This is a genomic window from Sphingobium sp. JS3065, assembly GCF_026427355.1.
Classification (GTDB): domain Bacteria; phylum Pseudomonadota; class Alphaproteobacteria; order Sphingomonadales; family Sphingomonadaceae; genus Sphingobium.
Map to the genome: position 1 here is coordinate 114372 of NZ_CP102665.1, position 57671 is coordinate 172042.

Below are 57671 nucleotides of genomic sequence, written 5' to 3' on the forward strand. Positions count from 1 at the left end.
AGTGGCGGACCGTCACCGGCCTCCAGATAATGGGTGCGAATGCCATCGATCTCGATGAAGCGGCTATGATAGTGGCGCGTGACCGCTGGCACGGTGTAGGAGGTCATCGGTTCAAGTCCCTGTTTCTGTAAAGCAGGGCAACGCCCCGCCATGTTGATTTTGGAGGAAAGATACGTCCTGGAGATTCATAGGCCGTGCATCAGATCGTCCCGGCGGCATGGCCAGCCAACTCACCTGCCCGATTGATCTTTGGCGCCGCATTCATCTCATCTGTTCGGTCGATCACAAGCCATCTCCATCGGCCAGATTTTGCTGGCTTCGTATATTTTGCGCGAGCGGTCGGGCCTCTCGCGGGTTGGCGGCGCCTACGGAAAGCTTGCAATCCGTCCACTTGTCGCAGCATTGAAAACGTTCTTACATTGGAATATAATCCCATATGTGTACAGAATAGTCCGCGAACGTCGGCTGCGCAAGCGCAAAACATGCTGGCAGTCGCGGTCGATATGTCCGTGCGGGCCTATAAACCTGATCACATTAGGGCGGTGCAAGCCGCTTCGGAGATTGAAATCACTCACCACAGCGCCTTGAATATCACCGCTTGCCAGATGGCGCTCGGCTGCAACACGCTGGGCCATATCGATAGCGCACAGGCGCGGGAGATCCTGTTTACGGCGCTCGACCGGGGTGTGACGCTGTTCGACACGGCCGCCAGCTATGCGGGTGGCCGTTCCGAGGAAGAGCTTGGGCGCTGGCTGCCGCCCCACCCGCTGTCGAGCAGGATCATCACGAAATTCGGCCATCCCTCGTCGGCAAATGCGGAAACCGGCGCCGCTTCAGCCCATTTGGCGGGTATCGCGCTGGACCAGAGCCTGCGACGTCTGCGCCGGGAACGGATCGATATCTGGCTGATCCATTTTCCCGATGAAGCCACGCCCTTGACGGAGACGCTGGGCGTGATCGATCGGGCGATGCGGGCGGGAAAAGTGGGCGGCTACGGCGTGTCGAACCACGCGCCATCCCAATTGCGCGCGCTCCTGGCGACTGCCGCTTCGATGGCCATTGCCGGCCCCATGCTGGTGCAGGCGGAATATAATCTGCTGAACCGTGCCGTGGAGGAGGAGATGCTTCCGATGATCGAGCGGGAGAAGAGCATCGCCTTCGCGCCATATTTTCCGCTGGCAGGCGGCCTGCTTACGGGCAAATATAATGCCGAGCGGCCGGTTGCGGGCCGTTTGCGGAGCAAGACCGTCAATCGCTTCGAAGAGCGATTCTTCACCGCGCGCAACTGGGCGCGGCTGGACCGATTGAAGATGCTGTGCTCCGCGCATGACGTCTCATTGCCGCATCTGGCGCTGCAATGGCTGGCAACCCGGCCAGGGGTGATCTTGCCCATCGTGGGTGCATCGTCGGCATCGCAGGTCAACGAGAATTGCGAAATGATGGAGTCGCCTTTGGCCGAGCAGTTGCTGGCGGCGGCTTCCAAAATTCTCTCATCAGCGGAATGATGACCGCCGCAATGTTCCTATATGAGTACGCTATCGACGGCATTTTGTCGTGTAATGTGACCACAAGATTATGATAATGTGCAGGAAATTTCAGAAAAGACGGATATGGCCCATCTCTTGATAAGCCACTTGCCGAAAATTAGTTCTATATATAGAACATGTTCCCGCATAGTTGCGGGCGCGGAAATCCGGTTGGCCGGTTTGGCGGCTAAACCGCGCCAACTTTCGTCCTCCCACGGCTCAAAAGAGGTGAATTAATGTCAAATGGCGCAGAGCTTCATCCCATCACTGAAAGCGACGCGTTCATCGCCGACGCATTGCGCGAGGCGTCGATCCCCGCGCTCATGGCGTCCATGTCGCACTTGGTCGGGGATTTGCGAGTTTGGGACAAAGGGATTCGTCCCGCCTCCGCACCTTTCGGGCCAGTCGATAATGATGGTTTGACAGAGGAGCAGCGAGAAGCCGTGCGCGCAGAGGCGCTCGAATTGTTGAAGGACTATCGCGATCGCGGGTCGCCGGCCCTGCCGCCGCTCGATGGCGCCACTCTCCTGAAAATGATGCGTCTGGTGGCCGGCGACGCGGCGCCCGATTCCTATCTGCCGATGCTGCTGGCCGATGCCCGGATCGACGACAGCACGATCGCGCCGCGCGAATGGTCTGCCGAACTGAAGGAGAAGGCGGGGGATTTCCACGTCCTTATCGTCGGAGCAGGCATGTCGGGGATGCTGATGGCCATCCGCCTGCAGGAAGCGGGCATTCCCTATGTCATCATCGAAAAGAACAGCGATGTCGGTGGCACCTGGCTGCTGAACAGCTATCCTGGCTGCAGATGCGATGTCCCCAATTATTTCTACAGCTATTCCTTCGAGAGGCGGTCCGACTGGCCGCACCATTTTTCCGAACGCGACCGCATTTTGGAATATTTCCAGGGCATCGCGCGGAAATACGACATCGTCGACAAAGTCCAGTTCAACAGCGAAGTCACGCAAGCCGTCTGGTCGGAGGAGGAGTCGGCCTGGCATGTCAGCGTGCGCCGCGAGGATGGATCGGTCGATACGATCGTCACCAAGGCGTTCATTCCCGCCGTCGGCCAACTCAGCCGGCCCAAAATCCCCGACGTGCCTGGTGCCGAGCGTTTCAGGGGCATCACTTGCCATACCGGCGCCTATGACCGTTCCATCTCTTATGAAGGCAAGCGGGTTGCGGTCGTCGGTACGGCCGCAAGCGCGATCCAGGCCATTCCGGAAATCGCGGAAAAGGCGGATCAGCTTTTCGTTGTGCAGCGGACTGCCCATTGGCTGCTGCCATCGCCCAATCATTTGGCGGAAATCGCACCGGGTATGAAGTGGCTGCTCGGGCATGTACCTTTCTACTCGCATTGGTATCGCGCGCGCTATTCGTCCCGCTCGCTCTACGGTCTGAAGGTCGCCGCCGCGATCGATCCCTCCTGGCCGCATCAGGAGCGATCGGTCAGCGCGATCAACGACCAGGCGCGCGAGCGGCTGACGGATTATCTGAAAGGCGAGCTTGGCGATCATCCTGATCTGCTCGAAAAGCTCACGCCCAGATATCCGCCATTCGCCACGCGCATCATGCCCAATAACGGCAGCTATCTGCGTAGCCTGAAGAGCGATCATACGGAGTTGGTGACCGGGAACATCGCGGCGCTTGACGAAACCGGCATCATCATGGCCGACGGGCGTCACCTCGATGTCGACATCATCATTTACGCGACGGGATTCCAGGCGACGCGCTTCATGTATCCGATGCGGATCGTGGGCAGGGGCGGTGTTGTGCTGAGCGACTTCTGGGGTGAGGATGCGCGCGCCTATCTCGGCATAACCGTACCCGGTTTTCCTAATATGTTCATGGTCTTTGGACCGGGCACCGCCGTATTCAACGTCATCTTCCTGGCCGAATGCAACAGCCGCTACATCATGGACGCGATTCAAGGCATGATCGAGAATGATTGGGATTCGATCGAGTGCCGGCCTGAAGTCTATGCAGAATATGTCGAGCGGTATCGCAGAGAGGCCGCTGGGTTGGCAATCGCCAGCCCGTATGTGACAAGCTGGTACAAGAGCGCCAGCGGGAACGTCGTATCGAACCTTCCCTTCGAGGTGTCGGATTATTGGAACTGGACGCGAAAAGCGAACTTCGACGACTTCCTGACCAGCAGTGAGAACGAACACGGCGAGTCTTCGTCCGACCTGATCAGCTGTTAGGACAAAATGCCGTTGTTCAACGACATTTTCGGACTGTCGCATCAGGTCGCGGTTGTGACAGGCGCTGGCAGCGGGCTGGGCCGAATCTTTTCCTACGCTCTGGCGGAGGCCGGGGCGGATATCGTCATTATCGATATCAATCCAACTGGATTGGAAGAAACGGCCGCGCATGTCCGCTCGCTCGGTCGCCAAGTCCATTCCTTCACCGCAGATGTCGCGGATGAAGGGAAAGTCGCTGCCATATTTGCGGAGATCGAAAGGAATATCGGTCCGGTCGATATCCTGGTGAATAATGCCGGTATCGGCGAGGCATTCCGGGGGATGATCCACGAGTATCCGACAGAGGATTGGCAGCGGATGCTGAATATCAATCTGAACAGCGTATTCTACTGTTCCCGTGAAGTGCTGAAGGGAATGCATCTCCGGCGCAAGGGCAAGATCATCAACATCTCGTCCATATGGGGACTGGTGGGCGGCGGCTTCCTGAATGCTGGCGGTTATGCCACCACCAAAGGGGCCGTCGTCAATCTGACCCGCGAAATGGCGCTTGAATATGCGCCGCATAATATTCAGATCAACGCCATCTGTCCGGGCTTTCACCGGACGGGATTGGGCACGAACGATCCGGATTTCGTTCGCCTGATGGAAAGCCACACCCCGGCTGGACGCATCGCCGAACCCAGCGAACTGCAGGGCACGATACTCTATCTGGCCTCATCGGCGTCCGATTTCATGAGCGGCTCGATCATTGCCGTCGACGGCGGGTTTGTAGCGCAATAGCGCGGGCCGACGTGAGAAGTGGGATCAAGCGCAAGGATTCGCGGAAATTTTTGCAAGCGCTCAAGATCAACTGATTAAAGGACAGAAATTGGCTAACAAGATTGCACTTATCACGGGCGCAAGCCGTGGCCTCGGTCGCAACATGGCGCTTCATCTGGCGCGGCGCGGGGTCGATATTATCGGCACCTATCGCAGCAGCAGTGCCGAGGCGGAGGGTTTGAAGCAGGAAATTGAAGCCATCGGCGGGAACGCAGCAATGCTTGCGCTCGATGTCACGGACATTGCGCAGTTTCCGGCATTTGCCGATCATGTTGTCCAGACGCTGAAGGCACGCTTCGACCAGGAAAGGTTCGATTTTCTCGTCAACAACGCCGGCGTCGGTATCGCCGCCAATTTCGCGGATATCACGCCGGACGAGTTCGATACGCTGGTAGCGGCGCATTTGCGTGGGCCAGTCTTCCTGACTCAGCGGCTTCTGCCAAGGATCAAGGATGGCGGCCGCATTCTCAATGTCTCGTCAGGTTTCGCGCGTTTCACGTTGCCGGGATACAGCGTTTATGCGGCGTTGAAGGCAGCGATCGAGGTGATGAGCCGCTTCATGGCCGTCGAGCTTGGTGAGCGCCAAATCCGGGTGAATGCCATTGCGCCCGGCGCGATCGCGACCGATTTCGGCGGTGGCGCCGTGCGGGATAATGAGGCGGTAAACGCATTTGTGGCGCAGGGGATCGCCTTGGGCCGCGTAGGGTTGCCGGACGATATCGGCGGCGCCGTTGCGGCGATCCTGTCGGACGAAATGGGTTGGGCTAACGGCACGACATTCGACATATCGGGTGGGCAGATGCTCTGATCGATTTCATCGGCCTTCTGTGTTGCGCTGACATGGGGGCCCGGCGCGGCTTTCTGGTTGGGGCGGGAAGGCAAGAATCGCCTTGCACGGGCAGGATCTACCCGTTACATTTGTACTATAGGTAGAACTAGTTTGTACAAGAGAACTATAAATGGTCTGACGGCCGCAGAGGATAGGGTGAAGCCATGGAAGAATTGAGGTTCGATGGCCGTGTGGCGATCGTCACTGGTGCGGGGCGTGGTCTTGGTAGGGCGCATGCTCTCCTGCTTGCTTCGCGCGGCGCACGCGTCGTGGTCAACGACATCCGCTCGCCTCAGCGCGCGAACGAGGCCAGCGCTTCACCGGCGGACGATGTCGTGCAGGAGATTATCGCAGCGGGAGGCGACGCGGTTGCCTCCCATGACAGCGTCGCCACGCCCGAGGGTGCCGCAGCGATCGTCAAGACCGCGATCAACGCCTATGGCCGCGTCGACATTTTGATCAACAATGCCGGCATCTGTAACTGGGCACCGTTTCCCGAGATCTCGTATAGCGAATTTCAGGAGATGAGGCAGGTTCACTATGATGGGCCGTGGCTGATCACGCAGGCGGCCTGGCCGCACATGGTGAAGCAGAATTACGGTCGTATCCTGTTCATCACCTCGCATGTGGGTCTTGCCGGAATGCCGCATGGCGCCCATTACGGATCGGCGAAGTGGGCCGCCGCAGGCCTGTCGCGAATGCTTTCGTTCGAGGGTGGCTCGGCCGACATCAAGTCCAACGCCCTTGGCGTATTCGGCTATACACGATTGCTGATCGATGGCTTTTTCAAGCCGGAATCCGACAAGGATACGGGGCTTGAAAAGATGGAGGGCGAGCGCTGGTGGGAGCGTAACCTTCGGTGCGAGCAAGTCTCGCCGGTCGCGGCATGGCTGGTCCATGAGAGCTGCTATCTGAACGGCGACATGCTCGATACAGGCGCGGGCCACACATTCCGGCACATTCTTTCGACGACGGAGGGCTACACCAACCCCAAGCTGACGCTGGAGGATGTGAACGAACATATGGCGGACATCCTGGATGACCGACGCACCAATGTGTGGGGCAGCGTCAACGAAGCCCTGCAGAACCGGCTTCAGAAGCTGCAATTGGCGGGCGTCGAACCGATGGACACTGTCTATGCGGATTGAAGGGGGTGTCGCGGCCAAGGGGGATGAAGCTCTGGCCGCGCCGTCCTGTCGGCATGAGAGCCGCGAGGGTGCAGGGCGGGGTTGAGCATGGCCGCAAATATGAGCGGCTTTCAACGGTCGGCTGGACGCCGGGCCGGATGACCGAGTGGGATGAACGATGAACAACGAGACCGTTTCGGCCGGCAACGGGTCGGACATGTTTGACAAATGGTGCGCCTCATTCAACGCCGCGGTGGCCGCAGACGATAGCGCCGCGCTGGGCGCGCTGTTTGCGGAAGACAGCTATTGGCGGGACATGCTCACGCTCGACGAGCGTATCCAGACCGCCCATGGCCCTGCCGCCATCGCCGACATGTTCGCCGGCAGGGCCAGCCCGGCAACGTCCCTGCGTATCACTTCCCTGGGCGATGCCAGGAAGGAGAAGATCCCTGGGGTCGGCGATGTCGAGGGCAAGTTTGTCCGGTATGAGACAGACAGGGTCCTTGGGCATGGCTATCTCCGCCTGGGGTCTGGATTACAGCAGGCGTTCACACTCGTTACCGCAGTGCGCGAGTTGAAGGGATATCCCGAAAAATCGCTCACCCACCGTGACAGCGAATCTCATCGTTCGGGTCCGGAGGCCGTGAGCAACTGGCTCGACAAACGCGTCGAGCATCTGACGTACAAGGATCGCGATCCCCAGGTTTTGATCGTTGGCGCGGGCCATGCCGGCTTGACGGTGGCGGCGCGCCTGCAACATCTTGGCGTTGACGCGCTGATCATCGACCGGTCGGATCGGGTCGGCGACAATTGGCGCTCGCGCTATCATTCGCTGACGCTGCATAACGAGATTTGCTGCAATCACTTGCCCTACATGCCGTTCCCGGAAAGCTGGCCGGTCTTTCTTCCGAAGGACAAGCTTGCGGGGTGGCTGGAATATTATGCCGAAGCGATGGAGTTGAACGTCTGGAACCGGACGACATTCCTGAGCGGCGAATATGATGAGGCCGCAGGCCGCTGGACCGCGCGGGTGGAGATGGCCGACGGATCGGTTCGCACCATGCATCCCTCTCACGTCATCATGGCGATCGGCGTCAGCGGTATTCCGAACATTCCCGTCATTCCCGGTCAGGACGACTTCCGAGGCCAGATACTGCATTCCAGCGCTTTCAACAGCGATGTCGATGTCGCGGGCAAGGCGGTCGTGGTCGTGGGTGCCGGCACCAGCGCGCATGACATCGCCCAGGACGTCTATCTTCGCGGCGGCAAGCCGGTGCTGGTGCAGCGTTCGTCGGTGACGGTCGTGAGTGTTGAGCAATCCGGTCTGGCCTATGGCGCATTCCGCCGGTTCGAAGGGCAGCAATCGATCGAGGAAACCGACCTCATGGTCGCCAACCCGTTCGACCTGGTTCGTCGGGTGCATGGCGAATTGAGCAAGACCATGGCGGAGGGGGACGCGGACCTGCTGCGAAAGCTGGAGAAGGTCGGCTTCCTGCTGGACAATGGCGAGGACGATACCGGCTTCTTCATGAAGCTGATACGCAGTTTGAGCGGCTATTATCTGAATGTCGGCGCCTCCGACCTGATCATCGAGGGCAAGATCGGGCTGAGGGCCGGTGTCCGGCTGGAAAGCCTGGGCACGGATACCGCCATTCTCTCGGACGGCACGCAATTGGAGGCCGATCTGGTGGTCCTGGGTACGGGCTATCGTCCGCTCCAGGACGCGGTAGGTTCGATGTTCGGCCCGGAAGTCGCTGAAAAGGTCGGCCCGATCTGGGGGCTTGGCCCGGACAATGAAATGATGGGCATGTGGGCTCGTACTGGCCAGCCCGGCTTTTTCGTGGCGGGCGGCACCTTCACCATGTCGCGCTTCTATTCTCGCCTGACCGCTCTCCTCATCAAGAGTGATCTGGTCAAGAGCGAGCAGAACGGGGATCGCGAGCATCTCGTCGCGGCCTGACATGCGCAGGGCGGCCTGCGCCAATGCGACTGAATTTCACCCTTATGGCGGATTGCGTTTCTCATGGCTGACCCAGTGCTGCACGGATATTTCCGATCGACCGCTTCCTATCGCGTGCGGATTGCGCTCAATCTGAAGGAGGTCGCCTATGCCGACGCCTTCCACCATCTGCGCAAGGGCGAGCAGCGAGCGCCTGAATATCTGGCGCTGAATCCGCAAGGGTTGCTGCCCGCACTGGTAGTGGACGGCACGGTTCTGACGCAGAGCCTGGCGATCTGCGAATATCTCGACGAAACGGTCGCAGGGCCCAAGCTGTTGCCGGACGATGCGCAGCGGCGATCCAGGGTTCGGGCGGCGGCGCAGGTCATCGCCTGCGACATTCATCCCGTGCAGAATCTCAAGATCCTCGACCGGCTCCGCGGGTTGGGCCTTTCGGGCGAACAGGTGAATGAGTGGGCGCGGCAGGTGATCGAGGAGGGCCTCGACGCCTTCGACAGGCTGATCGCCGGGGAGAGCGGTCCCTATTGCTTTGGCGATCAGGTCACGCTGGCCGACATCTGCCTGGTGCCGCAATTGGTGAATGCACGACGTTTCGGCGTGGACATCCGCTGGCCGCGACTGGCGGCGGTGGAGAAGGCGTGCCTGGCGCTGGCCGCGTTCAGCAAGGCCGCCCCGGAAAATCAGCCGGACGCGGAATAAGCGGCGCTCCGGCCAGCTCGCGTTGGCGCAATGGCGCCGGGGATATGTCCCCGGCGCCGCTCCTTAACGGCGGCCCCACAGGCCGCGAGTGGTTTTGACAGGCTGTCCCGCCGCCTTCAGGTCGACCAGCGTTTCGATCGTCTTCGTCGCGGCGGCCAGGGGCAGGATCAACGGTACGCCGTCAATCTCCCTGACCCCGGCGGCCTCACCCACCAAGACGGAAACCAGCCCGCAACTGATGATGAGAACGTCCGCGCCGTCGCGAATGAAGCTCTGCGCAACAGGCTCCACGACCTCCATCAGCCGTTCGATCCGTCCTTCCAGAAACCAGCCGACCGCCTCATTCTCGGTCGTCGGGATGGCGCGTGCAGGAGCGGCGGATATGACACTATCCTGGAAGCCGTATGAACGGATCATGTCCTCCAGGATCGGGACATGGCGCTGCCCGATGGTCATGACGCCAATGCGGCGTCCCACGAATTTTGCGAGAGCCAGCGAGCTTTCCGCCAGTCCGACAACGGGAATGTCGAGCTTCTGACGGGCAGGCCATAGCGCGCTGTCGAAAAAGCAGGCGCTTACCAAGCCATCCATGCCGCCGGCGACAACGGTCTTCATATTTTCGAAGATGACGTCATCATTGTTGAACCGGTCGGACAGGTTCGCAAGAAGATCAATGTCTCGCAGACCCTTGACGGCAGGATACATGTCGAACTGCGTGTCGGGCCGTTTGACCTCTCCGATAACTTTACGAATTCGCGCCATCACCTGGCTGAAATGAGGGTCGTCGATATCATAATCGACCGGAACCTGATAAGCGATCTTCATTGTTCAATCCCTTATTTCATGAATATCGTTGACGGTGACTTGAATCAGTGCATGTGCAGCCCGCCGTTGATGTCGAGCGTGGTGCCTGTGACATAGGATGCGTCCTGTGAAACGAGAAAGGAGACGCCTGCCGCGATTTCCCGCGGATCGGCGAACCGCCCCATCGGCGTACCCTTGGCCAGCGCCGCGCGCGCTTCCTCGCTCGTCATCTTGAAAAATACGGGCGTGCCCACCGCGCCGGGCGACACCGCGTTGACGGTGATGTCGTGCGCTGCAAGCTCATACGCGGCCACGCGCGTCAGCCCCAGTACGGCCGCCTTGGTGGCGGCATAGGCTACGCCTGTGGGGTCGCCCGCCTGCTGTCCCGACCCGGAGGCAAAGGTGACGATCCGTGTATGGGGCAGGGGGTTCGCCAGCCGCTGGGCCGCGAACTTTCGTACGCAAAAGAATGTACCGGTGATGTTGAGCGCAAAGGTCTTGTCCCAGATCGCCGTCGGGAACTGGGCGATGTTCGGAACGTTCGCGGGGTCCACGAAAATCGCGCCTGCAACCACCACCAATATGGCCGCGGGAGATAATTCCTCGATGCGGTCCATGAGCGATTCAACCTGCGCCTCTTCGGTGACATCGGTCGCGAAGGCTTGATGGCCATCGCCTGGCAGCGCGTGGACCAGATCCCGCGCGCTTCCATGGTCCAGGTCCGCCAGCATGATCTTGTAGCCATCTGCTGCCAGCCGCTCGCAAACGCTTTTGCCGATGCCGTTAGCGCCGCCGATTATGATCGCCGTCCTTGTTACTGTCACTCTACAACTCCGCACAGGCGATAAGAAGCATCAACAGCTTGGTCGCCATTCCACAAAGGCAGACGGCAAGAAGACTGTGGAAGTCCTCCGCAATCTAAAAAGCCCCACGCCGCGCCGGGATATGGGCGGCGCAGGGCCGGGGGAGGAGCACGCACCGCTGCTCTCCCGCAATTTCAGCTCAAAGGCCGAAGGCGGCTTTCCAGCCCTCTACCGTAACACTACGTTCAAGCCGGGCCGTCTCGACAGGATCGGTCAGTTCGAGGAGAAATTTGCCCTCTACCCACAGTTCAAGAACGCTGAATCCGTCTTCTCCGGGGATACGGACGCTGGGATATGCGGGCCAACCCACTTCCTTGGCGATTTCCAGTATCTCTTCTTTCGGCATATCGACACAAATGCCGATGTGAACTTCTGAGTGGCGGGTAGGGGATTCCGCACGCGCGCCAAGGATCACTTCGTCGTTGTCGGGGATCAGGACGGTCCCCCGGGGCGTGCATTCGAGTTGTAGCGACTGGTCTTTCGACCACGCCATCCACGCATCCGGCCCACCCGGCGGAAAGCGCGTCAGTTCACCTCCAAAGATGCGGCTAAGCGTTTCTGCCGCCTTCTTCGGATCATCGGCCGGTATCGAGCAATGCTGAAATTTCATAATCCCACTCCTTGCACTGGTAATTGGCGCTTGCTCAAACCTGACATTGGTCGGAACCGCGTTAATTCCACTATATGAACATGTTCTTATAAATGCACCAATCAAGGCCTCGCTGTCAAGGGCGGCGCCACGATCGTCAGTCTCGGGATGTTCACCCTTTTTGTCCAGGAAACCCCGGCGAACGCGCATATCCGGTCGAGGGCTGAAGCCGGTCCGAACATGCCTGCGCGTCAGGATATTTTGTACAGACCGCCGTCGACCACGATCGATTGTCCTGTGATGAACCCTGCATCTTCTCCCGCAAGGAAGGCTACCGGTGCCGCTATGTCTTCGGGCTGGGCAAAGCGCTTGATCGCCTGCATCTGCCAGCCTCCCGTCTTGCGATCCAGGGGCATGCCAGCCGTACCCGGCGTTTCGGTCAAAGCCGGAAGAACGGCGTTCACCGTGATGCCGTCAGCCGCAACCTCATTGGCCAGCCCACGCACAAAGCCGATCACGCCCATCTTGCTCGCTATATAATGGCTCAGCCCCAGCGCGACCAAGCCGATCGAATTGGACGAGATGTTGATGAAGCGTCCCCAACGATGCCGACGCATGAGTGGCAGGAATGCCTTCGCGCTGTAAAAGTGGGAATCAAGATTGACTGACATCGTCTTTTGCCAAAGCGCTTCGTCGACTTCATCGATGCTGGCAATAGGATAGATCCCCGCGTTGTTGACGACGATATCCGCGCGCCCATAGGCCGTGTCCATCACTTCAGCGAGTTCGCGCCATTGATCATAGTTTGATACATCCAATGTTCGTATCAAGGACTCGCCGCCGATCAACGCCGCCGTTTCCGTCGACGGTTCCAGGTCCGCCAGGACGACAGTGGCTCCATGCGCCGAAAGTTTAACGGCAATTGCACGGCCGATCCCCTGGGCAGCGCCCGTGACGACGGCGATTTTTCCAGCGAGACTCTGTTCCATATCTTCTCCTTTCTTGAGTGCGTTTGCGCGCGATCAAATTTGATGGCGGTGCGATAAATGCGATGCCTGTCTGAGCTCCTTGTGAAGGCAGCGTGGTGGAGGTCGAAATCCCCGCATGGAGCCAATATAAGGACTATATGCTAGCGAAACGCCTCCATATGACCGCTCTGACCACGGCGTGCCGCATCCTGCCAATCGTCGCTATCGGGCAGACTTGACACACCCTTCACGCCATGTCCATAAACACAAACTCGTTTTCAATACAGAATATTCTGTTGGCTGTCGCAACGGCTATGGCTCAAGCGGGAGGCTGTACGGGAACGCATTGGGAGAGGATCTGAAAGATATGGCCTTGGCGCGTGAAACCATGAGTGAGGCGGTAGACCGGCATTATAGAGCCGAAAATTCTTTCGATCTGGACGGGGTGATATCGACACTTCATCCGAGCGCGACATGCGCGTTACAGACCTTTGCACTGCGCATCTCCGTCATGGAAACGATCGCAGAACTGCATCGCCGAATGTTTGCGCTGTTTGCCGGGAGGGTGTCCGAGCCGACAAAAAGAAATGAATGGTACAAGGAGGGGGGACTTAGCGCCGAGTGGGAATACACATTGACGCAAGCGTCCGGAACGCAGGTCAGGGCCAAGAGGGTCACGCTATTCGAATTTACGGACGGGCTTATCCTGTCGAAACGATTGTTCATGGACGGGGCATATTCGGATTTGCTGCGAGAGGCTCTTGGCAGCGATTTTCTGGCGCTGCCTGGCGTGGAAAAGCTGGGCAAGTAGAATTGCTCGAAATGTAACCCGATCGTTTCATTTGGATCTGGCATGAACTCGTGGAGGTGACAGATGGGAAATCATCTGACTAAAGAGCAGATGCTCGAGATTTTGTTGCGGCACGACGCCGCTGAGGGAAGGGGTGACCTGGATGCCGTTATGGCGACCGTCTCGTCCAACCCATTTTACGAGTTCCACCCCGCCGGGATTACTCTTGATACGTTCGACGCTGTCAGGGAACTCTATCGCGCGGCATTGCCCGGCTATGTCCCGCTGCTCGCCAGTGCAAAGCAGCTTGATTTCTGGTATAACGACACCAGTTGCGCGGCAGAATTCGAGTTTTTGGTCCCGCTCGAATCGGGTGAGTTCCATCGCGCGCAGCTTTTCGTCATAATCGAGTTCGACGGCGAGCTTCTTCAGGCTGAGCGCGGCTATATCGATTTTATCTTCGAGAAGCATCATACAGCGGTCCTTGGTGCGGAATTGCTGAAGTTTCCGGGCGTTCGCGTGATCAATGCAGCCACCAGCAATTAAATAAGCGCGACGTCCAGTACCGGCGTGATCGCAGTGAAGCGGCATCGGAGATTGCCGCATTTGATCGGCGTAGAGCCTGCCGCCCGCGACGACTGGCCTAGATTCGCCCTATTGGACCCGTAAATCAAAGGAGTATTCCATGCCCAGTTCGCCAGCCGCCAATAGCCCTTCGAGCACGAACCGCACGGCGCGCGCCCTCTGGTTCGAGGCGAAACGCGTTGCGGCGTTAAGGACTGAACCACTGCTCGCGCCGACCGCCACTCAGATACAAGTGCGTGCCTTGCACTCGCTGGTGAGCGCCGGCACCGAACTCAGCCTCTATACGGGCAAAGGCGATCTACCGATTGAAATGATCCCCACCAACGAGGGAACCCGGCCTTTTCCGATCAAGTTCGGCTATCAGGTGGTCGGCGAAGTCATTGAGGCCGGTTCCGCGACGGACTTCGCCGTCGGAGACCTAGTTTACACAATGCAGCCGCATCAGGATTTGTTCAATATCGAGGCGGTCACTCCGTTCGTCACCAGAATACCGAAAGGCTCCGATCCTTTAAGAGCAGCTTTTTATGGCTTGTTCCTGGTGGCAATGCACAGTTTCCTGGAATGTCCGGTCCGGCCCGGCGAATGCGTGGCTGTGTCGGGCCTGGGCATAATAGGTCAGCTCGCCGCGTTCATTGCGCGTCGATCGGCGGGCAAGCTGGTTCTCGTCGCTCCACCGGGCGTGAAGACAGATATTGCGGAGTGGATCGGCGCTGACGCCATCGTCTCTCCCGAAGACGCGGCCGAGGCGATTGCCCAGTGCAGTGACGGCCGCGGCGCCGACCTGTATGTCGAGACGAGCGGAGCACCCGCAGCTTTGCAGACGGCGATCGAAAACACATGTGTTCTTGGGACAATCGCCGTTCCCGCCTGGTACGGATCAGGAAGCGTCAACCTGTCCCTGTCGTCGGAATTTCACCTGCGGAGCCAGAAATTGGTAAGTATACAGGTTCTCCACGTCGATACCGGCCGGGATTGGAGTTGGGCGCGACGAATGGCGGTCGCCGATCTTTTCCTGAAGCAGATCGATATCGAGACGCTTATCACGCATCGTTTCCCGTTCAGCGAGGCGCCCGAAGCATATAAGCTCCTTGATGAACAGGCATCGACAGCGCTCGGCGTCATTTTGGATTACCGCATCTAACGGGCGCTGATGGGGCAGGGGCTTTCCTCCGTGTTCACGGCCTAAGCGGGACTTAGGCCGTGAATGTCAGAGGAAGGCAGGGCTTTTTGCTGCGACGTGCGGAAGCCAGAAGAGGTCAGTGCCGTCGGTCATCCGTCGGCGCTGAACATCTGTTTGTCAGGCGGCAACCCTCGACAAGAAATCCAGTATCACCTCATTCACTTCGTCGGGACGCTCGATGTGCGGGCAATGGCCGGTTCCATGCACGACGTGCAGTTCGGAGGTGGGGATTTTATCCGCAAGTTCCCTTTCCCAGCCCGGAAGACGAAGTCTATCTTCGTCGCCGGCAATGATCAGGGTGGGCATATTGAGGTTCTCATAGGGTGTGTCATCCGCGCGACCGAAAAACTCCCGAACTGGAACCGTCGGATTTTTGAAGCGGGCTGCCGCGATGGTTTCCCAGGCGCCGGGCCGGAGGCTCAATTCCACCCTTCGCCGTAGATATTCGGGGTCCTCGCTCCACTTGGGATCATTGAACATCGCCCGCAGCATCGATTTCATGCTCTCCGTCGTGCCGTCATAACTCATCATCGCGCGGCGATGTTCGTTATCAGGATTGAACCCGCCACCCGCGATCAAGGTCAATGAACTTATGCGATAAGCGCCTGGATCGCTGGCAACCGTCCGGGAGAAGAGGCCCGCACCCATCGAGTTGCCGATGACGTGGCTTTCTTCCAGTTCCATGATTTGCATGAAACGACGCATATGCGTCATCATTCGTGCCTGCCCACCGCCGAAATCATATAATTTGTCTGTCTCGCCATAGCCAAGCCAGTCGGGCGCAATCACTCTGTAATGCTCCGCGAGCCGGGAAAGCGTGAATTCCCAGCTTAGCTCCGCACAAGCCCCGAACTCACCGCTATGCAGCAAGAGTACCGGCAGCCCTCTGCCCTCATCGAAATAATGTGTGCGGATACCGTCGATGTGCACAAATTTGCTGCTAAAGGTCACTGCCATCTCCCAACTATTCTTCATCACCATATGTCAGCTATGGTGGCAGATTGAGGTACCGTCGAAGGAGGCGCGCCCCTGATGGTATTGGGACCGATAGCCCGACGTGGCCCTGCTGCACAAGAATATTGTGCATGGATAGAACTATGTTCACCATATGGCACAAAATTTTTCGCATATGGTGACGGGGGGTGCGGGCTGGGCCAGGGCAAGCCACCCGCTTCTTGTCAAGAGAATATGTACTTGATAGTACGCCCGAATGTCTGAACCGAATGTACGCGCTGGCCGACGAGAACAACTTCGTCTTGAACGGCGGCAAAACATCGTTGATGCGGCATCCAAATCCTTCCTGGAAAACGGCTATGCCGGCACCTCGATGTCCGGGCTTTTGAACACGATAGGCGGCTCGAAGGCCACGCTCTGGAGCTATTTTCGGTCCAAGGAAGAGTTGTTCGCGGCCATATTGGAACCTGCAATTTCATCGATGCGGGTGGATGTAAGCCATACTCTCGATTCACGCGATTCGCTCGAAGCGGGCGTGGCTGACTTTTGCCGCCGTTTCATGCAGGCGAATGAACCGCCTGAGGCGCTCGGGTTATGGCGACTGATCGCGGCGGAGAGCGGCCGCTTCCCGGAGGTGGGACGGATTTTCCGCGAGCATGTGGTGTCTGTCACGGAGGACGAACTGGCAACCTACTTCAAACGCGGCGTCGAAAGCGGCATCCTGCGCGAGGAAGACTGCCACAGCATGGCGCGGGTCTTGCTCTCACTGTGCATCAGCCGCCTTGACCGGAAGCTTTGGAGTGACCCCACCGCCGGGCCGCTACTTTCGGTTGAGGCTGAGGCGGACTGGGTCACCTCCATCTTCCTGCGCGCTTTTGCCACACAGAATGATTGAGACTGGCGTTTCAGCTACCTGATCGCGCCATGCGGCTCTGTGCCCAAAAATAATGCGTCAAACCTCCGGTCTCAGGAGCCAGCAGATGCGCACGCGGTATGGATGGTCCGGCATCGGGCGAGCCGCCGAGATTAAGGTCATTCCGACGTGGCGCAGTTGATTGGACGGAGCGGTTCACCGGTTACCGGTTGATTATCGCTCCACAAATATGCCCATGGCGTCGAACCGTCCTGCTAGACATTATCGCGTGATTGCTCTGCAAATCGGGGGTTGCCAAGGAAGGGGTGGAGAAATTCGACATGGCTGAGGATGATGGCTGCGGTCCCGGCGAATGCCGAGCTTGAACGAAATTGCGCTCGCCGGGCCATTGGTTCGCAACCAATCCACCGCAGCCATAACCCATTCAGAAGATTTGCGACCTCAACCGAGTGCGGACGCCGACTGGAGTCATGCCTCCCGCACCGCGGCCGACCTCATGCGCTAAGCATCGGCAAGGTTCATCCTCCTGAGATAGTCATTCATCACATCGTAGATGCTCTTTTCCAGTGGCACCATGGGGCCAGCGCAATGATTTTTGGATAGGGTGGCGGCCTGAAGAGACTCAACCGCCTCATTGTCTTCAGTAGCTATATCATGCACATATTTGATATGCGCTTTAACGTCCTCATGGAAGTTTGGAAGCTTGGTAACTTCTTCCGGGAACAGTAGATAGGCAGTCAATTCTGACTTATCTACCGAAATGGGCCAAATTGTGATGATCAAAACCTGGTCAATGCGTTCAAATAAATGCATGTTGGGTGGGATACGACAGGACATAGCATAATCTTCCTCATACCCTTCCATCCACGGCAGTCGCGGGAAGCGGCTCTTGCCATCGGGCGTCAGCGGCAGTCCCTTATGCTTGGCTTCGATCCATCCAGAAGCTGAAACGATATTGTCAGGATTGATCTCAAAATGCTTGCCAAGAGTGTCCAAGTGTAAAACCTGGACATGATAAAAATCCAGAAGGTTTTCGACGCTAAACTTCCAATTGCATCCCTGGGGGATAAATTCCTTCGCACCTATGCGGCACCGGTCCAAATGAAGATGGCCAAAGCGCTTTTCCAATGATGCAGCGAATTCCTCGAAAGGGGGCGGTGACTTTGCGAAGTTGACGAAGATATTGCCACCCCAAATTCCTAGAGGGATGGTGGGAAGGCGGCAGTTGCCACGGTCAAATCCGGCATTCCGCGACGCGGTAGGAGCGCCAAGCAGCGTGCCGTCGAGCCGATACGTCCATCCATGATAGGGGCATGTGAAGAGTTTGGCGTTCCCGGTTCCAAACGCGACCTCTACGCCGCGGTGTCGACAAACATTTGCAAATGCGCCCAGGACACCATCCTTATCGCGGGTAAGCAATACCGGTTCATTAAAGATTCGGATGGCCTTGTAATCACCGGGATTTAAAAGCTCTTCCTCCCGGCCAACCATCAGCCATTCAGAAAGAAATATCTTTTCCTGTTCTTCCTTGAAATGTTCCGGGCTGCTGTAAATCCCCGCAGGAGCGTGCCAGGCCTGTTCGAATGACCGTTGCACGGGGCCGATATCGCCGACGGAAGGCGCCAAATCTGTCATATTTCTCTCTCCCAATTTGAGCTGCCGCTTCGCCACTGCCTCAGTGCTCGGACTCGCTCACTGTACCCATGGGTACACTTAATGTGGTCGCAGGCTGTTTTAATCTTGTCAATCGGAAATGCATTTGGCGTCGCAGCGTGACTGTCGAGCCGAACAGCGCGTCAGCCACAGGTAAGAAATTCCTCTTGGTCAACGGCAGAGGGCAGCAGATAGCGGGCCTATTAAGGCTTCCTCTCAATGGGGCGGCTTCCGACGACGGTTCGATCGGACTTACGTCCAGAGAATGGGATATTCAGCCCCTGGGGCATGCTCGTTTCAGGAGTCTCGACCCGCCGAAACTATTCGAGCGTGAGCTTCCGATGCCGCACTTGACACGCAATCACCATGAGTCCATATACTCGAACAGGTTTTCATAAGAGAAATCAGCATAAGTTTGAAGGGGTGAGGTTTGTCATGATAGCTATCAAATATCTGGGTCTGCTGGCATCGGGCGTTGCATTGACGGCGCTGCTGCCGGGAACTGCGCTGGCGCAACAGGCTGATACGCCAGGCGCTGGTGGGGCCGCGACTGCACAAGGCGGTGGTCTTGAAGATATCATCGTCACGGCGCAGCGTCGGTCCGAATCCGCGCAGACGGTTCCGATCGCCGTGGCCGCGTTTACCGCAGAGGGGCTGTCCGCTTCGCGTACCTTGTCGTCGGATGACTTGCCGAGCCTGGTCTCAGGCCTGACGATTGCGCCCAACGGCCCGCGTACTCCGCTTTATCTGCGCGGCGTCGGCAATAATAATGCGGCTGCCTCGCCAGCCGTGTTGACGTTCGTCGATGGCGTCTACATGCCGTTCAACATCGGTGCGCAAGGGTTCAACGACATTGCGTCCATGGAGATCGCGAAGGGGCCGCAAGGCACGCTCTTCGGTCGTAACGCTACCGGCGGCGTGATCCAGATCACGACGAAAGATCCGACATCGACCCCGTCGGCCGATATCGAACTGGGCTATGGGAACTATGAGACGGTCTCGGCAAAGGCCTATGTCGCAACGGGCTTGACCTCGAACTTGCGCGTCGGTGTTTCCGGTTTCTATGACAACCAGATGAATGGCTGGGGCAAGAACGATTTCAACGGGTCCGAAATCTTCCGCAGCAAGAAATATGGCGGGCGCGTCAAGTTTGTCCTTGACGTCTCAGAGGTTACGACGATCAAGTTGGCTGCGGACTATAGCTATGGTTTTGGACATCCCGGCTCGGTCATTACCCCGATCGCCGGTCAAGACTATGTGTACAACGCCATCACCGGAACGAAGCAGTTTCTGGATGACTATCATATCAACGCGGATTACCAGCCCTACTTCACATCTAAGGAGGGCGGCGCCAGCCTCACCGTGAATTCGGCGATCGGCGATCTGAATCTGCTGAGCATCACTTCCTGGCGGAAGAACAAGAATTACCTCAAGATCGATTATGACGGAACGCCGATCAGTTCCCTGAATATCGATCGTTATGCTGAAGACGAAGCGTTCACGCAGGAATTCCAGATCAGCTCACCGTCGACCGGGCCATTCAAGTGGGTCGCCGGACTTTTCTACTTCCGCGAACGCCCGAAGGTGAACCCGTTCACCTTCTCCGGGCCAAGCCTGCCGTTCGTGTTTCCCTTTGTGCCGGCAGGCAGCGAGACGTTGAATTCCTCGGCGTTCGACAAGGTCGACGCCTATGCAGGCTATGGACAGGCGTCGCTGGAGGTGCTTCCTGGCACCACGCTGACTCTCGGCGCCCGCTACACCATCGAAAAGCGCAAGCAAAGCGGCTTCAACGACGTGGATGGCGCCGTGCTCAGCGCCGGTGGGCAGTCCAGGACATTCAAGAAGCCGACCTTCCGGGCGTCGATCGATCATAAATTTTCGCCTGATCTGATGATATATGCTTCGTTCAATCGCGGTTTCAATTCGGGCTGGTTCAACACCCTGGCTCTTGGCGGTTTCTCTGCTACTGCCAATCCGGTTATCCTTCCCGAAACCATCGACGCCTATGAAGTCGGTTTTAAAAGTCAGTTGTTCGACCGGAAGCTGCGCGTGAACGTGTCGGCATTCCAATATGACTATACGAATCTGCAGCAGCAGTTCTTCGAATTTGGGGGACTGGTGACGAAAAACGCAGCGGCAGCCAGGATTCGCGGCGTTGATATTGATATACAGGCACGGCCGGTGCAAAATCTCGATCTGTCCGTTTCGGCAGAATTTCTCGATCCCAAGTTCACCGACTTCCCGAACGCGCCCTTTTATACATTGCTGCCCAGCGGGGAAATGCGGGCGGGTGTGGGGGATGCCAGCGGATTCTCGACGCCGCAGGCGCCGCATTTCAGTCTGAATGCAAGCGCCACCTACTCGCTGGAGACGGGCATCGGTACTTTCCAATCGACGGCTTCGGTGAATTACCGGGGTACGACTTATGCCGACACCGTTGAACAATTTCCGCTCAAGAAGCGCACCCTTGTCAATCTGACGGAGCGCTGGGAGTCCACGGATGGTCAGTTGTCCGCATCTCTGTGGGTGAGAAACCTCTTGGATGAGCGATATGATGAAGCGGCCAACCTTCTGGCTCCCGTCGGTCCGGCCGCGTCGGTAGGGGCGCCGCGCACTTACGGCATTACGCTGGGCTATAAATTCGGTAGTTAAGTTGCATAGCGGGCGGATCATGACAGTGATCCGCCCGCCATTTTTACTGAGCGGGCGAATTATTGGCAGATGGCGTAAATTTCCTCGGTCGTAATACCCGTCCGTGATCCTGTATAAGTCTGCGCCTGTCCGGCGGGTGCAGATGTTCGAACAGCGCAATGTTCACGTCTATTTTATAGTTGCAAAGCCTTCAGCTTATGCAGGACGCAGCAAGAGGTCCGTAATGTCTTATTTCTTGACCGAAGAGCAGGAAGCAATCCGCGATGTCGCTCGGCGTTTTACTGAAAAGGAGGTAAAGCCGCGCGCGCTGGAGATCGATGGACCCAATGGTCATGAGGTCATTCGCGACCTGGGAAAGAAGATGGGCGATCTCGGCTTCTTCAGGCTTTCGATGCCTGAAAGCGACGGAGGAATGGCTGCGGCCAAGACGACCGTCCTCCTGGTCTATGAAGAGCTTGCGAAGGAAAGCGCTGCGCTCGCCATCCATCTCGTACTCAACGGCGCCTTTTCCAGCGTGCTGCTCGGCCTGCCCCCAGCCAAGGAAAAATGGTTCGAAAAGGTGATGTCCGGCGATGCTTCCATGTCGGCATCGGGCACTGATCCGCGCGGTGCCGCAAACTACAGCGAATGGAGCGATCTTGCCGTCAAGGAAGGGGATCACTTCATTCTGAACGGTGCGAAAAGCTATTGCTCAGGCGCGCCCTACGCCGATCTCATCGTGGTCTTCGGCCTGTATCAGGGAAACATGTGGGCGTTCCCTATAGAATGCGGGACCGTCGGTTTTACGGTTGCCGAAGACAGGAAGATGGGCCTTGGAACGACGTTCGGCGCTCTAACATTGACGGATGTCAGGGTGCCTGTTTCGCACTGCCTGGAAGTGCCCGACTGGGTCAAGGACCGTAAACTGGTCGGGCCCACGGGGAAATCCGCTTACACCGTGCTGGACATTTCAGCCATGGCCCTGGGAATCGCGGAAGGTGTCTTCGAAAAGACGCTCGAATATGCGCGTGAACGCACGAACGCGGGTAGCCCGATCCTGTCGCTGGGCGCCATTCAGGTCAAGTTCGCGAAGATGAAGGCGCAGATCGAAGCCGTCCGCAATATGCTCTATAATGCGGTGCGCCTACTCGACGAAGGACGCGTGGATAAGATGCTGAACCATATGGTCAAACCCCTGGCCACCGAAATGGCCGTGGATGTCGCGCGCGATTGTATGCAGATTTACGGCGGTAGCGGCTATTGCATCGAGACCGGTATAGAACGCTATTTGCGCGACGCCATGGGCCTGACCATCGGCGAAGGCTCCAACGACATGCATTGGTCTACCGTTTCCGCCATGATGGATATGCCAGGTGCACGACCTGGCTCATTCTAACGGTATCGCCGCGTGAAAGGTTCGGTTGAGTATCGGCGCGGCGATCGTGTCCGAGCTCGGCACCGATCTGGAACATTTGATGGCGTATGCGGACGCGGCGCATCTCTGCGCCACACACCCGCGAAGTGAAGGTTCCGCCGATGTGATCCGGTATCACGAGACGGACCAAGGTGCCATCGACAAGGTCGGGCTCGATCATCGGCAGTGGCATGTTGCCCCACCCAATTCCCTCGCGCAGTAGCGCATGCTTGGCGCCTAAATCGGCGAGGCGCCAGGTCTTGGGACTCATCACCGAATAATCCTGCCCCTCGGTGAAGCGGGAGCGATCTGTCAGCACTTATTGGGTATGTTCGCGTCCGGCGCCGGGAGGGATGCGTTCTATCTGGCCAAGCGGATGGTCGGGTGCGGCGACCGGCACCATCGGGACCGAACCGGCGGCAATGCACTCGACGCCCTCGATGCCGGCTGCCAATGGCCCCGAGATCCCGATAGCCGCGCCCCGATCCAGCACCAAGGCCGTGATCGCGCCCAATGCCTCGACATGCAGGCGAAGCTGGACCGTCGGAAACTCCGTCGCGAAATTGCGGAGGACCTTCCCCAGCCGGCGCACGACTGCTGTTCCTGCCGCCCTACTCCCCCGACCTCAATCCGATCGAGCAGGTCTTCGCCAAGCTCAAGCTGCTCCTGTGAAAAGCCGCCGAACGATCCGTCGAGGCGGCGTGGCAGCGTATCGGAACCCTCCTCGACGCCTTCCCACCGCACGAATGCGCCAACTATCTCAGAAACTCCGGATACGCTTCAACCTAAATGAAAACGAGCCTAGTGGGATGAAATGGGTGATGACATTGGCAGGCGCTGCGAGCCCGTTGCTGGAAGGGCGGGGCGAGGTATCGCTGGAAGCAGGAGACCATCTTCTCATCCCCTTCGGCGTGGCGCATCTGGCGACCTACACCGCCGTTCCCACCATCTGGCTGGCGGTTCATATTGGTGAGGATTGATGCATGGACAGGATGTCTCGCGGGATTCTTTCGTCGTTCGGCCGCCTCGGTCTCGCGAACGGAAGATCCCGGTCGGGCCTGTCGATTAGTGAGAATGCCCTGCGAATTCGAATTTCGCTCGCAGCCGCAAGTCGCCTATCTTGCCCATTACGAAAGCGCTACCGGCATCGCTGTCGAAGCCGAAGCAGACAGTTTCGCCCTCTCGTGTTGGCGCTACCATTCTGTAGCGGAAGCGAGAAATGGGTCGCTCGTTCTCGATCTCCCCGGCAAGGCTTGTCGCAAGTAACGGCGCATGAACGATCAGGCGCTCGTCTTTCATGACATTGCGGCAATAATCTCTGTCGAAGTGGATGCGATGACTGTTCAGTGTCAGCGCCGAATATCGCTGTAACGCAACGTCATCGAACCTCTCAGTCAGAACAATGTCTCCCGGCGGTGGATCAATTGGCTGGCGGTCATGCAGTGTAATATCCGTGTAAACCAGATCCTGATCCTCAATGAGAATGGATTCACCTTCTCTGTGGTAATCATGTCTGATTGTCACAAACCATAATGTTCCGATGGATCCCTGTTTAGAATCTACTTTCGTGACACGGGAGTGCCGGATGATCCTGTCACCGACCATGATGGGTTGCAGGAATTGGATATCGCCGCCCGCCCACATGCGATTTTGCGCGGGGAGACGCGGAATGAAGGTGCCCAATTGTTCATGGCCATCCGGGCCGAGCTTGCTTCTGCGGATAGGGGAGATGCAGAACAGCCAGTGCCAAAGGGCCGGTAACGCTTCGCCCTGTTCCGGCGGGTTCCGATCCAGCAGGGCAGAAAGATGGTCCAGTCGGAGTTGATCGATCTGGTCGGATGAAATCTGAATATGGGTAGGGCCTTCCATGATGGTCTTCATTGCCTTGATGTTGCCGGGGTGACCGACGCAAGAATGACGCGAAACCGGAGCAGCATCCACAAGCAATAGGTCATGCTCCCCAGGACGAGCGCAGCAATGAAGAACAGGCTCACGCTAAGCCATAATCGGCGTTCCACAAGTTGCACGAGGACGGACAATAGGAGGAAGCTCGCCACGACGTCCGCAAGGACGAACCGTCCCCAGGGCATCGATAAAAGCGACAAGGTTTCCTTTACGATGTCGCCCGTGGCGAAGCCCAGCGCACACATGGTGATGAGCGCCAGCGCCGTGACGGCGATGAGGCCATGACAGGCTTTCCCCATAATTCCTCCCTTAACGAACGCGTGGCAAGCCAAGTCCTGTCTGCGCCACGATATCCCGCATCACTTCGTTGGCGCCCACACCGATCCGGTTGATCGGCGCTCTGCGGTACAGGATTTCTGTCCCACCGCGCATCGGCGCGCCGCTTTCTTCATGGCGCAGTAATCCGGGAAGGCCAAGCAACTGCATACCGAAATCGGCGATCCGTGTCCGCAGCTCGGAAGTGTGGATCTTGAGCCCCAGTGCCTGAGCATCGATATTCTCTCCCGCATCCTTGCGGCAGGCGATGTCCCAGCCCATCATTTCCGCCAGTTCCAGGTCGACGAGGAAATCGACCAGCGCCTCGCGAACGTCGGATCGGTTCGAAAGCTTCTCGCCCTCATGCGCCGTGTCCCGGCAATATTCCACCAGCTCGTCCAGAATGAGCCGCAGGGACGGCGCCAGTCCCAGAAAGCTGCGTTCACCCATGACCGCGTTCATCACGATCGACCATCCCTGCCCTTCTTCGCCGATCAGGCATTCGCCAGGCACGCGAACGTCTGCGAAGAACACGTCGTTGAAGACATGGTCGCCCCAGCTGTCAACGCGCTGAATTGCGACGCCCGGGGCATCCAGCGGCACGATGAACACGGAAAGGCCTTTGTGTCGGCCTCCGGCTTCGCCGGTACGCGCTAGAAGCCAGACATGGGTGGCGATGTGTCCTCGGCTATTCCAGCATTTCATGCCGTTGATCACCCAGCCGTCGCCGTCCCGCTGGGCCCGCGTGCGCAGGTTTGCAAGATCGGTTCCCGCTTCGGGTTCGGAATAGCCGATGGACAGTATCACACGTCCATTGACAACGTCGTCCAGCCATCGATCCTTGTTGGCCTTCGTGCCAAGCTTGGCAAGCGCAGGGACCAGCGACGTCACGGTGGCTCGCATGAAGCGCGGTGCGTTCGCATAGTCGATTTCGCTGATCAGCAGCATCTTGTCGATGGCCGGCATCTGTTTGCCGCCATATTCGGCAGGCAGGTCGGGTATTTGCCATCCTCGCTCGACCATGGCGGCATCGAAGGAGAGCACGTCGTCATCCCAGACTTCCTCGCCGATCGATTCACCTTCGTGAAGCAGACGGCACAGCCGTTCGGGGAGGCGTTCGGTCAGGAAGCGTCGAACATCGGCGCGCAGCCGCTGTTCCTTCTCGTTCAGGGAAAAGTCCATCGCTGTCTCGCCTCAAAATGCCAATTGCTTCAGCAGGGCCTGGCGGTGATAGTGCCGGGAACCGAAAGTGGCGTCCGTCACCTTGGCGCGTTCCGACCAGAGATACAGGCCGGTTTCGCGTGCATAACCCATCGATCCCCATAGCTGATGGGCGGAGATGGTGGCATCGGTGTAGAGCTTTCCGACGGCCAGCTTGGCCAAGGGGAGCGCACGGCTGACATCCTGTCCCTTCGCCTTCATCGACAGCGCCCGCAGGGCGGCTACCCGCGCTCCGGCGAGGGTGATGAAGATGTTCGCCAGCATATGCTGGGGCGCCTGATTGGCGCCGACGGGCTTCCCGAACACGATACGCTCCTTGACATATTCCGTCGTGCGGTCGAGCACTGCCTGGATACCGCCGATCATTTCCATGATCTGAAGACAGGCGGCCGATTCCTGGATGTCGGCAAATGCGGAAAGGGTGATAGCGATTGCGTCCTGCCCGCCCAGCAGCGCATCCTCGCCCAGTTCGACATCCTTCAGTGACAGTTCGTAGAATTTCTCTCCGCCGAAGGTGGACTGGAGGCGCGGCTGCAACTTGTCCTGCGGGACGGCGAATACGCCCCAGCCGGGATTTTCCCATGCATCGCGGATCGCGCAGACAATCAGGACGGTCTGACTGATCCCTGCGAAGGGAACAAAATATTTGTGCCCCGACAGGGACCATCCGGTCGACGTCCGGCGCGCCGCCGTATGCCATAGGGCGGGCGTGTCAGAGGCATGTGGCTCGGCACTGGCGACGCAGGCCAGGCTGCTGCCATCGAGCAGGGGCGGCAACAACGCGCTGGCCTGTTCGCGGGTGGCGAGGCAGTCGATCAGAAGGGCTGCGTGGACAGACGCATAAAAGCTTGCCGGAAGTAGGCGATAGCCCGCAGCCCGGTAGACCAGCCCCAGTTCGACAAGCCCCATTCCGCCGCCGCCAAATTCAGCGGGTGACGAAAATCCGATCCAGCCGGCGGAGGCCAGCATCCTGTGAAGGCGATCGTCATGGCCGCTGCCGTCTGGGCCCAGCGTCCTGATCGCTTCGCTGATCGGCCATTCCTGTTCAAGCACCTTCGCGCAATGCTGTTCAAGCGCCAGATCGTCGTTGCTGAGAAGTGTATCCATATTCCGTCTCTGCCATCACCGCTTTTTTCCGTGATACTCACCCCATCGGTAAACCCATGCTTGAGATGGACCTTCTGACATGCGCCGCCGTGACAGGGTGTCAGCGATGGCCGAGCAGGCGCATGGTGTCATGATCGACCATGGCGGCGTGATATCGTTCCGCGAAAGCGGCTAGCGTTTCGGCCGGCTGCATGTCCGACGGCGTCAGGAACCAGGACACATATCCATGGATGATGTCGCGGCGATAGGCGAGCCAGGCATCGTCCCGGTCGGGAGCCGCAACGCCGTGTCGGCTCAGTTCGACCAGATAATGTTGCAGCAGGTCGCGTTCCGCGCTGCGCCGGTCTTCGACAGTGAGCGCTCCGACAAGGAAATAGGCTACGTCATGCGCCCAATGACCGGTATGGACGACCTGCCAGTCCAGGAACCGGGGCGCGCCGTCCTGAGTGAAATAGATGTTCCCCAGATGAAGATCGCCATGCACGATGCATCTGCCCGATCCCTGGAGCCGCCAAAGCTGTTCAAGGGATTCGGTCACCTTTTCCCGGTCCGCGAGGATGCCGCCGGGCCTTGTGTGCTTGTTTCTTGCGAACTGGGCAGACCAGTGATCGTCAAGGAGCCAGCGCTTCAGGACGACCCTCAGGGAATCCTTCCAGTCGAATTTAGATAACTGCCGCTCGTCATCCCACCAGCGTGCGTGCAGCGCCGCCAGCAAGGTCAGCGCCGCACTCGCCTGGTCGAGGTTGATCGGCCGCGACGCATCGCCAAAACTGCATTGCGAAGCTTCCAGGTCCTCCATCAGTATCAGCGCCTGATGGCTCGTGCTGTCGATTCCCTCGAAATAGGTGCGGGGGAGCGCGATGGGCATGTCTCGGCCGAGTTGCCCATAGAACAGGGCTTCAGCGCGATAGGCGGCCCATACCCGCTTGCGCATGGCGGCGTCGAAGCCCCCCTTGAGAAGCATATGGCGTGGGAGGGGCAGCCCGGGCGGCAAGGCCGAATATTCGAGTGCCAGCGACAGCTTGGTCGCCGTGCCCCAATTGATCCTAGGTATCGTGACCGATGACACGACGACCCCGGGATGGCGCATGCCGAGAATTCTGGTCAGCCATGCGGCATCCACTTCCTCCACGGCGGTCGGCAGGTCGTTTAAGCGCAATTCAGGCGCGGCGACATGTTCGACAGCCAGCCCGGGATGTGAAGTTCTGCTGTCCATGGCGTTCCGAAACTCCATCTGGGAAACATGCAAGGTTGCGCCCGTCCGCCCCGTCGCCATGCCGCTCGCAAAAAAAGGAGGGGCCTGTCATGGCGTAGCACCATCGTGCCGGCCGGAATGATGCAGACCGTCACGGTGACTGGCAACAAAGGAATCGTGCTGCCAGACGATCAATACGGGCAAAGCACGCGCACATGGGTGTTGCTCGCATCGATCGGCGGATTTGCGATGTTGTCGGGCGTCGAAGTCAGAGCATCGTGGGCAAAAGTGTGTGCCGGTTTTGCACAAAAACGATCCGACAACAAAGAACTGGAGCGCGCGTCTTGCGTCCGATTTAACGCAGCATGCTCCAGGTTAGTGGGTGAGCTTTCCGAAGCTTTCCCGCTCGATCTGTATCTTCAATTCCCTTGGCGGCATCCCGAACCGGGCCTTGAACGCGCGGGAAAAGTGGCTGGGGCTGCTGAAGCCGCTGTCCAGCGCAATCTGAATGATGCTCTTGCAATTGCGCGCGTCACGGCCCGCAAGTACGAGATCTTCATGGGCGCGTGCAAGACGCCGCTCCCAGATCCATTTTTCGATTCGCGTACCAAGCAATCCGAAGCGCTCATCCAGATAGCGGCGACTGACATTTTGTGCCTCGGCTACGCGTTCCGCTGTCAGCCAGCTTTCTGCAAGATTGTTTTCGATAAAGGCCATTGCGCGTCGCATGCGCACACATGGTTCGGTGACGCCTCTGGCTTCGCGGAACGGCGAAGTCATGTGCGAAAGCGTCAACAGGGAATTCAACAAGGTGCCATATTCGTCCGGTCGGATCGAAGCGGCATTGTCCCAGATCTGCTGGATCATCTTGAAGAATATGTCATTGAAATTCTCGTCGACATTCGCCTTGAACAAGATGATCTTGTAAAAGTCGGATCGGATGAAGTTGGAATTCGGCATGCGTAAGAACAACTGCCTGAATTCGTCCGGATATGTCATCGTCAGCCGATTGGCTGCATCGAAAAAGGCGAACTCTCCCTCGTGTAGTTCAACCGTGCGATCATTTTGTGAGAGTGTGAGCACGCCGTTGAGGTTGATGACCACCATCGGTGCAAATCTTTTGCTGCAAGGCGTCGGCCGGATGATCTCCTGCGCTTGCGAATGGAGATAGTAGAGTTCAGCGCCGCCCAGTTCAAAAGACAGGAATTCCCCACCCATATCGTGGCACAGCGAGCGCTGTTGAATGCCGGAAACGGCATCGCACAAGCCATTCTGCCAACGCATCGATGCTTCAGGATCCAGTGATGGATCAGGCACCCGCGCCAAGACATTCACGCCCATTCCCTACTCCTCGATCTTTTATATTTGCCGGGAGGATATGGTGGTTTCGCATTCTGTCAACATGTCTGATGGAGATCGAGGAAGGGCCATGTGCGGCTTCCAGATCGGGACAGAAAGTTGCGATACTTCAGTAAAAAGCAAGATTTGCGCAGCGTCGAAGAGGAATCCGAATAGTCATGGTTTCACCAAAAGTTGCTGTCGTCACCGGCGCAAGCCGCGGGATCGGCAAAGGAATTGCCATTGCGCTGGGCGGGGCCGGTTACACCGTGTACCTTACCGGGCGCGCGGGATCGGAGGATGTTGCATCTACCCCGCTCCAGTCGGCTGCGGACGCGGTGACGAACGAGGGCGGCGAAGGCATTCCGGTCGTATGCGATCATGGTGACGACGCCCAGGTGCGCGCGCTCTTCGACCGGATCGAGGCGGAGCAAGAGGGGCTGGACCTTCTGGTCAACAACGCGACCTGCCTGCCACGGGCGCTGGTCGCACAGGGCGGTTTCTGGGAACGATCGCTGGAACTGGCGGATATGTTCAATGTCGGCCTTCGTTCGGCCTATGTGGCTAGTGCAATGGCCGTGCCCCTTATGCTGGACAGGCCGCAGGCCCTGATCGCGAGCGTTTCCTTCTTTGGCGCCGTCACCTATTTTCATGGTCCCGCCTATGGCGCGCAAAAAGCAGGGCTGGACAAGATGATGGCGGATATGGCGCTGGAACTGAAACCGCTTGGCATCGCAGCACTTTCGGTCTGGCCCGGGTTCGTCAAGACGGAAATGGTTCTGCAACGCTGGAGCGGAACGCCGGAGGGGGAGGAGCGTCTCAGAACATATGAGTCGCCTGCGTTGACTGGCCACGTCGTGACGACCCTTGCCCGCGATCCCGAATTGATGAGCTATGCCGGTCAACAGGTCATTGTCGCCGAATATGCGACTCTTCACGACATTCGCGAGCCAGACGGCAGCCAGCCGGTCTCGCTACGGGAGAAGATGGGCGATCCGCGACCGTTTCACATGACGCATTCCATCTGAAGCAAGCCGCGCAGCGCGATGGGGGTCAAGATGTCATCTGGCAGCAAGCGAAAAGGACGAATCGCGCGATGGGCATACTGGAAGACAAGGTTGTTCTCATTTCCGGCGGTGCTCGTGGGATGGGAAGCGAACATGTGCGCCGGATCGTGTCGGAAGGCGGCAAGGTCGTGTTCACCGATTTGCTGGATGAAGACGGTCCGGCGCTCGCTGCGGAGCTGGGTGCGAGTGCGGAATTCGTCAGGGCTGACGTTTCCAGCGAGGAAGACTGGGTGAAGGTCGTGGCGCTGGCCGAATCTCGCTTCGGAAAGCTGGATGGTCTGGTCAACAATGCCGGCATCGTGATCCGCGCGCCGTTCGAAAACTTCTCGGTCGACGACTACAGGAAGGTTGTTGAGGTGAACCAGGTCGGCACGTTTCTGGGCATGAAGGCGGTAATCCCCGCCATGCGTCGCGCCGGTGGCGGGTCGATCGTCAATATCTCGTCGATTGCCGGGTTGGTCGGCCGGGTGCAGACCGTAGCCTATTCGTCCTCCAAATTTGCCGTGCGGGGGCTGACAAAGGTCGGCGCCACCGAACTTGGCGAATATGGCATCCGGGTTAATTCCATTCATCCCGGCGCGGTCATGACCCCGATGTTGCAGGGGATGGACAAGTCTGTTGTCGATTCCCTTACCGGTGCTGTTCCGTTGAACCGGATTTGCCAGCCTGAGGAAGTGAGTTCGTTGATCGCATTTCTGCTGTCGAACCTGTCCAGCTATTGTTCCGGCGCGGAAATCACGATTGACGGCGGCATGACCGCCCATTGATCGGAGGCATCCGTCATGTTGACTCCGCTGGACGAAAGCCTGTTGCATCAGTGCGCGCTGCCGATGGCGCATGCACAAACCAGCGACCATCGCTTTTTCGATCGCTTCGTGTTCGGATGCATCCATCCCGATGGCGATCTTGCGATCGTCGCTGGGATGGGCGTTTACAAGAACATGAACGTTATCGACGGCTTTGTTTTCGTGCAATATCAGGACCGCCAATATAATGTCCGCTTCTCCAGGGCGCTGCATCCCATAGCCGATCCCTATGGATTGCGGATCGGACCCTTGCACCTTGATACGTTGCGCCCTTTCGAGTCGGTTCGTCTGACGCTGGAGCATGGGGATTTGCCCATCGCCTGCGAACTCGACTTTTCGGCGGTGCTGCCGGCGCGGTTGGAAAAGCCGCATCTTGCCCGCCTCGATGGCCGTATCACAAACGACTATCTGCGTTTTCACCAGCTTGGCAAATCATCCGGCTGGGTGGACTTGAATGGCGCTCGGCATCCGGCGGAAGACTGGTTTTCATGGAGGGACCATAGCTGGGGCGTAAGACCCAATGTGGGCGGGTTCGAACCGTTCACCGGGACGGCGTCGGCCTCCGGCCTGCCTTCGGCCTCTCGCGGCGGCGCGGGGACGTTGGTATGTTATGCCGGTTTCTGGAACGGCGAGATCGGCGGTCATTTCCAGTTCATCGACAATGGCGATGGGCTGCGCCTCTATACGGATGGCGAGATCGTCTATCCTGACGGCCGCCATGTTGAGATCGCCACCCTGACGCCGCGGATCCGCTTCCACGAAGGGACGCGCATCATAGATTTCATGGAGGTCACGATGGGGCTGGCGGACGGCAGCGCCATCGAGCTTGAAGTCGACACGCTGGGGCGGCCGTTTGTGTATAAGGGCGGCGGATATAATGGAGGTTTCGCCGACGGCCGTGGCCATGGTGTGTTCCGCAGCGAATCCCTGTTGATCGAGCAGGACGTCTATGATGTCGGCCATGTCGAGAATGTAGCTTTTGCCGATGGGTCCGTGGGCAGGCCGGTCCACCGCGAGCAGTTTGCCCGCGCCATGCTGGGCGGCAGGCCGGGTTACGCCTACGCCCCCTGCATCGTCGTGGGAAGCCACCCGCGCTTCGGATTTGAATAGCACAGGATTTGTAATGCAATTTGAACGATATATGCTTTCGGTGGCTGCTGCTGTCCACAATGATGTGGTCCCTGTCGTTACGGAAAACTACCCCCGGCACCGGGTGGAACTGGCCGAAACCATGCTGTTGCGGCTGGCTGCCGATGCAGCGGGGGGATTTGGCAAGGAGTTTGTTGCGGAAATCGCAAAGCTGCCCGGCGGGATGGTTGGGGCACAGGCGCCACAAGCGCTTGGCGAAGCCTTGGACGCTTTGGCGCAACTCGCTCCTTCGGACGAAACCGCGATCGAAAAGGGTCGCGTCAGGCTGGCCCGGACCTTGGCGGAGAACAGCCAGGCCATCGATCGGTCGCTGGTCCTCAGGCTGACCGGCGCAATCGCGAAGGCCGAAAATGCAAGCCGTGTCGCTCGCGAATCCGCCATTGCCGAAATGGCCTCCAGACTGGGCCACAAGGCCGGTTCGGCCGAGGAGCTGGCGGTCAGCGCCGATCAGATGAGCGATTATCTGAGGCGTCGGTTCGGCCGGGAGGACTGCCGAGCCATGACGGTCAAACCCATTCCGGGCGGACGTTCAAAGGGAACCATTTTGCTGGACGCACGGATCGGTCAGGAAACGCATTCCTTCGTCATTCGCAAGGATTTCTCGAAAAATTTCATGGGCAGCATGGTGAAGGATGAATTTCCCGTGATCCGGGCGGCGTTTGACGCCGGGATCAAGGTTCCCGAACCACTCTGGCTGGAGGAAGATGCAGGGATATTGAACGGACAGTTCATCGTCTTCGAACGGATAGCAGGGGGACCGGCCGGCACAATGTTCGACATCATGGCCGGACCCGGCGTCATTCGCGACTATGCAGGACAGTTGGCACGCATGCACCGGATCGACGTCGCTGCGACGGGCCTCGACCAGCAGCTCAAATTCGGTGACAGCGAGGCACCCGTCGCGGAGATGGTGCGCCAATCCTACGCCAAGCATCGTGCCAATACCCCTGACGAATTGTTGCTGGAAGTCGCGCACCAATGGCTGCTGGCCAACCTGGACTGCGTTTCGCAGCGGCGGGCGCTGGTCCATGGCGATGCGGGATTCCACAATGTGCTCTACGATGGCGACCGCATGACCGGGCTGCTGGACTGGGAGTTGGCCCATGTCGGCGACGCGGCCGAGGACCTCATGAAATGCAGGGCCGCCGCTTCGCAAGTCATCCCGTGGGAAGAGTTCATGCAAATCTACACCGATCATGGCGGTGAGCCGACGACGCCCCTGCGCGACAAGTTCTTTACGGTCTGGCGGCTGGTCGATTTCTCGCTCTATGCGGCGGATGCGCGCGCGATGTTCGAATCCGGGGAGGATAGCGACCTGCGTCTTGCTGCCGTCGGCTACAATACGTTCAGCCGGTTGCAGGGCGCTCTTGCCGCCGCGCTCGCCCGCGATTGATGCATGAACGCCATGGTCCCCGGCAATCGCGTCGCGGCGTTTGATCCTTCCTCGCTCACGTTGAGGATCGAACAGCGCGATCGACCCGCGCCGGGGCAGGGGCAGATAGTGATGGCCGTCAAGCGGTGCGGCATTTGCAGTTCGGACCTGCAATGGACTCGTACCGCCGGTCGCCTGCCGCCCGGTGTCGTGCTGGGGCACGAATTGTCCGGAATAGTCGTGGCCCTGGGCGAAGGCGTCGATCATCTGGCCGACGGCGACAAGGTCAGTTTCATGCCGTTTACCGGGTGCGGTCGTTGCGACTGGTGCGCGCGGGGGCTGTTCCTGCATTGTCCCGAAAAGCGCTCCCAATGGGGAGGGTTTGGTGAATATGCTATTGCCGATGCCCGATCCTGCGTGAAACTCGACCCTACCTTGTCGTTCGCTCAAGGGGCAATGATCGAGCCATTCGCCTGCGGATTGCGCGCGGCACGCCGAAGTGGTCTTGGCGCAGGCGACAGGGCCATAATTTTTGGCGCGGGGCCGATCGGGCTGGCGAGCTGCTACTGGCTGAGCAACATGGGCGTCGACGTCTGGTTGGTGGCGCGCAGCGACCGCCGTAGCGCCATCGCCATGAAAATGGGCGCCAGCCGGTTCATCGCCGGAGAAGCGGGTGCGGACGATGCCGGTTCAAGGATGATATTCGAATGCAGTGGCGCCCCCGGCATGTTGGAACATGCCTGCCGCATCGCTCCCGGGCTTTCGACCGTCATTGTGGCCGGCATGGCGGCCGGCGAGGCAAGCATAGATCCGGCGTCTTGCCTGACGAAGGAAGTGAGCCTTGCATTTTGCGCTGCATATGGACTGCAGGATTTCGCCGACACGGCAGATCATTTCGCGGGCGGCGATATCCGCCCGCTGGACCTGATCGACCAGGAGGTATCGCTGGATGAATTGCCCGGTCTGTTTGAACGAATGTTGGCAGACAATCCCTATTGCAAGGCGCAGCTGGTCCTTCCCTGATTCTGGTCGGCCTCCTTCAGGATGCCAGTATTGAATTGAGGCCAAGTTCGATGTGGCCAAGGCCGGTGCGCCCTGTGCGCAAGTCCGTGATGGGGCAAAGATGCTCCATGATCTCGTACACCGGCCCGCTTTCCCGCTTTTCCGATGTGAACGGCATGACGGCGATGCTTTTCCCGAGGTCCGCTTCGATCAGATAGCTGTCCCCTGCCACGCTTTCCAGCGTGAAGCGTACAGTGGAAAAGGCGTCGGCCGCACGCATTACGTCCACGGCAATCTCCGTGAGCACACGCGCGCCCCGCGCATCATCGACATAGCCTTCCCGTGCTTCCACGCCCTGTCGGCTGAGCATCTGGCTAGTCTTCACGCCGATCACCATGTCGTCGAACAACAGGCCGCACCAGCTGTGTTTCGCGATGAGGCTGTCTGCGCGCATGCAGTAGCTGTGATCGCGATAGCCAAGCCCCTGAATCCGGCGTTCGCTCGCGCCATCGGCAACCCGCAGCCTGCCCTCGACCGTCAGAGCTTGCTGATGGTGGTCGTGCGGGAGGTTCGTTCCCAATGTCATCTGTTCGCGGAAGGTCACCTGATGGGGTGCGCTCGCGCGGCACGCGGCGAAATCGAATGTCGGATGGGTTGCGGAAAATTCGAACTCCGTGTCGATCTCCTCCGTCTTGACGGTCAGCCGGAAGCGGTGGCCCGGCTCGACAAAGTCGATGCGCACGACGCCGTCGGTCAAACTACGGTCGAAGGCGGAAATGCCCTCAAAAGGGCGCTCGTTCGAATATTTGTACCTTTTCCCGTCCAGCACCATGTTGAAGGTGAAGCGCGCGCGATCGAAGGCCGCCTCGGTGTTGACATGGCACAGCGCATAGCATCCCTGTTCGGGCGCCATGACGACAAAAAGCCAGTTTTCCTTCCATCGCAGCTTCGCAATGTCGGGTACTGGATGAGGCAGGTCGTCAATGGGTAGCGCCACGATCAATACCCCGCTTCATGAGTTCGTTCGATTCTTTCATTGTCCGATGGAGAAAGTGGGCCTGCCTCCACGGCGGCAAGCGCGTCCTTCATATGGGCCACTTCCGAAAAGCCGCCGATGACGGTGGCGACGCGCGGCTGTTGCAGGATATATTGATACGCCGCCTGGGCGATCGGCTGTTCCGGCAATCGATTGAGAAAATCATAGCGTCTGGCAAGCCGGATCATGGGCTCGTGAACCTGCGGCATCATGCGGAAGTAACCACGCGAAAGGTCGTGGATCCCTTCCAGTCCATGTTCCAGCACCGGCCCGACGAGGGCGCCGCCTGCCAGCGGGCGGACCACCGAAATCCAGGCGTCATGCCGTTCCGCTGCTTCGAACAGGCCGCTGAAATCTATCGCGGCCGGCACGCCGGCAAAGGGGCGGGCTGCCGATGGATTGGCGAGGTTGTAGGTGAGGTTGATCATTGAAAATGCGCCGGTATCCAGCACCTGAATCACCTGATCCGCTTCGGATTCGTCGCACGCCAGTCCCAGCATGCGGCATTTGCCAGCCTCTTTCGCCTTCAAGAGGGCGGGCAACGCTTCATGGATGACTTCCGCCGGGGTGATCGCCCTGATCAGCGGATTTTCCGGGTTGATGGCATGACGAATGGGATTGTGCAGAAGCAGGATGTCGACATGGTCGCGGCGCAGCCGAAACAGGCTGTCTTCCAGGCTTTCTGTTACCTTTTCGCCGATGCGGGCGAAATCATGGGGAGGAATGAATGCCTTGGTGGTGACATGGGCATCCTTCGCGCCCAGGTCGGCCAAGACACGGCCGATGTTAACCTCGGCCGCTCCCTTGCCGTAAGCGGCTGAAGTGTCGAACAAATTGATGCCGTTTTCGAGGGCGAACTCGACCAGTGCGATCTGGTCCCGCGAACTGCCGTGGACCATCGTTCCGGCGTTGTCGCCGGTGCCGAAGGCGATCTCCGACAGTTTAAGAGGGTCTTTCCCGATAGAACGATATCGCATGTGCAGGCCTGATCCTTGTTGTGACGCGCATGAAGGTGCCCTCGTCTGCGTCCTGTGTCTTGACCAATGTAGAACTCCGCTTGTCCGCGTCGCCGGTGCGCACGGTTAAACCAATGCATCCATGTCAGGCAGTACCGGCGCGCGTTGCTGGGCTATTTATGCGGCATCAAGGCGCGACGCGTTTGATGCCAACTGACGACGGATTTCATCATGCTCAATTCTGCCGACAATGAACTGATCACCCGCGTGGAGGGTGATGCCCCCATGGGGCGTTTCCTCCGCGAAAATTTCTGGTTTCCCGCTGGCCTGTCGGTCATGCTCAAGGGAGGAGGGGCGCCTCAGCGCGTGGAATTGCTTGGCAGGCACTATGTCGCTTTTCGCAGCGATGATGGTCGCGTCGGCTTCTTCAACGAAGCCTGCCCGCACCGGGGCGCTTCGCTTGCGCTGGCCCGCAACGAGGACAATGCGCTGCGCTGCATTTTTCATGGCTGGAAATTCGGCGTCGATGGTGAGGTTAAGGAAGTTCCCACCCAGCCGATCAATCATGGCGAGTTCTGCAAGCGCGTCCCGCTCCAGGCTTATCCGGTGCGCGAGGCGGCCGGTATGTTCTGGGTCTGGCTCGGCGGCGGCGAACCGGGCCGGTTCCCGGAATTCGACTTTACCGAATATAAGGAGCCGAATGTCCGGGCGATCCGGCAGGAACTGAAATTCAACTGGATCCAGAGCATCGAGGGTCTCGTCGATTCCGCCCATGTGTCGATCCTGCACCAGGGCTGGTTGCAGACGGCTGGCGACAGCAAGAAGGGCCTCGCTTCGGCAGGACAGGATACCGCCCCTGTTTATGAATTCGAGGATCATTCCGGGGGGTTCCGCTATGCGGCCATTCGCAAGCAGGATGGCGGTAACCGCTATATCCGCGTCACCAACTACACGGCGCCCTTCTACTGTTTCATTCCGTTCAACACGGGCAATTGCGTTATTTCGGTTCCCATAAACGACCGTCGCACGGCGCTTTATTTCGTCCATTACAATGCCGATGGACCGATCCCGCCCTCCGCCTATGATCCTCCGGCCGAGCCGTGGAACTGGCCGCCCTATCTGAGCGGCGATGCTTTGACCCATTGGGGGCAGGATCGCGATGCGATGAAGAAGGGCAGTTTCACCGGCTTCACAGACCATTTTATGCTGGAGGATTTTGCGGTCGCCGCCAGTCAGGGCGAAATCGCGGATCGTTCGCACGAATGGCTCAACGAGGGCGACCGCGCAATCATGAAGTTCCGCAAGCTGATGCTGGACAGCGTCAGGGCGTTCGACTGCGGCGAGAAGCCTGCCATCGCGCAGCTCGATGCGGTTCTGTTCCCCAATATCCGGGCAGAGGCGGAAATCCTTTCGCAGGACACCGATTGGCGAAGTCATTTTTCCATGGCGAAGTGATGACCGGCAGAAGAACAATATAGAGGATGCGCTGAATGGTGGAATTGGCATCACTGGGGTTTGGACGAAAGATATTCCGGGACGACCACGAAGCGTTTCGTGAAACCGCGCGGAACTTCTTCCGCAGCGAAGTCGAACCGAACGTCAGGCAATGGGAAAAGGACGGTTTTTATCCCGCCGAACTGTTCAAGGTCGCCGCCCGATATGGTCTTCTATGCGCCGGCATCCCCGAAGAATATGGCGGCGGCGGCGGCGATGTCCTGCACCATATGATCCTTCACGAGGAGCATGGATATAGTCCGGGCGGCGTGTCGCTGGAAGCCGGGCTGGGCACCGACCTGACGGCCTATGTCCTGTTCAATGGAGGAACGGAGGAGCAGAAGCGGGAGTGGCTACCCTTCTTCGCGCAGGGGAACGGCATTGCGGAAGTGGGGCTGAGCGAGCCCGGTGCAGGCAGCGACGCCCGGGGGATCAAGACCTATGCCCGTCGCGATGGTGACGACTGGATACTGAACGGGCAGAAGATGTGGATGTCGAACGGTCCGCTGATGACCGTGCTGTTTGTCGTGGCCAAGACGGATGAGGGTGGTCGCGAAGGCACGACCATGTTCATCGTGCCCATGGACAGCAAGGGCATTACACGGTCGCAGCCTACCGACCTCATGATGAAGAGCTGCGGCGGGGTGTGCGAGGTCTTTTTCGACGATGTTCGCATCCCGGCGTCGAACGTGCTGGGCGGGCCTGATGGTGTCGGGCGGGGATTGCGCATAGCCCTTTCGACCCTCGATCTTGGTCGTGCATCTGTCGGGGTGCGCGCGATCGCGGCCAGCGAACTCGCGCTGGCGGTTACGACGGACTATACCAGAACGCGGCAGGCCTTCGGGCAATCCGTTTTCGATTTCCAGAACACGCAGTTCAAGCTGGCTTCGGTCGCGACTGAGATCGCGGCTGGTCGGGCGTTCGTCGACTCCTGCCTTGAAAAGCTGGTGGAGGGTGGGTTGCGTCCACAGGACATGGCCATGCTCAAGCTGTTTTGCAGCGAAGTCGAGGGCCGGGTCATGGATGAATGCCTGCAACTCCACGGCGGCGCCGGCTTCAGCAACGAATATCTTATCTCGAAACTATACGCTCACGCGCGCGTACACCGGATTTACGTGGGTACATCTGAAATCATGAAGCAGATCATTGCGCGTTCTCTCTAAAAATTAGCGGGGGTTTATATGTTCAAACTAATCGGACTCCTGAAAAAGAGGGGCGACGTAGACTTTGAATATTTCAAGGATTATTATGAAAACAAGCATGCGCCATATGCTTCCGAAGTCCTTCCGGTCGGCAGGGATTATCGCCGTAATTATGTGAAACGTTTACGCGTCAACGGCGTCGAAGTCGACGACGCGTTTGAATATGACGTGGTTACGGAGATGTGGTTCGACGACGAAGCGGGATACGAAAAGTTCGCCGCTGCAATGGCCAATGATGAAATTCGCAGAAATATCATATCAGACGAAGAGAAATTTCTCGATCGTTCAAAGTCGGTCATCATGATCGTAGAAGAATGCGGATCGAAATAGGCGCAAATAATAAGAATGGTGGAGGGGATTTATGGCTATTTATCATCGATATATTTTCGGTATGGTGTCGTCACTCGCAGTAATGGCATCTTTTTCGTTTGCCGCTGCCCAGACGGAGAGCACGCCGCAGGCGGAAGGCAGTGCGCGCGAGACGGAAGGTCTGCATGACATCGTCGTGACGGCGCAGCGACGCGAACAGAGGCTTCAGGACGTGCCGGTCGCCGTCTCGACAGTGGATACGGAGGCGCTGGCCGCAGGCGGCATCGTCAGCACCGACGGTCTGGAGCAGTCGGTGCCGGCGGTCAGCATGACCCGGCAGCTTTCCGGCGCGACTCCTTATATCCGCGGTGTCGGCACACAGTCCGTCTCCGCCGGCAACGAGCCTGCCGTGGCATTCTATGTCGATGGTGTCTACTATGCGTCGCCCTATGCGAACATCTTCAATTTCAACAATATCGAGCAGGTTGAAGTCCTGCGCGGGCCACAAGGCACGTTGTTCGGCCGCAACGCGACCGGTGGCCTGGTGCATGTCCGCACGCGCGATCCCCAGGCGGAACCGATGATGCGTGCCAGCGTGTCCTATGGAAACTACGGGACGCTGCAATCCTCAGTCTATGCATCGGCAGGAACCGACAAGATTGCGTTCGATATTGCGGGTTCGATCGTTTATCAGAGCGACGGCTACGGAAAGAACCTGTTCACGGGTGCTGATGTCAATTACCGTCGTGAACGCGGCATCAGGTCCAAGATCAAGTTCACGCCGACAGATAATTTGTCCATCGTCCTGTCCGGTGACTATTCTCTGCTTCAATCTGACCTGGGCGTCATTCTCCAGTCGCAACCGAATACAGCGGTTAAGGCGCTGGGTGGTGGACGTTTCGACAGTATCGCAAATCTCGCTCAGGGGGTCCACACCCAATATTATGGCGGCAGTGCTGCCATAGAACTTGATCTGGGCGGCGCCACGCTGAAGTCACTGACTGCGCTGCGCAAACTAGATACGCTTATCCGGTTCGACCAGGATGCGACTCCGATCGCCTATGCGGACATCTATCTCAATGAGACCGACCGCTATTTCCAGCAGGAAGTGACCTTGCAGGGCAATCTGGGCGATCTTGTCTACACGGCGGGCGTCTTCTATTTCGACGGCTATGGGCGATACGATCCACTGGGTGTCCGTTCGATTTCGCCGACGTCCAATATCGACATTTATTCGCCGCAGACGACCAGGTCGCTCGCAGGGTTCGTCCAGGGCGATTACAGCTTTGGCAACACTACGGTTACGGCCGGGTTTCGTTACACTCGCGACAAGCGTACCAATACGCCGAATCTGGTTGTACCCGGTGGCGACCAGAATGATCCCAATGATGTCATCGCCGCGTTCCCGACCAAGTCGGCAACATTTTCCAAGCCCACCTGGCGCCTTGCCGTTGCGCAGAAATTCAGCCAGGATGTGATGGTCTATGCAAGCTACAACCGGGGGTTCAAAAGCGGCGCCTATTCCGCCTCATCGCCGACAGCAGCCCCGGTCAGCCCGGAGACGCTTGACGCCTACGAAGTCGGTCTGCGTTCCGAGCTGTTCGGCAGGTCGCTCCGCTTCAACCTCACCGGATTCTACTACACCTACAAGAATATTCAGCTAAACCGTATCGTGAATGGCGCCGGTCTGCTGTTCAACGCGGCCAAGGGTGAGCTTTACGGCGCTGAAGTCGAAACGGCTTATTTCAAGCGGATTGGGGCTGGTGAACTGAATCTGTCGGCGAACCTCTCGTTCCTCCATGCCAACTACACATCTTTCCCGAACGGTCCTATCCTGACGCCGGTCCCGGGCGGGTTCAATGCGCTCACCGCCGGGGATCTCAGCGGACACCGCATGATCCATGCGCCGAAATTTTCCGGATCGGTTGCGGCCAGCTACAAGGTGCCCGTGGGTGACACTACCAGTCTCGAACTGGGCGTGAACTATTTCCACAGTGCCAGCTTCTTCTGGGAGCCGGACAATCGCGTCTCCCAACCGTCGGTTGACGTCGTCAACGCATCAGCGGGTCTGAGCTTTGCAGATGGCAAGTTCAAGCTTCGCGCCTTCGTCAAGAATCTGACCAAAGCAGAATATTACGCCTATTTCACCGAGAGCACGCTCGGAGACAAGGGCGGTCCTGCCGATCCTCGCACTTATGGTGTCGGCTTCGATGTAGCGTTCTGAAAAAATGAGAGGGGGGCATGTCCGATGAACCCGGAGATTGATTTCAGCAAATTTGATATATTGGGAGAGGATATCACACCCCTCTTCAATGATCTTGCCAACAAACCGGCGGTGCACTGGAACGAAAGCAGCCAGGTCTGGGTTGCGGGTCACCATGATGCCGTGGTCGAAGGCTTCAGCGGCAAGCTCCCTCTATCGGCGGAACGCCATCTCATAGCCATTGGCGTGTTCCCGGAGGAGGAACACGCTATCAAGGCCGCCAATATCGCAAAATATTTCCCGCATTTCGTCACCAACGTCGAGCCGCCGGAACATTCGCGCCTGCGCAAACTGCTCATGGCGGCTTTCAGCAAGCGCATAGCGGAAGGATATAGGGAGGTCGTCCGCGAAATCGTCGGACGCACCGTTGAACAACTGGGTAACGCCACCCAGATCGATTTTGTGGCGCAGTTCGCCAGACCCGTCACGGTCAGCACGATCCTGCATGTGATGGGCCTGAGCCCAGATTTTTATGCCGACACGGAGCGATGGGCCCGCGCCCTCAATGAAGGACTGGCTGGCGTGCCCGACCCGGAACGTATCCAGAAGGCCGATAAAGCGATCGGAGAGATGGCCGGGCGCTTCGTTCCCGTCATTCGCGAGCGGCGCGCAAGCGGATCCCAGGTGCGCGACTTTCTGGGTGAACTCATCCTTGCGGGGGAAGATGGCGACCGATTGTCGGATGAAGAGATCGCGGCGCAAATGATGCTTGTGATCGTCGCAGGTCACGACACGACCCTGAACACCATGGCGTTGACGATCGCAAAGTTAAGCAGGCATCAGGAAGTGGCCGAATATATGCGGCGAAATCCAGATAATTTCGAACAGTGCATCATGGAATTGATGCGCGTCGTGAACATGTCGACGTTGATGAGCCGCATCGTGACGGCTGATTTCACCTGGCATGGGCAGGATCTGAAGGCCGGTCAGATCGTATTCCTCCTTATCGCCGGTGCGAATCGGGATCCATCGGTGTTCGCACAGCCGGACAAGATCGACCTGGATCGCAGTAATCAGGCCCGCAACATGACCTTCGCCCCCGGCCGGCATTTCTGCATCGGCCACTGGTTCGCCAAGATGATCATGTCGGAGGCCTTGCCCGCCTTCATGGGCCGTTTCGAAAGTTGGCAAGTCCCGGTGGAGAGACTGGAGTTCAGCAATTCGATAGGTTTTCGCGGGCTCGTCACATTGCCGCTTCAGTTGACCCCGATGCGTGTGGAGGCCTGGTGAAGAACCGGACGATCGCCCGGGGACGACTAGCTTTTTCCCGCATGAGACGCCGTTCCGCCGCATTCCGGCATGCCTCCGGCTACCCGATGACCGGAGACAAGCCGCGCCATCCAGACCGGTAAAGCTGCGACCCGGGCGGTGCGATAGAGCCACAGGACAGGGCCGATCAATTGATCGCCGAAGCGCATTTGGAGGCAAGCTTGATAAGCGAAGAAGAAGATTTCAAGCTGATGGACGGCGCGCTCTTTGCGCAAGGCTATCCATATGACCTGTTCAGGAAGATGCGGGACGAAGACCCGCTTCATTGGACCAAGGGCAAGTTCGGCAGGGATTACTGGTCTGTTTCGCGGCACGCCGACGTTCAGAAGATTCTTGGCGATACGGAACGCTTCAGTTCTCAGCGTTGGGGAGTGTCGTTGCCTACCTCTGCTGAAATGGTCGATCCCAGCAAATCGGAACATGCAAGATTGCAGCAGGCGGGCGCCATGCTGCCGACGCTTGATCCGCCGCGCCATACGGTGGCACGCGGCAAGTTCACCTCGCGTTTCTCTCCCAAGGCGATCAATCAGCTTGAGGACAAGGTCCGGCAAGTCGCATCGGAAATCCTGGATTCGGTGGACCCGGCGAAGCAGATCGACTTCGTACTCGATGTCGCGGCCCGGTTGCCCACGTCGATGATCTTCACGATCATGGATATCCCGCGCGAAGACTGGCCGATGCTGTTTCACTACACCAACATGCATACTTGCCCGGAGGAGCCGGAATTTTCGATCGGCACGCCGCTTGAAACACGGCAGAAGGGGGTGCAGGGCAGCATCAACTATTGTCGGGAACTGGGTTTGCGGCGCCGAGAGGGCGGCGGTTCGGACCTGATCACCCAGATCGCGCAGATCGAGATTGACGGCAAGCTGCTGAGCGATGACGAACTGGGCTTTCTGGGCCATATGTTCATTGTCGGCGGGCAGGAGACGACGCGCAATTCGCTTTCTGCGGGGATGCTGGAACTTGCGCGCAATCCGGCGGAATATCAGCGGTTGCGTAACGACCGGTCCCTGCTCAAGACCCTGCCGGATGAATTCATCCGCTGGGCGACGCCCGTCGCGCACCTGATGCGCACCGCCAAATGCGATTTTGAAATGCACGGCAAGACCATCAGGGAAGGCGATTGGGTCGTTTCCTGGATGGCGTCGGCAAATCGCGACGAGCGGGCTTTCAACGACCCGGAAACGTTCGATGTCGGGCGGCGACAGAACCCGCATGTGAGCTTCGGCTATGGCCCCCATTTCTGCCTGGGCGCCTGGCTTGGGCGATTGCAGATTCGCACCATCATGGGTCTGATACTCGACCGGTTCGAGACAATCGAATTGCGCGGCGAACCTGAAAGTGTAGCGTCGATCCAGTTCTGCGGCATGAAACACCTGCCGTTTGCATTGTATGAGCGCGCCTGAAGGGATGCCCGATGGCAACTGAAGCTATTGTCGCCCTACTGTCCGCAATTGGCGAACCATTACGCCTGACGAACGCGCAGATTGCTGATCCACGCGCCGACGAATTGCTGGTCAAGATTGCCGGGACGGGCATTTGCCACACCGATCTGACGGTGCAGCACGGCCGCTTTCCCTCCCCAGTCCCCATAATATTGGGGCATGAAGGGTCCGGCGTGGTCGTCGCGGTGGGTGACGATGTCGGTGACATAGCGGTGGACGACAATGTCGTGCTGACGTTCATGTCCTGTGGCGTCTGTTCATCCTGCCGGTCGGACGATCCCGCCTATTGCGAGAAATTCGGCCAGCTGAACATGGGCGGATATCGCGAGGACGGGAGCAGTGCGACCTGCTGTAACGGGCATGAAGTCGCCGGTCATTTCTTCGGCCAGTCGTCCTTCGCGACATATGCGCTGGTGAACCGGCGTAACGCGGTGAAGGTCCGCCCCGATGCGCCCATTCACATGCTGGGGCCGCTGGGGTGTGGATTGCAGACAGGGGCAGGGACCATCCTCAACGCCCTCAAGCCGGAAAAAGGCAGCAGCTGCGTGATATTCGGCGGCGGGGGTGTCGGGCTCAGCGCCGTCATGGCGGCCCGGCTGGTCGGCTGCGACCCGATCATCCTGTGCGAACCGGTCGAAAGCCGCCGGGCGCTGGGTCTGGAACTGGGGGCGACGATCGCCATCGATCCCCGCGCGGAAGGCGATATTTCCGCACGGCTGATGGAATTGTGCGGGGGCGGGGTCGATGTCATTTGCGACACGACCGGCATTCCCGCCATGATCGAGGCGGCGGTTCAGGCGCTGGGCATCGGCGGCAAGCTGGGCCTCGTGGGCATGAATTCGATGGATGCCATGGCGACGCTGTCCGTCGTTTCGATATTGAGCAAGGGTTTGACGATCAAGGGCGTGATCGAGGGTGACAGTAATCCCAGGATATTCATCCCCTATCTGGTCGACCTGTTCATGGCCGGGGAATTTCCCCTGGACCGGCTGATTTCCTTCTTTGATATTTCGCAGATCAATGAAGCATTCGCGGCCCAAGAGAAAGGTGCCGCGATCAAGCCAATCCTGACTTTCGCGTCATGAACCGCGCCTGCGTCAGTTGTAACGCGCATCCGCGCCTGCCAGCTGCAAGATTGTGCGAACCAGGGACAATTGCCCGCAGACCGACATCGTCGTACAGGCGATCGCGTTCTCGCACTGTAGTTTTTCGAGGAACAAGAGAGCATCATCATGCAGTCTTCCCCATTCGCCGATCCTTCAAGAATCATGGTCGATCACATGCTTGGCGACAACCATATCGCTTACAGGCAACGTCTCGATGAATGTCTTGAAGATGCAGGTGTGACGGGCTCCGGTTCCGTGCTGGGACGAGCCGCTGCGACTGGATTGCTGGCTGGTCAGGACGGCGATCTGTTGAAGTTGGCATTGGTGGCGGAAGCTTCGGCGGGCCGGCCTGCATTGCAATGCCTTGCCAGCGACCGATACAGCCTGCTGGCAAGTATGTTTGGCAGCGTCGAGCAGAAATCCGTCATCTTCGCGCCGTCACCGCCGATGCAGGCGCTATGCATCGCCGATCGGGCATTGGTGATCGAAGCAGCCCCGGACGGGTTCGTTGCGAGTGGCACGATCCATTCGGTCCGCGCCGCAGCAAATGCCGAATGGCTGTACCTCGCCCTCTTCGAAGAAGGAGGGCGGGCCTGTTACCTCGTTTCTGCTGCATCCAGGGGCGTGAACCGGAAGAATGCTATCGCGACCGGCTCGGCGGATGTGGAACTCGACCGCGTCTCACTTACCCCGGGTCAGCGTCTGACTGCGAAGCCGGAGGAACTGGATCGGCTGTTGGCTGTGATCGGCCTGTTCGACGGGCTTGAGGCTCTGGCCGCGGGTCAGCGTCTTTGTGATGAAAGCGTCGCCACGGCCAAGAGCAGGCCAGCCGGTTCGGCAACCGGATTCGACGATCAGGACGTCCAGTTCCGTTTGGCTTCCGCTCAGGCGCGCCTGATGATCGCTTCGGGCTATCGCACCGCAATATTTCGCGACCTGATGTCGGAGAGGATCGATCCGTTCAGGGCGGCAGTGGCGAAACTGTGGCTGAGCGAGTGCGCCGAGGAGGTGGCACGCGTTTCGGTCATGGCCGGGCTGGGGCCACGGAACGGAACTTCGGAAGTCATTACCACGATGCTGGCGGACGCCATGCGGGGCAACCTGCTTCGCGACCTGGTCGCCGAGCAATTTTGATGCCGCCATCAAGACAGGCGGAAAGAGGATAGCGTATGCGCACAACGGCACGGCTGAGAATCGACGGGCATGATTTCAACGAAGAAATCTTCAGCAGCGAACATGAGATGTTCCGCGAAACCGCGCGTCGCTTCATTCAGAAGGAACTCGAACCCCACTATCTGGAGTGGGAGCATACGGAAATCGGATATCCGCGGGAAATCTGGCAGAAGGCAGCGGACGCCGGCCTGGTGGGACTGGCCATTCCCGAGGCTTATGGCGGGCCGGGTGCCGACCTGCTCTTCAAGATGATCCTTGCCGAGGAAATGGGCAAGTCGGTTGCGGGCGTCAGCACTGGCGCGACCCTGTTCAGCGCCGACCTGATGACCTCCATGCTTGTGGAACAGGGGACCGAGGAGCAGAAGCAGCGCTATTGCCCGGGCATTCTGGCCGGGACCACGATTTCATGCGCCGGCATATCCGAACCCGCGGCGGGCAGCGACGTCAACGCCATGCAGACCCGGGCGCGCCGCGACGGCAGCGATTATCTGATCAGCGGGCAGAAAGTCTATATCAGCAACGGCATGCATGCCGACCTGTGCTATCTGGTCGCCCGGACCGACGAAGACATAGAGAAGGGGCGGGGGGCCCTCACCATGTTCCTGGTCGACATGGATACGCCTGGCATGGAAAGGCGGCGCATGTCGACCCTGGGCGAACGGGCGGGTTCCGTTGCCGAACTGTTCATGGAAGACATGCGCGTCCCGGAAACGGCCATATTGGGCAAGCCGGGAATGGCGTTGCGGGAAAATCTCGCCTTCCTGTTCACCGCGGACCGTGTCGGCCTGGCACTGCGCGCCATTTCGGTCTGTCGGCTGGCCTACGACCTGACTGTCCAGCACACCAGCGAGCGCCGGGTGTTCGGGCGGCGCGTGATCGATTTCGGCAACACGCGCGCCAAGCTGGCTTCCATCCGCGCCGATATAGAGGTGATGGAAGGTTTCAAGGACACATTGCTACGGCAATTCAAGGCCGGCCTGCTGGATCCGCTGACATCGTCCAGCGCGAAATACTGGATCTGTTCCAAGGAGTTCGAGATCGCCAATGAGTGCCTGCAATTGCATGGCGGCTACGGCTATATCACCGAATCCCCCATATCGCGGATTTTTACCTTTGCCAGGCTCGAAACCATTTACGCCGGAACGAATGAAATCCAGCTCGGCACGATAGGCCGGCTGATATGAAACCGGCCTGTCGCGCAGGATCGTTCAGGACGGCTTGACGGGTTTGCCGAGCAGGACGTCCGCGATGATCCTCTGCTGGATTTCGGACGTGCCCTCGAAGATCTTGGTGAGTCGGGTGTCGCGCCAGTGGCGCTCGACAGCGTGCAGGGTCGTGTAGCCCGCGCCCCCAAATATCTGCAAGGCCTCGCTTGTCACCCGCTCGGACATTTCGGATGCGAAATATTTGACCATGGAGATTTCTGCCCGGGCCGGGCGGCCGGCGTCGAGTTCCGTGCATACATGATACATGAGCTGGCGCGCAGCCTCGACCTCGGTCGCCATCGTCGCGATCTTGAACCGGATCGCCTGGAAGTTGGAGATGGGTTCGCCGAACTGGACACGTTCCCTGGCATAGGCAATCGCATCCTCCAGAGCAGCCTGCGCAAGGCCGATCGAAAGGGCCGCGGTATGGGCGCGCGCAAGCCCGAGCGAAGCGGCGGCGTCCTCGAAACCCTTGCCCGATCCGCTATCGTCCCTTGCCGGGACGCGCAGTTCTTCGAACCGCAGTCCCAGGTTTTCCAGCCGTGGTAGCCAATCTTGGGGATCGGGCTTCCGCTCAGCCCGTTCGGAAAAGTGCCGCGCGGCTTGTCGACGATGAGGTTGGTCGTGCGGGGGCGACCGCCTTCTGTCGCGCCCGGATCGTCGATCCGGCACAGCACGCTGATGAAATCGGCGCGATCGGCGAAGGTGCACCAATATTTGTTGCCGGTTATCACCCATTCGTCGCCGTCATGGCGCGCGCGACAACTGATACCGGAAAGATCAGAACCAGTGCCCGGTTCCGACAGCGCGGCAGCGCCAAGATATTTGCCCGCCATCATCGCTGTGATCTTTTCGCGTCGTTCCGCTTCGTCGCCGGAAATGGCGCGGTAAAAGGCGTTTCCGCCGCTCGGGAGTGAGATAGGGTGAAACGATATGATCGGTCATGGCTGTTCCTGTTGGAACCGTAGCGTGCATATGGCGCGCCCTTCAAGGCTTGCCTGCAGTCGTCGGAAAGGATCGTGCTGGAAATAAATCGCCACGAACAGAGCCGGCATTGATGCGGGAGCCAGATTCTGCGCGACGATTTGCGGTAGCGTGTACGACCTCGCGATGAAGAAGAAGCGATGATCGTTACTGGGAGGGGCGAGGAGAGGAATCGCGACCGCCGACATAAGCTGGGCCTTCATAAGATCATCCCCTCTTAAGACTTTGATTCACCATATTTTCTACAAAGGCCGACAGGGCCCAGCAACATATGATGCGAGAGCATTACGGATGCGATCATGTTGCGCACCATTTGTTCTGATTGTGCCAAAAAAGGGCGGTTATGAAGGGCCGGCTGAACGGGAACCGGGACGGATGCGTATGGCTGCGGCCAAGGCGCGTCGGGGAGGCGCATCGATCGTGTCCCGTTCAGGTCGCCGGCAACAGTCCAAACGCAAAGATGAAGGCAGCAAGCTCCCGGTTCAGACCAGACTGTGATGCTTCCCGGCGACTTCTTTATTCGATGGGCATTCTGGTCCATGTAATCTGAAAACAGGACTGGGACGGGAGAGTTTGGCGCGTGGGCGATGTTGGCAACCGCAGTGAAAATGCGACGGGGAAGGCGGCTTTTGCCGACCTGCGGGTGGTCGATCTTGGCGCGGGGATGTCTGCAGCACTCGTGGCGAAGCAGCTTGGGGAACTCGGCGCTCGCGTGGATCGCATAAAGCCTCCAGCTGGCGATCCGTTTTACGATGTCTATCCTGCCTATCGCTTCTGGCATCGTCACGCCGTCCTGAACGGTTCGGAAAAGGTCGCGGATCTGCTCGGCCGGGCGGACATCTGCATCGTGGGTGGAGAGGATTATCCGGGATTCCATCCTCAATTTCCAAGCGCGGAGGCGCTCAGCCAAGCCTTTCCCAGACTGGTCGTCCTGCAACTGGTGGGCGATCCCGTGTTGCGGGACAGCAGCCATCCTGCCGTCGATTTGCTTGTCCAGGCAAGGCTGGGAATTGTCCATGAACAATATTCGGCCAAACCGAATGTGCAGTCATTTCCCATGCCCAGTTACGGGGCCGCCCTGCTTGGGCTGATCGGAACCCTCACCTGCCTGGTGGAGCGAGAAAGAAGCGGGCGAGGGCAGGTCGTTACCGCATCGCTCTTGGCCGGCGGCGCGATGTATTGGGGGCCGTTTTGGATGACGGCGGAAAGGCCGGATCAGGGGTTTCGCAGCATCACGCCGCGCGACGTACGACATCTGACTCTGCGCTGTGCAGATGCGGCATTCGTCCAGATCACGATGGCTGTTCCTGGAGCCGTCGCAGGCGTGTACAGCGCGCTGAAAATCGATGGTGAGGTGTGCGAAGCCGATCGGGGCATGCCGGACCAGTCGCGCGGACCGGCCGCATTCTTCGGCGATGTCGAGCTTTATGATCGTCATGCCCGTGCGTTCGACCGGGTAACGCTGGTTCAGTCTTTGCGCGGCAATGGGGTGCCGGTAGAAGCCGTTCTCGACCCCGGCAAATGCTGGGACGATGAACAGCTTCGGCTGAATGGCCTGATCCAAGTCGATCCCGAAGGGTGGGAATATGTGGGTAACCCTATACGCGGCGACTTCGTACCTGCATCGTTCGGGGTTCAGCCGGCAAGGCCGATCGAGCCTGATCCATGCGGACCTCCGCTCGCCGGTTTCCGGGTCATGGACTGCGGCATTTTCGTGGCGGGCCCTTATACGGCGAAACTGCTGGGCGATTATGGCGCCGACGTCATTCGCGTCGAACCCCCGTCCGGTCCGGCGACCCTGAGCGGGGAAAGGACGATCATTTCCGCGAACATCGGCAAGCGTTCGATCCGCATCGACGCAAAAACGCCGGATGGCCGAACGGTGATCTCCCGTCTTTGCCAGAGAGCCGACATCGCCATGAACAATTTTCGGCCGGGGGTCAGCAGCCGCCTGGGCTTGGACCAGCAAACGCTGCGCGGCGTAAATCCACACATCATCACCCTTGAAACGACCGCTTACGGACCGGAAGGGCCAAAGGCTTCGGCACCGGGATTCGACATGGTGATACAGGCGCATTGCGGCTTGCAGGTCCGGGCCGGCGGGGCGGGGAACCCGCCGCTCTGCACCAGGACGCCGATCGTCGATTTCACCGCGGGCGCCGTGGGAGCCATCGCCGTGCTCGCTGCGCTGTACGAGCGGGAGAAGACGGGTCGGGTCATGGCGGTCGAAACCAACCTGCTCAACATCGGTGCATGGATGATGTCGGAACTTGTCCGCTCGCCAACGGGCGAGAATTGCGGCGCGGAAGTGTTGAACAGCGCGCAGACCGGATTTCATCCGTGGGAATGCCTGTATCAGACATCGGACGGCTGGATTGCGGTGGCCGCCCGTTCGGATGCCATGGCCGCAGAGTTTGCCGCAGCCCTTGGCGTGGAGGCGCCCTTGTACAGGCGGGATTGGGGAGATGTTGAACAGGACAGGCTGGCTGACAGGATCATGACGGGAACCACGCAGCAGCAGTTGCGCCGGCTGAAGGCTGCGGGCGTTTGGGCGGAGGCCTGCGTTCGCGACGGGTGGCAGGAGGAGCTTCGGGCCAGCGGCATCCTGCAAGGGCTTGACGACGCCGATTATGGTCAGGTGCAACATTGCATCGGGCCGCTGCTCCGGTTTTCGCGAAGCAGGACCGTTGCGAAACGGCGCCTGTCGGGAACGGTTGGCGTGGACAGCAACGAAATCCTCAGGGAGTTGGGCTTTTCACCCGAAGAACGCACCCGGATGATCGAAAATGGAACTGTCATCTAGCGTTTTCTAAGCAGATGATGCCTTTTGCTTTGAAAATGCTTCAGAAGAACCGGGCCATCGTCTTCTTCTGCACCTCGCTGGTGCCGGCATAGATGGACGCCAGCCGGGTCGCGGTGAATATCTGCGAAATGGGTGCGTCGGTCATATAGCCATAGCCGCCGTGGAGTTGCAGGCATTCGTTGGCGGTATGGAATGCGCGGTCGGCGAACCATATCTTCGCGGCTGAGGCTGTCTCATCGTCAAGCGTGCCGTGGTCCAGCTTGTTTAGGACGGAATCGAGGAACGCCTGTCCGGCAAGGATATCCGCGCGGATTTCGGCCAGCTTGAACTGTGTGTTCTGATATTCGATCAATGTCCTGCCGGAAATCTTCCGATCCTTCGCATGTGCGACGGTCAGGTCGAAGGCCAGTTGCATGGCGCCGAAGGATCGGGCCGCGGAAAGCGCGCGATCCGGGGGGAACAGGAGGCGCAGGTTGTCGGACAGCCCGCACCCCTGCCTTCCCACGATGGCGGAGGCCGGGACGCGCACATCGTCAAGGAAAAGCTCCGCCACGCCCTGCGCCTTCATGCCGAGGGTGTCCATGCGCTGCCGGGTGAAGTTTTTTGCATCGCCTTCTACAAGGAACATCGTCATTGCATGGCGAGGACCGTCGCAATCCTCCTGGGTGCGGGCGAGAATGTAGAAAAGGTCGGCATTGCAGCCATTGCTGATGTAAACTTTCTGGCCGCTGATCCGGTAATCGCCCCCATCCTTTCGCGCAGTGCTGCGAAGCGACAGGACGTCGGAGCCGGCTTCCGCTTCCGTAAGTCCCAGAGCCTGATTGACATCGCCTGCCAGAATCGCCGGGAACCAGCGGTCCTTCTGTTCACGCGACCCGAATTCCACCAGCATTTCGGTCAGCATGTCGTTCTCGAAGATGCCGCCTACCCAGGCGCCCGCCAGCGAACGGCCCATTTCCTGCGCATGGACGATGCTGAAGAGTTGCGTGCCGCCCGGACCGCCCCACGCCTCTGGAACGAGCGTGCCGACAAGACCGAGCCGGGCAGCCTTCTTCCAGATTTCCCGCGGCACACCACCTGCGGCAGGATCGCACCACGCGCGATAGTAAGGGTCGATTTCGTCGCGGATGAAACGACGCAGCGTGTCGCGAAAAAGTTCATGTTCCAAACTGAAGGGCGTGAATGGGGAAGATCCGTCTGCACTTTTCGACATCGCACTTGTCCTGACGCGCTGCGTTTCCTGATGGCTCGTGCGCCAGCGTTCAGGAGGTGACCGGGCTTGGCTTGCCCAAACTGGATGCTTGTTGTTGGACTATTCGAATTGATCATGTCCAGTCCGCTTCCGGTTTGTTCCGGCCCCGGGGATGTCTGTTGTCCATTATCATGCGGGCCGAACGTCTGGAAGGAATGGAAATTGGGAACGTTCGTGCTCGTTCATGGGGCATGTCACGGCGCCTGGGCGCCCTGACCTGATCGTCAAATGTCTTGTCGATCCGGCAACCCGGCGGCCCAGTGGATAGAAAGTGGAATTGATCGTTTCGGCGCTTCGGTGCGTAATCTTGATCCATTTGAGTCAATCGCCGACGCCGATAATTTGGTGAAAGAAGAAAAGGTACGAATGCACGTGACGCTGACGTCCGGAAAACTGGCGGCAGGTTTGGTTCGGGAGAGGGATATGAAATTGAAATATGCCATGCTGGCGTCGATAGCCGCGATGGCACCGGCTCATGCCGCAATCGCGCAGCAAGCTGACGATGCGAGCAACGGACAGGGATCGGCCGTGGCCAGTGGAGGTCTGGCCGACATCATCGTTACCGCGCAACGTCGTTCGCAGAGCCAGCAGTCGGTGCCGATCGCCATCACGACGATCAGCGCGGACACGCTGGGAGCGACGGGTATATCCGCTACCGACGATCTGGTGCAGATGACGCCGGGCCTCACCTTCACGCGGCAGTTGAAAGGCGCGACGCCCTATATTCGCGGCGTGGGCACGCAGTCGGTCGCCGCAGGCGTCGAAAGCCCGATAGCGACCTATATCGATGGCGTCTATTACATGTCGGCCGTCGGAAACGTATTTTCTTTCAACAATATCGAGCGGGTTGAGGTTCTGAAGGGGCCGCAGGGCACGTTGTTCGGACGCAACGCCACCGGCGGCCTGATAAATGTGATCACGCGAAAACCAAGTTACGACACGTCCCTCGAAGGTAGCCTATCATTTGACAATTACTCGACGCTTGAAGGAAAGGCTTATACGACGACGGGTCTGACCGATAATCTGGCGATGGATCTGGCCGTACAATATGAACGGCAATATGATGGCTTCGGCAGGTATATCGCGACGGGGAACGATGCGCTCTATCGCAGAAGCGGGGGGCTGCGTTCGAAGATCCAGTGGGAACCGACGTCCGATGATCGCTTCACCCTGTCGGCCGATTGGTCGCGCGACAATAGTGACCTGGGCGCCACGCGCGACGTCGTGACAGGCACCGTTTCGGCGCTCGGTATCGGCCCTACCGGTGGATTCTATGATATGCAAGGGGACTATGAAACAAAGGTCCGTACCGATTACTGGGGTGTGAGCCTGCAATATGAACGCCAGTTGGGAAGTGGTTCTCTCACGATATTGAATGCATTTCGGCAACTGAAGTCCCAGGTCAACATTGATCTGGATTCGACCGCGGTTCCATTTCTCGTTGCCCAGATTCACGAAAGCAACCGCACCTGGCAGACCGAAATTCTTTACAACGGCTCATTACCGAATTTCGAATACACAGTAGGGGCTTTCTACTTTAATGCTCGTTCTGCTTATGATCCTCTGACGATCACAAGCGAGGTTGTCCGGAGCCAGAATTATAGTACCTATCCTGTTCAGGATACAACGTCCTATGCGGGCTACGCCCAGGGGACCTATGATATCGGGCAGGCAACGCAGCTCACCGCCGGCCTGCGTTTCACGAACGACGCCCGGGAATTTTCGGCCCAGCGATATGCGCTGGCGCCCAATCCGGCGGGGGCAGGAGCCATTTTGTTGACGCGGGCCCGCACCAAGGCGAATTATAGCAAGCTGACCTGGCGCCTGGCGCTCAACCAGCAGCTTGCCGATCATGTTATGGCGTATGTGAGCTATGATCGAGGATTCAAGAGCGGTGTTTTCAACTCGGCACAAGAGTTGCAGCCGCCTGTCAGGCCCGAAACGCTCGATGCTTATGCGATCGGGCTGAAGTCGGAGCTGATTGACAGAACGCTGCGACTCAACATCTCGGGATTCCATTATGATTATAAGGACATCCAGCTCGCACGACTTGAAAATGGCACTCTGTTCCTCTTGAACGCCGCGCAAGGTCGCATCAATGGTGCGGAAGTCGAAGCTGTATTTTCACCTCATCTTGCGAATGGTCGTCTGGATATCAACTTTGGCGCAACTTACCTCGATGCCAAGTACAAGTCGTTTCCCAATGGCCCGTCACTCGTTCCCGCGCCCGGCGTATGCACGCCGACACCAAACTCTACCGGAATGCCAACAGGCGGCAATGTTCCCTGTTCAGCCGACCTGAGCGGCAACCGGATGGTGCGGTCGCCGAAATTCGCCTTCAACGTTGGGGGAACCTATGCTTTCCCGGTGGGGCAGAGCGAACTTGCGCTGACCGTAAACTATGCGTGGACCGGCAAATATTTCTGGGAAGCCGACAATCGCATGGTCCAGGACAGCTATGACCTGCTGAATGCCACCGCAAGGCTCGGCTTCGGCCCGGATCAACGGTTCGGCATCAGCCTCTTTGGCAAGAACCTGACCAACAGCCATTACAGTTCCTACCAGACGCAAAGTGCGTTGGGCGATACGCAATCGCCGGCCCCGCCCCGAACCTATGGCGCGGCCATCGATTTCAAGTTCTGAACCTGAAAATGCCCCGTTTCGTATTGAAACGGGGCATTTTCACACTTGATGGAATGCCGTTGGCCGAGGCTTCAGTCCGGTCGGCTTCAGAACTCCAGCGGCAATCCGATCACATCCTGGAAAATATGGTCGCGATGCGCGATCAGACGGTCGCTGAGTACGCCGGCTACGCGGGGTTCGTATGTGTCATACATCGCGCGCTGATAGGCGGGAATATGATCGGCGAGATGGTCCGGGACATCGAACATGATCGAGAATGAGGCCCAGTAGAGGTCGGCTGCCGTCGGTCTGTCGCCTACCAGATAACGGTTCCCCAGCGAATGTTGTGCGGCAAGCCTCTGGTCCAGGCCGGACAATATCTGGAAGAGCCTTTCGGGCGCGCTGGCCGCGGTGTCCGGCGCGAAGCCATATTGATCGCGCAATCTTTGCGACCCGCTGGTCTTGGCCGGGCCGCTCAATGTCCACATCGAAATGCGCCGACACCAGCCAAGACCCCAGAAGCCACAGATTTCCGCAGCGATGCCGAGGCAGATCTGGCGATCTTCGGCATGGTCGGGCAGCAGCGACGGCCCCCGACCCAGCCTTTCGGCGAGGAAAAGGATTTCGAGCCACCCGCTGCAAGGCGGTTCGTCGTCCAGCACGGCGATAGGCGCGTTGCGCATCCCGGTCCATTCGACCAGCTCGTCATTGGCTTCGCCTGCCATTTGGGCGACGGGCAGATAGTCGACGGACCGAAAGCCGAGCACCGCCTTTGCCGCCTGCCCCCATGGACCCGGTACATGGGCGGTCAGCACCAGCCGAAGGCCCGGTGAATTGCGTGCCTCGTTCACCGACAGATATTCCATGTGCTTTCCTCTCCTGCTCCATACGGACATGGCATGGGCAGGACGAAAACTATGTCCGCGTCCCCTTGCCCGCAATGGGATCGCCCGCCACGCATGCGCGAACAGCCAGTTCGATCAAGCGCGCGGTGGTGAGAGAGGTCAGTTTGCCACTGATTGAAATGGAGAGTTTCGTTGGGCAGATTGTCGGGAAAGGTGGCCGTCATAACCGGCGGAGCCAAGGGACTGGGTGCCGCGGATGCGCGGTTGTTCGTGGAGGAGGGCGCATTCGTGGCCATTGCCGATACGGATGCGGACGAGGGCGAGGCGCTGGCCGCGTCGCTGGGCGGGATGGCGCAGTTTCTTCGCGCCGACGTCAGCGTAGAGGCGGAGGCGGCGCAACTGGTCGATAGCGTGATGTCGTGCCATGGCCGGTTGGATGTTTTCGTCAACAACGCCGGAATATCACTGCCCGGCACGCCCGTCAGCCTTGTGGAGCCGGACTATCGGGCGGTCATGGCCGCCAGCATCGACGCGACTGTATTCTGCTGCAAGCACGCCCTGCGCTTGATGCGGCAGGGCGTGATCGTCAACATGTCGTCGATCGCGTCCATCCAGGGTGTGCCCTATTCTGCCGCCTACTCCGCAGCAAAGGGAGCGATAGAGGCCTATACCCGCAGCGTCGCAGTCTATTGCAAGGTCAATGCGATAGACGTGCGCTGCAATTCTGTGCATCCTAGTGCATTCGACACGCCGATGTT

General features: G+C 58.8%; 51 protein-coding genes and 3 pseudogenes (2 of these 54 cut by a window edge). 33 read left to right on the top strand and 21 right to left on the bottom strand.

The window, feature by feature from the left end; all coding sequences use genetic code 11:
* A protein-coding gene (locus NUH86_RS17995) for an alpha/beta fold hydrolase (protein ID WP_267252692.1) crosses the window boundary here: on the bottom strand, positions 1 to 107 show its beginning. It extends 778 nt beyond the left edge of the window; only the first 107 of its 885 coding nucleotides appear in the window; the start codon lies at positions 105 to 107; the stop codon falls past the left edge of the window.
* A gap of 375 nt (positions 108 to 482) precedes the next feature.
* On the opposite strand from NUH86_RS17995, the gene NUH86_RS18000 reads away from it, so the two are divergent.
* The 8 genes from NUH86_RS18000 (at position 483) to maiA (ending at position 9164) form a co-directional block, all read left to right on the top strand.
* On the top strand, positions 483 to 1505 hold the full coding sequence (locus NUH86_RS18000; protein ID WP_267252693.1) for an aldo/keto reductase: 1023 nt from the start codon (positions 483 to 485) through the stop codon (positions 1503 to 1505).
* Between the two features lie 257 nt (positions 1506 to 1762).
* Positions 1763 to 3730: a flavin-containing monooxygenase gene (locus tag NUH86_RS18005; RefSeq protein WP_267252694.1), complete on the top strand. Its 1968-nt coding sequence runs from the start codon at positions 1763 to 1765 to the stop codon at positions 3728 to 3730.
* 6 nt (positions 3731 to 3736) lie between these two features.
* The gene (locus NUH86_RS18010; protein WP_267252695.1) at positions 3737 to 4510 is read left to right on the top strand and encodes an SDR family NAD(P)-dependent oxidoreductase; all 774 of its coding nucleotides are present in this window, start codon (positions 3737 to 3739) and stop codon (positions 4508 to 4510) included.
* A gap of 88 nt (positions 4511 to 4598) precedes the next feature.
* On the top strand, positions 4599 to 5357 hold the full coding sequence (locus NUH86_RS18015) for an SDR family NAD(P)-dependent oxidoreductase (protein WP_267252696.1): 759 nt from the start codon (positions 4599 to 4601) through the stop codon (positions 5355 to 5357).
* Between the two features lie 185 nt (positions 5358 to 5542).
* The gene (locus NUH86_RS18020; protein ID WP_267252697.1) at positions 5543 to 6526 is read left to right on the top strand and encodes an SDR family NAD(P)-dependent oxidoreductase; all 984 of its coding nucleotides are present in this window, start codon (positions 5543 to 5545) and stop codon (positions 6524 to 6526) included.
* Between the two features lie 23 nt (positions 6527 to 6549).
* Positions 6550 to 6687: a hypothetical protein gene (locus NUH86_RS18025; protein ID WP_267252698.1), complete on the top strand. Its 138-nt coding sequence runs from the start codon at positions 6550 to 6552 to the stop codon at positions 6685 to 6687.
* A complete protein-coding gene (locus tag NUH86_RS18030) occupies positions 6684 to 8465 on the top strand; it encodes an NAD(P)-binding domain-containing protein (protein WP_267252699.1) in 1782 nt (593 codons plus the stop codon). The genes NUH86_RS18025 and NUH86_RS18030 overlap by 4 nt, the downstream gene beginning before the upstream one ends.
* A 63-nt stretch (positions 8466 to 8528) precedes the next feature.
* Positions 8529 to 9164, top strand: a complete 636-nt coding sequence (maiA, locus tag NUH86_RS18035; protein WP_267252700.1) for a maleylacetoacetate isomerase — start codon at positions 8529 to 8531, stop codon at positions 9162 to 9164.
* Positions 9165 to 9227: 63 nt separating this feature from the next.
* Here maiA and NUH86_RS18040 read toward each other — a convergent pair whose 3' ends face one another.
* The 4 genes from NUH86_RS18040 to NUH86_RS18055 all read right to left on the bottom strand — a co-directional run bounded on the left by NUH86_RS18040 (position 9228) and on the right by NUH86_RS18055 (position 12409).
* Positions 9228 to 9989, bottom strand: coding sequence for an aspartate/glutamate racemase family protein (locus NUH86_RS18040; protein WP_267252701.1), 762 nt, complete (start codon positions 9987 to 9989; stop codon positions 9228 to 9230).
* 44 nt (positions 9990 to 10033) lie between these two features.
* Positions 10034 to 10792, bottom strand: a complete 759-nt coding sequence (locus NUH86_RS18045; protein ID WP_267252702.1) for an SDR family NAD(P)-dependent oxidoreductase — start codon at positions 10790 to 10792, stop codon at positions 10034 to 10036.
* A gap of 178 nt (positions 10793 to 10970) precedes the next feature.
* Positions 10971 to 11441 carry a hypothetical protein gene (locus NUH86_RS18050; protein WP_267252703.1) on the bottom strand — a complete coding sequence of 157 codons (471 nt, stop codon included), beginning with the start codon at positions 11439 to 11441 and terminating at the stop codon, positions 10971 to 10973.
* A gap of 230 nt (positions 11442 to 11671) precedes the next feature.
* Positions 11672 to 12409, bottom strand: a complete 738-nt coding sequence (locus NUH86_RS18055) for an SDR family NAD(P)-dependent oxidoreductase (protein ID WP_267252704.1) — start codon at positions 12407 to 12409, stop codon at positions 11672 to 11674.
* 325 nt (positions 12410 to 12734) lie between these two features.
* On the opposite strand from NUH86_RS18055, the gene NUH86_RS18060 reads away from it, so the two are divergent.
* From NUH86_RS18060 to NUH86_RS18070, 3 genes are all read left to right on the top strand, one after another.
* Positions 12735 to 13199 carry a nuclear transport factor 2 family protein gene (locus NUH86_RS18060; protein WP_267252705.1) on the top strand — a complete coding sequence of 155 codons (465 nt, stop codon included), beginning with the start codon at positions 12735 to 12737 and terminating at the stop codon, positions 13197 to 13199.
* A gap of 63 nt (positions 13200 to 13262) precedes the next feature.
* The gene (locus NUH86_RS18065) at positions 13263 to 13724 is read left to right on the top strand and encodes a hypothetical protein (protein WP_267252706.1); all 462 of its coding nucleotides are present in this window, start codon (positions 13263 to 13265) and stop codon (positions 13722 to 13724) included.
* A gap of 139 nt (positions 13725 to 13863) precedes the next feature.
* Positions 13864 to 14904, top strand: coding sequence for a zinc-dependent alcohol dehydrogenase (locus NUH86_RS18070; protein WP_267252707.1), 1041 nt, complete (start codon positions 13864 to 13866; stop codon positions 14902 to 14904).
* Positions 14905 to 15060: 156 nt separating this feature from the next.
* On the opposite strand, the gene NUH86_RS18075 is transcribed toward NUH86_RS18070, so the two are convergent.
* The gene (locus tag NUH86_RS18075) at positions 15061 to 15900 is read right to left on the bottom strand and encodes an alpha/beta fold hydrolase (RefSeq protein WP_267252708.1); all 840 of its coding nucleotides are present in this window, start codon (positions 15898 to 15900) and stop codon (positions 15061 to 15063) included.
* Positions 15901 to 16153: 253 nt separating this feature from the next.
* Between NUH86_RS18075 and NUH86_RS18080 the strand changes: the two genes are divergently transcribed.
* Entirely contained in the window at positions 16154 to 16792 is a 639-nt protein-coding gene (locus NUH86_RS18080) for a TetR/AcrR family transcriptional regulator (protein ID WP_267252709.1), read from the top strand.
* Between the two features lie 480 nt (positions 16793 to 17272).
* On the opposite strand, the gene NUH86_RS18085 is transcribed toward NUH86_RS18080, so the two are convergent.
* Complete coding sequence (locus tag NUH86_RS18085) at positions 17273 to 18406, bottom strand: aromatic ring-hydroxylating oxygenase subunit alpha (RefSeq protein WP_267252710.1); 1134 nt, start codon at positions 18404 to 18406, stop codon at positions 17273 to 17275.
* A 453-nt stretch (positions 18407 to 18859) separates the two neighbouring features.
* Between NUH86_RS18085 and NUH86_RS18090 the strand changes: the two genes are divergently transcribed.
* A complete protein-coding gene (locus NUH86_RS18090) occupies positions 18860 to 21076 on the top strand; it encodes a TonB-dependent receptor (RefSeq protein WP_267252711.1) in 2217 nt (738 codons plus the stop codon).
* 223 nt (positions 21077 to 21299) lie between these two features.
* Positions 21300 to 22451 (top strand): acyl-CoA dehydrogenase family protein, encoded by a 1152-nt coding sequence (locus tag NUH86_RS18095; protein WP_267252712.1) that lies wholly within the window; start codon positions 21300 to 21302, stop codon positions 22449 to 22451.
* Here the strand turns inward: NUH86_RS18095 and NUH86_RS18100 are convergent.
* Positions 22448 to 23055, bottom strand: a pseudogene (locus NUH86_RS18100) (substrate-binding domain-containing protein); the annotation flags it as partial. The gene NUH86_RS18095 and the pseudogene NUH86_RS18100 overlap by 4 nt on opposite strands.
* On the opposite strand from NUH86_RS18100, the pseudogene NUH86_RS18105 reads away from it, so the two are divergent.
* Both NUH86_RS18105 and NUH86_RS18110 read left to right on the top strand, forming a co-directional pair.
* Positions 23055 to 23258 (top strand): annotated as a pseudogene (locus NUH86_RS18105) (transposase); the annotation flags it as partial. The pseudogenes NUH86_RS18100 and NUH86_RS18105 overlap by 1 nt on opposite strands.
* A 32-nt stretch (positions 23259 to 23290) precedes the next feature.
* The gene (locus NUH86_RS18110) at positions 23291 to 23449 is read left to right on the top strand and encodes a hypothetical protein (RefSeq protein WP_267252713.1); all 159 of its coding nucleotides are present in this window, start codon (positions 23291 to 23293) and stop codon (positions 23447 to 23449) included.
* Positions 23450 to 23534: 85 nt separating this feature from the next.
* Here NUH86_RS18110 and NUH86_RS18115 read toward each other — a convergent pair whose 3' ends face one another.
* From NUH86_RS18115 to NUH86_RS18140, 6 genes are all read right to left on the bottom strand, one after another.
* A complete protein-coding gene (locus NUH86_RS18115) occupies positions 23535 to 24350 on the bottom strand; it encodes an FAS1-like dehydratase domain-containing protein (protein WP_267252714.1) in 816 nt (271 codons plus the stop codon).
* Positions 24347 to 24673 carry a hypothetical protein gene (locus NUH86_RS18120; RefSeq protein ID WP_267252715.1) on the bottom strand — a complete coding sequence of 109 codons (327 nt, stop codon included), beginning with the start codon at positions 24671 to 24673 and terminating at the stop codon, positions 24347 to 24349. Before NUH86_RS18120 ends, NUH86_RS18115 begins: the two co-directional genes overlap by 4 nt.
* 10 nt (positions 24674 to 24683) lie before the next feature.
* Positions 24684 to 25871, bottom strand: a complete 1188-nt coding sequence (locus NUH86_RS18125) for an acyl-CoA dehydrogenase family protein (RefSeq protein ID WP_267252716.1) — start codon at positions 25869 to 25871, stop codon at positions 24684 to 24686.
* 12 nt (positions 25872 to 25883) lie between these two features.
* Positions 25884 to 27017: an acyl-CoA dehydrogenase family protein gene (locus NUH86_RS18130; protein ID WP_267252717.1), complete on the bottom strand. Its 1134-nt coding sequence runs from the start codon at positions 27015 to 27017 to the stop codon at positions 25884 to 25886.
* A gap of 100 nt (positions 27018 to 27117) precedes the next feature.
* On the bottom strand, positions 27118 to 28233 hold the full coding sequence (locus NUH86_RS18135) for an oxidoreductase family protein (RefSeq protein WP_267252718.1): 1116 nt from the start codon (positions 28231 to 28233) through the stop codon (positions 27118 to 27120).
* Between the two features lie 354 nt (positions 28234 to 28587).
* Entirely contained in the window at positions 28588 to 29553 is a 966-nt protein-coding gene (locus NUH86_RS18140) for a helix-turn-helix domain-containing protein (protein ID WP_267252719.1), read from the bottom strand.
* Between the two features lie 176 nt (positions 29554 to 29729).
* Here NUH86_RS18140 and NUH86_RS18145 point away from each other — a divergent pair, with 176 nt between their 5' ends.
* From NUH86_RS18145 to NUH86_RS18165, 5 genes are all read left to right on the top strand, one after another.
* Positions 29730 to 30578, top strand: a complete 849-nt coding sequence (locus NUH86_RS18145; RefSeq protein WP_267252720.1) for an SDR family NAD(P)-dependent oxidoreductase — start codon at positions 29730 to 29732, stop codon at positions 30576 to 30578.
* Between the two features lie 68 nt (positions 30579 to 30646).
* Complete coding sequence (locus tag NUH86_RS18150; RefSeq protein WP_267252721.1) at positions 30647 to 31384, top strand: glucose 1-dehydrogenase; 738 nt, start codon at positions 30647 to 30649, stop codon at positions 31382 to 31384.
* 15 nt (positions 31385 to 31399) lie between these two features.
* Positions 31400 to 32533 (top strand): hypothetical protein, encoded by a 1134-nt coding sequence (locus NUH86_RS18155; RefSeq protein ID WP_267252722.1) that lies wholly within the window; start codon positions 31400 to 31402, stop codon positions 32531 to 32533.
* A gap of 13 nt (positions 32534 to 32546) precedes the next feature.
* Positions 32547 to 33965, top strand: a complete 1419-nt coding sequence (locus NUH86_RS18160) for a phosphotransferase family protein (RefSeq protein ID WP_267252723.1) — start codon at positions 32547 to 32549, stop codon at positions 33963 to 33965.
* 3 nt (positions 33966 to 33968) lie between these two features.
* Entirely contained in the window at positions 33969 to 34967 is a 999-nt protein-coding gene (locus NUH86_RS18165) for a zinc-dependent alcohol dehydrogenase (RefSeq protein WP_267252724.1), read from the top strand.
* Between the two features lie 16 nt (positions 34968 to 34983).
* On the opposite strand, the gene NUH86_RS18170 is transcribed toward NUH86_RS18165, so the two are convergent.
* The gene (locus NUH86_RS18170) at positions 34984 to 35949 is read right to left on the bottom strand and encodes a hypothetical protein (protein ID WP_267252725.1); all 966 of its coding nucleotides are present in this window, start codon (positions 35947 to 35949) and stop codon (positions 34984 to 34986) included.
* Positions 35946 to 36959 carry an aldo/keto reductase gene (locus NUH86_RS18175; protein ID WP_267252726.1) on the bottom strand — a complete coding sequence of 338 codons (1014 nt, stop codon included), beginning with the start codon at positions 36957 to 36959 and terminating at the stop codon, positions 35946 to 35948. Before NUH86_RS18175 ends, NUH86_RS18170 begins: the two co-directional genes overlap by 4 nt.
* Positions 36960 to 37169: 210 nt before the next feature.
* Between NUH86_RS18175 and NUH86_RS18180 the strand changes: the two genes are divergently transcribed.
* From NUH86_RS18180 to NUH86_RS18220, 9 genes are all read left to right on the top strand, one after another.
* Positions 37170 to 38393 (top strand): Rieske 2Fe-2S domain-containing protein, encoded by a 1224-nt coding sequence (locus NUH86_RS18180; protein ID WP_267252727.1) that lies wholly within the window; start codon positions 37170 to 37172, stop codon positions 38391 to 38393.
* 35 nt (positions 38394 to 38428) lie between these two features.
* Entirely contained in the window at positions 38429 to 39595 is a 1167-nt protein-coding gene (locus NUH86_RS18185) for an acyl-CoA dehydrogenase family protein (RefSeq protein WP_267252728.1), read from the top strand.
* Between the two features lie 18 nt (positions 39596 to 39613).
* On the top strand, positions 39614 to 39964 hold the full coding sequence (locus tag NUH86_RS18190) for an EthD domain-containing protein (RefSeq protein ID WP_267252729.1): 351 nt from the start codon (positions 39614 to 39616) through the stop codon (positions 39962 to 39964).
* Positions 39965 to 39995: 31 nt separating this feature from the next.
* The gene (locus NUH86_RS18195; protein ID WP_267252730.1) at positions 39996 to 42167 is read left to right on the top strand and encodes a TonB-dependent receptor; all 2172 of its coding nucleotides are present in this window, start codon (positions 39996 to 39998) and stop codon (positions 42165 to 42167) included.
* 24 nt (positions 42168 to 42191) lie between these two features.
* Entirely contained in the window at positions 42192 to 43436 is a 1245-nt protein-coding gene (locus NUH86_RS18200; RefSeq protein WP_267252731.1) for a cytochrome P450, read from the top strand.
* 200 nt (positions 43437 to 43636) lie between these two features.
* A complete protein-coding gene (locus NUH86_RS18205; RefSeq protein WP_267252732.1) occupies positions 43637 to 44884 on the top strand; it encodes a cytochrome P450 in 1248 nt (415 codons plus the stop codon).
* An 11-nt stretch (positions 44885 to 44895) separates the two neighbouring features.
* Positions 44896 to 46008, top strand: a complete 1113-nt coding sequence (locus NUH86_RS18210) for an NAD(P)-dependent alcohol dehydrogenase (protein WP_267252733.1) — start codon at positions 44896 to 44898, stop codon at positions 46006 to 46008.
* A 147-nt stretch (positions 46009 to 46155) separates the two neighbouring features.
* Entirely contained in the window at positions 46156 to 47163 is a 1008-nt protein-coding gene (locus tag NUH86_RS18215) for an acyl-CoA dehydrogenase family protein (protein ID WP_267252734.1), read from the top strand.
* 35 nt (positions 47164 to 47198) lie between these two features.
* The gene (locus tag NUH86_RS18220) at positions 47199 to 48386 is read left to right on the top strand and encodes an acyl-CoA dehydrogenase family protein (RefSeq protein WP_267252735.1); all 1188 of its coding nucleotides are present in this window, start codon (positions 47199 to 47201) and stop codon (positions 48384 to 48386) included.
* Positions 48387 to 48410: 24 nt separating this feature from the next.
* On the opposite strand, the gene NUH86_RS18225 is transcribed toward NUH86_RS18220, so the two are convergent.
* The 3 genes and pseudogenes from NUH86_RS18225 to NUH86_RS18230 all read right to left on the bottom strand — a co-directional run bounded on the left by NUH86_RS18225 (position 48411) and on the right by NUH86_RS18230 (position 49594).
* Positions 48411 to 49079, bottom strand: a complete 669-nt coding sequence (locus NUH86_RS18225) for an acyl-CoA dehydrogenase family protein (RefSeq protein WP_267252736.1) — start codon at positions 49077 to 49079, stop codon at positions 48411 to 48413.
* Positions 48998 to 49246, bottom strand: a pseudogene (locus NUH86_RS24885) (acyl-CoA dehydrogenase family protein); the annotation flags it as partial. The gene NUH86_RS18225 and the pseudogene NUH86_RS24885, both read right to left, overlap by 82 nt.
* 102 nt (positions 49247 to 49348) lie before the next feature.
* Entirely contained in the window at positions 49349 to 49594 is a 246-nt protein-coding gene (locus NUH86_RS18230) for a hypothetical protein (RefSeq protein WP_267252737.1), read from the bottom strand.
* A 377-nt stretch (positions 49595 to 49971) separates the two neighbouring features.
* On the opposite strand from NUH86_RS18230, the gene NUH86_RS18235 reads away from it, so the two are divergent.
* Positions 49972 to 52194: a CoA transferase gene (locus NUH86_RS18235; RefSeq protein ID WP_267252738.1), complete on the top strand. Its 2223-nt coding sequence runs from the start codon at positions 49972 to 49974 to the stop codon at positions 52192 to 52194.
* Between the two features lie 40 nt (positions 52195 to 52234).
* Here NUH86_RS18235 and NUH86_RS18240 read toward each other — a convergent pair whose 3' ends face one another.
* Positions 52235 to 53407 carry an acyl-CoA dehydrogenase family protein gene (locus NUH86_RS18240; protein ID WP_267252739.1) on the bottom strand — a complete coding sequence of 391 codons (1173 nt, stop codon included), beginning with the start codon at positions 53405 to 53407 and terminating at the stop codon, positions 52235 to 52237.
* Between the two features lie 267 nt (positions 53408 to 53674).
* Here NUH86_RS18240 and NUH86_RS18245 point away from each other — a divergent pair, with 267 nt between their 5' ends.
* Positions 53675 to 56089, top strand: coding sequence for a TonB-dependent receptor (locus tag NUH86_RS18245; RefSeq protein WP_267252740.1), 2415 nt, complete (start codon positions 53675 to 53677; stop codon positions 56087 to 56089).
* Between the two features lie 86 nt (positions 56090 to 56175).
* Here the strand turns inward: NUH86_RS18245 and NUH86_RS18250 are convergent, their stop codons facing one another.
* Positions 56176 to 56934: a hypothetical protein gene (locus NUH86_RS18250; RefSeq protein ID WP_267252741.1), complete on the bottom strand. Its 759-nt coding sequence runs from the start codon at positions 56932 to 56934 to the stop codon at positions 56176 to 56178.
* A gap of 171 nt (positions 56935 to 57105) precedes the next feature.
* On the opposite strand from NUH86_RS18250, the gene NUH86_RS18255 reads away from it, so the two are divergent.
* A protein-coding gene (locus tag NUH86_RS18255; protein WP_267252742.1) for an SDR family oxidoreductase crosses the window boundary here: on the top strand, positions 57106 to 57671 show its 5' portion. 208 nt of this gene lie beyond the right edge of the window; 566 of the gene's 774 nt are visible here — the first part of the coding sequence; the start codon lies at positions 57106 to 57108; the stop codon falls past the right edge of the window.

What these genes read in the sequence shown, in the direction of transcription:
- NUH86_RS18055 (WP_267252704.1), bottom strand. Translation starts at nt 12,409, where the DNA reads ATGGAACAGAGTCTCGCTGGAAAAATCGCCGTCGTCACGGGCGCTGCC.
- maiA (WP_267252700.1), top strand. Translation starts at nt 8,529, where the DNA reads ATGGCTGACCCAGTGCTGCACGGATATTTCCGATCGACCGCTTCCTAT.
- NUH86_RS18070 (WP_267252707.1), top strand. Translation starts at nt 13,864, where the DNA reads ATGCCCAGTTCGCCAGCCGCCAATAGCCCTTCGAGCACGAACCGCACG.
- NUH86_RS18150 (WP_267252721.1), top strand. Translation starts at nt 30,647, where the DNA reads ATGGGCATACTGGAAGACAAGGTTGTTCTCATTTCCGGCGGTGCTCGT.
- NUH86_RS18140 (WP_267252719.1), bottom strand. Translation starts at nt 29,553, where the DNA reads ATGGGCGTGAATGTCTTGGCGCGGGTGCCTGATCCATCACTGGATCCT.
- NUH86_RS18175 (WP_267252726.1), bottom strand. Translation starts at nt 36,959, where the DNA reads ATGCGATATCGTTCTATCGGGAAAGACCCTCTTAAACTGTCGGAGATC.
- NUH86_RS18210 (WP_267252733.1), top strand. Translation starts at nt 44,896, where the DNA reads ATGGCAACTGAAGCTATTGTCGCCCTACTGTCCGCAATTGGCGAACCA.
- NUH86_RS18010 (WP_267252695.1), top strand. Translation starts at nt 3,737, where the DNA reads ATGCCGTTGTTCAACGACATTTTCGGACTGTCGCATCAGGTCGCGGTT.
- NUH86_RS18110 (WP_267252713.1), top strand. Translation starts at nt 23,291, where the DNA reads ATGACATTGGCAGGCGCTGCGAGCCCGTTGCTGGAAGGGCGGGGCGAG.
- NUH86_RS18005 (WP_267252694.1), top strand. Translation starts at nt 1,763, where the DNA reads ATGTCAAATGGCGCAGAGCTTCATCCCATCACTGAAAGCGACGCGTTC.
- NUH86_RS18020 (WP_267252697.1), top strand. Translation starts at nt 5,543, where the DNA reads ATGGAAGAATTGAGGTTCGATGGCCGTGTGGCGATCGTCACTGGTGCG.
- NUH86_RS18040 (WP_267252701.1), bottom strand. Translation starts at nt 9,989, where the DNA reads ATGAAGATCGCTTATCAGGTTCCGGTCGATTATGATATCGACGACCCT.
- NUH86_RS18180 (WP_267252727.1), top strand. Translation starts at nt 37,170, where the DNA reads ATGCTCAATTCTGCCGACAATGAACTGATCACCCGCGTGGAGGGTGAT.
- NUH86_RS18220 (WP_267252735.1), top strand. Translation starts at nt 47,199, where the DNA reads ATGCGCACAACGGCACGGCTGAGAATCGACGGGCATGATTTCAACGAA.
- NUH86_RS18130 (WP_267252717.1), bottom strand. Translation starts at nt 27,017, where the DNA reads ATGGATACACTTCTCAGCAACGACGATCTGGCGCTTGAACAGCATTGC.
- NUH86_RS18165 (WP_267252724.1), top strand. Translation starts at nt 33,969, where the DNA reads ATGAACGCCATGGTCCCCGGCAATCGCGTCGCGGCGTTTGATCCTTCC.
- NUH86_RS18000 (WP_267252693.1), top strand. Translation starts at nt 483, where the DNA reads ATGCTGGCAGTCGCGGTCGATATGTCCGTGCGGGCCTATAAACCTGAT.
- NUH86_RS18120 (WP_267252715.1), bottom strand. Translation starts at nt 24,673, where the DNA reads ATGGGGAAAGCCTGTCATGGCCTCATCGCCGTCACGGCGCTGGCGCTC.
- NUH86_RS18090 (WP_267252711.1), top strand. Translation starts at nt 18,860, where the DNA reads ATGATAGCTATCAAATATCTGGGTCTGCTGGCATCGGGCGTTGCATTG.
- NUH86_RS18115 (WP_267252714.1), bottom strand. Translation starts at nt 24,350, where the DNA reads ATGAAGACCATCATGGAAGGCCCTACCCATATTCAGATTTCATCCGAC.
- NUH86_RS18080 (WP_267252709.1), top strand. Translation starts at nt 16,154, where the DNA reads ATGTCTGAACCGAATGTACGCGCTGGCCGACGAGAACAACTTCGTCTT.
- NUH86_RS18065 (WP_267252706.1), top strand. Translation starts at nt 13,263, where the DNA reads ATGGGAAATCATCTGACTAAAGAGCAGATGCTCGAGATTTTGTTGCGG.
- NUH86_RS18185 (WP_267252728.1), top strand. Translation starts at nt 38,429, where the DNA reads ATGGTGGAATTGGCATCACTGGGGTTTGGACGAAAGATATTCCGGGAC.
- NUH86_RS18190 (WP_267252729.1), top strand. Translation starts at nt 39,614, where the DNA reads ATGTTCAAACTAATCGGACTCCTGAAAAAGAGGGGCGACGTAGACTTT.
- NUH86_RS18215 (WP_267252734.1), top strand. Translation starts at nt 46,156, where the DNA reads ATGCAGTCTTCCCCATTCGCCGATCCTTCAAGAATCATGGTCGATCAC.
- NUH86_RS18125 (WP_267252716.1), bottom strand. Translation starts at nt 25,871, where the DNA reads ATGGACTTTTCCCTGAACGAGAAGGAACAGCGGCTGCGCGCCGATGTT.
- NUH86_RS18195 (WP_267252730.1), top strand. Translation starts at nt 39,996, where the DNA reads ATGGCTATTTATCATCGATATATTTTCGGTATGGTGTCGTCACTCGCA.
- NUH86_RS18245 (WP_267252740.1), top strand. Translation starts at nt 53,675, where the DNA reads ATGTCTTGTCGATCCGGCAACCCGGCGGCCCAGTGGATAGAAAGTGGA.
- NUH86_RS18155 (WP_267252722.1), top strand. Translation starts at nt 31,400, where the DNA reads ATGTTGACTCCGCTGGACGAAAGCCTGTTGCATCAGTGCGCGCTGCCG.
- NUH86_RS18030 (WP_267252699.1), top strand. Translation starts at nt 6,684, where the DNA reads ATGAACAACGAGACCGTTTCGGCCGGCAACGGGTCGGACATGTTTGAC.
- NUH86_RS18200 (WP_267252731.1), top strand. Translation starts at nt 42,192, where the DNA reads ATGAACCCGGAGATTGATTTCAGCAAATTTGATATATTGGGAGAGGAT.
- NUH86_RS18250 (WP_267252741.1), bottom strand. Translation starts at nt 56,934, where the DNA reads ATGGAATATCTGTCGGTGAACGAGGCACGCAATTCACCGGGCCTTCGG.
- NUH86_RS18160 (WP_267252723.1), top strand. Translation starts at nt 32,547, where the DNA reads ATGCAATTTGAACGATATATGCTTTCGGTGGCTGCTGCTGTCCACAAT.
- NUH86_RS18095 (WP_267252712.1), top strand. Translation starts at nt 21,300, where the DNA reads ATGTCTTATTTCTTGACCGAAGAGCAGGAAGCAATCCGCGATGTCGCT.
- NUH86_RS18135 (WP_267252718.1), bottom strand. Translation starts at nt 28,233, where the DNA reads ATGGACAGCAGAACTTCACATCCCGGGCTGGCTGTCGAACATGTCGCC.
- NUH86_RS18050 (WP_267252703.1), bottom strand. Translation starts at nt 11,441, where the DNA reads ATGAAATTTCAGCATTGCTCGATACCGGCCGATGATCCGAAGAAGGCG.
- NUH86_RS18075 (WP_267252708.1), bottom strand. Translation starts at nt 15,900, where the DNA reads ATGGCAGTGACCTTTAGCAGCAAATTTGTGCACATCGACGGTATCCGC.
- NUH86_RS18085 (WP_267252710.1), bottom strand. Translation starts at nt 18,406, where the DNA reads ATGACAGATTTGGCGCCTTCCGTCGGCGATATCGGCCCCGTGCAACGG.
- NUH86_RS18025 (WP_267252698.1), top strand. Translation starts at nt 6,550, where the DNA reads ATGAAGCTCTGGCCGCGCCGTCCTGTCGGCATGAGAGCCGCGAGGGTG.
- NUH86_RS18145 (WP_267252720.1), top strand. Translation starts at nt 29,730, where the DNA reads ATGGTTTCACCAAAAGTTGCTGTCGTCACCGGCGCAAGCCGCGGGATC.
- NUH86_RS18230 (WP_267252737.1), bottom strand. Translation starts at nt 49,594, where the DNA reads ATGAAGGCCCAGCTTATGTCGGCGGTCGCGATTCCTCTCCTCGCCCCT.
- NUH86_RS18240 (WP_267252739.1), bottom strand. Translation starts at nt 53,407, where the DNA reads ATGTCGAAAAGTGCAGACGGATCTTCCCCATTCACGCCCTTCAGTTTG.